Origin of the sequence: Thiomonas sp. FB-6 (genome assembly GCF_000377645.1) — a bacterium.
Lineage (GTDB): Bacteria > Pseudomonadota > Gammaproteobacteria > Burkholderiales > Burkholderiaceae_C > Thiomonas_A.
In genome coordinates, this window is record NZ_KB898471.1 from 276,033 (window position 1) to 330,737 (window position 54,705).

At 72.7% G+C, this 54,705-nt stretch carries 55 protein-coding genes and 2 pseudogenes (1 of these 57 cut by a window edge); 27 read left to right on the forward strand and 30 right to left on the reverse strand.

Features of this window, described 5'->3' with window-relative positions; translation table 11 throughout:
* From D466_RS0101325 to D466_RS0101350, 6 genes are all read right to left on the reverse strand, one after another.
* Positions 1–363: the beginning of an alpha/beta fold hydrolase gene (locus D466_RS0101325; protein WP_018911886.1), read on the reverse strand. Its footprint begins 774 nt before the window's first position; 363 of the gene's 1,137 nt are visible here — the first part of the coding sequence; its start codon is at positions 361–363; its stop codon lies beyond the left edge, outside the window.
* Positions 364–473: 110 nt separating this feature from the next.
* On the reverse strand, positions 474–2,141 hold the full coding sequence (locus tag D466_RS0101330) for an APC family permease (protein WP_018911887.1): 1,668 nt from the start codon (positions 2,139–2,141) through the stop codon (positions 474–476).
* A 127-nt stretch (positions 2,142–2,268) separates the two neighbouring features.
* Positions 2,269–3,525 carry an MFS transporter gene (locus D466_RS20170; protein ID WP_156003954.1) on the reverse strand — a complete coding sequence of 419 codons (1,257 nt, stop codon included), beginning with the start codon at positions 3,523–3,525 and terminating at the stop codon, positions 2,269–2,271.
* Positions 3,526–3,703: 178 nt separating this feature from the next.
* A complete protein-coding gene (locus D466_RS0101340) occupies positions 3,704–4,690 on the reverse strand; it encodes a hypothetical protein (RefSeq protein ID WP_018911889.1) in 987 nt (328 codons plus the stop codon).
* On the reverse strand, positions 4,687–6,261 hold the full coding sequence (locus tag D466_RS0101345; protein ID WP_018911890.1) for a bifunctional aminoglycoside phosphotransferase/ATP-binding protein: 1,575 nt from the start codon (positions 6,259–6,261) through the stop codon (positions 4,687–4,689). Before D466_RS0101345 ends, D466_RS0101340 begins: the two co-directional genes overlap by 4 nt.
* A gap of 23 nt (positions 6,262–6,284) precedes the next feature.
* A complete protein-coding gene (locus tag D466_RS0101350; RefSeq protein WP_018911891.1) occupies positions 6,285–7,940 on the reverse strand; it encodes an acetolactate synthase large subunit in 1,656 nt (551 codons plus the stop codon).
* A 129-nt stretch (positions 7,941–8,069) separates the two neighbouring features.
* Between D466_RS0101350 and D466_RS20175 the strand changes: the two genes are divergently transcribed.
* Positions 8,070–8,636: a MarR family winged helix-turn-helix transcriptional regulator gene (locus tag D466_RS20175; RefSeq protein WP_018911892.1), complete on the forward strand. Its 567-nt coding sequence runs from the start codon at positions 8,070–8,072 to the stop codon at positions 8,634–8,636.
* Between the two features lies 1 nt (position 8,637).
* Here D466_RS20175 and D466_RS0101360 read toward each other — a convergent pair whose 3' ends face one another.
* On the reverse strand, positions 8,638–9,105 hold the full coding sequence (locus tag D466_RS0101360) for a nuclear transport factor 2 family protein (protein ID WP_018911893.1): 468 nt from the start codon (positions 9,103–9,105) through the stop codon (positions 8,638–8,640).
* Between the two features lie 178 nt (positions 9,106–9,283).
* Here D466_RS0101360 and D466_RS0101365 point away from each other — a divergent pair, with 178 nt between their 5' ends.
* Positions 9,284–9,964, forward strand: a complete 681-nt coding sequence (locus tag D466_RS0101365; RefSeq protein WP_018911894.1) for a cupin domain-containing protein — start codon at positions 9,284–9,286, stop codon at positions 9,962–9,964.
* Here the strand turns inward: D466_RS0101365 and D466_RS0101370 are convergent.
* Positions 9,961–10,422, reverse strand: a complete 462-nt coding sequence (locus tag D466_RS0101370) for a heme-binding protein (RefSeq protein WP_018911895.1) — start codon at positions 10,420–10,422, stop codon at positions 9,961–9,963. The genes D466_RS0101365 and D466_RS0101370 overlap by 4 nt on opposite strands.
* Positions 10,423–10,504: 82 nt before the next feature.
* Positions 10,505–10,927: an Lrp/AsnC family transcriptional regulator gene (locus D466_RS0101375; protein WP_018911896.1), complete on the reverse strand. Its 423-nt coding sequence runs from the start codon at positions 10,925–10,927 to the stop codon at positions 10,505–10,507.
* A 161-nt stretch (positions 10,928–11,088) separates the two neighbouring features.
* Here D466_RS0101375 and D466_RS20180 point away from each other — a divergent pair, with 161 nt between their 5' ends.
* Both D466_RS20180 and ctlX read left to right on the forward strand, forming a co-directional pair.
* Positions 11,089–12,138 (forward strand): ornithine cyclodeaminase, encoded by a 1,050-nt coding sequence (locus D466_RS20180; protein ID WP_018911897.1) that lies wholly within the window; start codon positions 11,089–11,091, stop codon positions 12,136–12,138.
* A gap of 14 nt (positions 12,139–12,152) precedes the next feature.
* Positions 12,153–13,124: a citrulline utilization hydrolase CtlX gene (ctlX, locus tag D466_RS0101385; RefSeq protein ID WP_018911898.1), complete on the forward strand. Its 972-nt coding sequence runs from the start codon at positions 12,153–12,155 to the stop codon at positions 13,122–13,124.
* 33 nt (positions 13,125–13,157) lie between these two features.
* On the opposite strand, the gene D466_RS0101390 is transcribed toward ctlX, so the two are convergent.
* Both D466_RS0101390 and D466_RS0101395 read right to left on the reverse strand, forming a co-directional pair.
* On the reverse strand, positions 13,158–13,709 hold the full coding sequence (locus tag D466_RS0101390; RefSeq protein WP_018911899.1) for an alpha/beta hydrolase: 552 nt from the start codon (positions 13,707–13,709) through the stop codon (positions 13,158–13,160).
* Positions 13,706–15,160: a VOC family protein gene (locus tag D466_RS0101395; RefSeq protein WP_018911900.1), complete on the reverse strand. Its 1,455-nt coding sequence runs from the start codon at positions 15,158–15,160 to the stop codon at positions 13,706–13,708. The genes D466_RS0101390 and D466_RS0101395 overlap by 4 nt, the downstream gene beginning before the upstream one ends.
* Before the next feature lie 151 nt (positions 15,161–15,311).
* On the opposite strand from D466_RS0101395, the gene D466_RS0101400 reads away from it, so the two are divergent.
* From D466_RS0101400 to fabG, 15 genes are read left to right on the forward strand one after another with little or no spacing between them, the layout of a single operon-like run.
* Positions 15,312–15,599, forward strand: coding sequence for an acyl carrier protein (locus D466_RS0101400; RefSeq protein ID WP_018911901.1), 288 nt, complete (start codon positions 15,312–15,314; stop codon positions 15,597–15,599).
* 56 nt (positions 15,600–15,655) lie between these two features.
* Entirely contained in the window at positions 15,656–16,912 is a 1,257-nt protein-coding gene (locus D466_RS0101405) for a beta-ketoacyl synthase (protein WP_018911902.1), read from the forward strand.
* A gap of 17 nt (positions 16,913–16,929) precedes the next feature.
* Positions 16,930–17,586, forward strand: a complete 657-nt coding sequence (locus D466_RS20185) for a phosphatase PAP2 family protein (RefSeq protein ID WP_018911903.1) — start codon at positions 16,930–16,932, stop codon at positions 17,584–17,586.
* Positions 17,587–17,605: 19 nt separating this feature from the next.
* Positions 17,606–17,896 carry a phosphopantetheine-binding protein gene (locus D466_RS0101415; RefSeq protein WP_018911904.1) on the forward strand — a complete coding sequence of 97 codons (291 nt, stop codon included), beginning with the start codon at positions 17,606–17,608 and terminating at the stop codon, positions 17,894–17,896.
* A gap of 17 nt (positions 17,897–17,913) precedes the next feature.
* Complete coding sequence (locus D466_RS20190) at positions 17,914–18,402, forward strand: hypothetical protein (protein ID WP_018911905.1); 489 nt, start codon at positions 17,914–17,916, stop codon at positions 18,400–18,402.
* The gene (locus D466_RS0101425; RefSeq protein WP_018911906.1) at positions 18,399–19,766 is read left to right on the forward strand and encodes an AMP-binding protein; all 1,368 of its coding nucleotides are present in this window, start codon (positions 18,399–18,401) and stop codon (positions 19,764–19,766) included. Before D466_RS20190 ends, D466_RS0101425 begins: the two co-directional genes overlap by 4 nt.
* On the forward strand, positions 19,756–20,076 hold the full coding sequence (locus tag D466_RS24620; RefSeq protein ID WP_018911907.1) for a 3-hydroxyacyl-ACP dehydratase FabZ family protein: 321 nt from the start codon (positions 19,756–19,758) through the stop codon (positions 20,074–20,076). Before D466_RS0101425 ends, D466_RS24620 begins: the two co-directional genes overlap by 11 nt.
* Positions 20,073–21,047, forward strand: a complete 975-nt coding sequence (locus D466_RS0101435; protein WP_018911908.1) for a hypothetical protein — start codon at positions 20,073–20,075, stop codon at positions 21,045–21,047. Before D466_RS24620 ends, D466_RS0101435 begins: the two co-directional genes overlap by 4 nt.
* A complete protein-coding gene (locus tag D466_RS0101440; protein WP_018911909.1) occupies positions 21,044–21,691 on the forward strand; it encodes an outer membrane lipoprotein carrier protein LolA in 648 nt (215 codons plus the stop codon). Before D466_RS0101435 ends, D466_RS0101440 begins: the two co-directional genes overlap by 4 nt.
* Positions 21,688–24,105: an MMPL family transporter gene (locus tag D466_RS20195; RefSeq protein ID WP_018911910.1), complete on the forward strand. Its 2,418-nt coding sequence runs from the start codon at positions 21,688–21,690 to the stop codon at positions 24,103–24,105. The genes D466_RS0101440 and D466_RS20195 overlap by 4 nt, the downstream gene beginning before the upstream one ends.
* On the forward strand, positions 24,092–24,925 hold the full coding sequence (locus D466_RS0101450) for a polysaccharide deacetylase family protein (RefSeq protein WP_018911911.1): 834 nt from the start codon (positions 24,092–24,094) through the stop codon (positions 24,923–24,925). The genes D466_RS20195 and D466_RS0101450 overlap by 14 nt, the downstream gene beginning before the upstream one ends.
* A 35-nt stretch (positions 24,926–24,960) precedes the next feature.
* Positions 24,961–26,226, forward strand: coding sequence for a beta-ketoacyl-[acyl-carrier-protein] synthase family protein (locus tag D466_RS0101455; protein ID WP_018911912.1), 1,266 nt, complete (start codon positions 24,961–24,963; stop codon positions 26,224–26,226).
* Positions 26,223–27,050, forward strand: coding sequence for a beta-ketoacyl synthase chain length factor (locus D466_RS0101460; RefSeq protein WP_018911913.1), 828 nt, complete (start codon positions 26,223–26,225; stop codon positions 27,048–27,050). Before D466_RS0101455 ends, D466_RS0101460 begins: the two co-directional genes overlap by 4 nt.
* Entirely contained in the window at positions 27,044–27,532 is a 489-nt protein-coding gene (locus D466_RS0101465) for a hypothetical protein (protein WP_018911914.1), read from the forward strand. The genes D466_RS0101460 and D466_RS0101465 overlap by 7 nt, the downstream gene beginning before the upstream one ends.
* Complete coding sequence (gene fabG, locus D466_RS0101470) at positions 27,529–28,281, forward strand: 3-oxoacyl-ACP reductase FabG (RefSeq protein WP_018911915.1); 753 nt, start codon at positions 27,529–27,531, stop codon at positions 28,279–28,281. Before D466_RS0101465 ends, fabG begins: the two co-directional genes overlap by 4 nt.
* Here fabG and D466_RS0101475 read toward each other — a convergent pair.
* Positions 28,262–29,062 carry a glycosyltransferase family 2 protein gene (locus tag D466_RS0101475; protein WP_018911916.1) on the reverse strand — a complete coding sequence of 267 codons (801 nt, stop codon included), beginning with the start codon at positions 29,060–29,062 and terminating at the stop codon, positions 28,262–28,264. The two genes, fabG and D466_RS0101475, sit on opposite strands and share 20 nt — an antisense overlap.
* A gap of 5 nt (positions 29,063–29,067) precedes the next feature.
* Complete coding sequence (locus D466_RS0101480; protein WP_018911917.1) at positions 29,068–29,838, reverse strand: 1-acyl-sn-glycerol-3-phosphate acyltransferase; 771 nt, start codon at positions 29,836–29,838, stop codon at positions 29,068–29,070.
* 173 nt (positions 29,839–30,011) lie between these two features.
* Here D466_RS0101480 and D466_RS0101485 point away from each other — a divergent pair, with 173 nt between their 5' ends.
* Positions 30,012–31,490 carry an amidase gene (locus tag D466_RS0101485; RefSeq protein ID WP_018911918.1) on the forward strand — a complete coding sequence of 493 codons (1,479 nt, stop codon included), beginning with the start codon at positions 30,012–30,014 and terminating at the stop codon, positions 31,488–31,490.
* Between the two features lie 58 nt (positions 31,491–31,548).
* Here D466_RS0101485 and D466_RS0101490 read toward each other — a convergent pair whose 3' ends face one another.
* Positions 31,549–32,154, reverse strand: a complete 606-nt coding sequence (locus D466_RS0101490) for a helix-turn-helix domain-containing protein (RefSeq protein ID WP_026284766.1) — start codon at positions 32,152–32,154, stop codon at positions 31,549–31,551.
* Positions 32,155–32,250: 96 nt separating this feature from the next.
* Here D466_RS0101490 and kbl point away from each other — a divergent pair, with 96 nt between their 5' ends.
* The 5 genes and pseudogenes from kbl (at position 32,251) to D466_RS0101510 (ending at position 36,357) form a co-directional block, all read left to right on the forward strand.
* A complete protein-coding gene (gene kbl / locus D466_RS0101495) occupies positions 32,251–33,447 on the forward strand; it encodes a glycine C-acetyltransferase (RefSeq protein WP_026284767.1) in 1,197 nt (398 codons plus the stop codon).
* Positions 33,444–34,400 (forward strand): NAD-dependent epimerase/dehydratase family protein, encoded by a 957-nt coding sequence (locus tag D466_RS0101500; RefSeq protein ID WP_018911921.1) that lies wholly within the window; start codon positions 33,444–33,446, stop codon positions 34,398–34,400. The genes kbl and D466_RS0101500 overlap by 4 nt, the downstream gene beginning before the upstream one ends.
* 657 nt (positions 34,401–35,057) lie before the next feature.
* Positions 35,058–35,363: pseudogene (locus tag D466_RS25070) on the forward strand (methyl-accepting chemotaxis protein); the annotation flags it as partial.
* 81 nt (positions 35,364–35,444) lie between these two features.
* Positions 35,445–35,810: a CZB domain-containing protein gene (locus D466_RS25075; protein WP_231385651.1), complete on the forward strand. Its 366-nt coding sequence runs from the start codon at positions 35,445–35,447 to the stop codon at positions 35,808–35,810.
* A gap of 160 nt (positions 35,811–35,970) precedes the next feature.
* A complete protein-coding gene (locus D466_RS0101510; RefSeq protein WP_018911923.1) occupies positions 35,971–36,357 on the forward strand; it encodes a hypothetical protein in 387 nt (128 codons plus the stop codon).
* 36 nt (positions 36,358–36,393) lie between these two features.
* Here D466_RS0101510 and D466_RS0101515 read toward each other — a convergent pair whose 3' ends face one another.
* From D466_RS0101515 to D466_RS0101530, 4 genes and pseudogenes are all read right to left on the reverse strand, one after another.
* Positions 36,394–37,776, reverse strand: coding sequence for an RNA polymerase sigma factor (locus D466_RS0101515; RefSeq protein ID WP_018911924.1), 1,383 nt, complete (start codon positions 37,774–37,776; stop codon positions 36,394–36,396).
* Positions 37,777–37,800: 24 nt separating this feature from the next.
* On the reverse strand, positions 37,801–38,130 hold the full coding sequence (locus tag D466_RS0101520) for a YciI family protein (RefSeq protein WP_038164716.1): 330 nt from the start codon (positions 38,128–38,130) through the stop codon (positions 37,801–37,803).
* An 8-nt stretch (positions 38,131–38,138) separates the two neighbouring features.
* Positions 38,139–38,468 (reverse strand): annotated as a pseudogene (locus tag D466_RS20205) (VOC family protein); the annotation flags it as partial.
* A 93-nt stretch (positions 38,469–38,561) separates the two neighbouring features.
* Entirely contained in the window at positions 38,562–39,062 is a 501-nt protein-coding gene (locus tag D466_RS0101530) for an Lrp/AsnC family transcriptional regulator (protein ID WP_018911927.1), read from the reverse strand.
* Positions 39,063–39,155: 93 nt separating this feature from the next.
* Here D466_RS0101530 and D466_RS0101535 point away from each other — a divergent pair, with 93 nt between their 5' ends.
* Both D466_RS0101535 and D466_RS0101540 read left to right on the forward strand, forming a co-directional pair.
* Positions 39,156–39,788: a LysE/ArgO family amino acid transporter gene (locus D466_RS0101535; RefSeq protein ID WP_018911928.1), complete on the forward strand. Its 633-nt coding sequence runs from the start codon at positions 39,156–39,158 to the stop codon at positions 39,786–39,788.
* Positions 39,789–39,821: 33 nt separating this feature from the next.
* Positions 39,822–40,265 (forward strand): SRPBCC family protein, encoded by a 444-nt coding sequence (locus D466_RS0101540; protein WP_018911929.1) that lies wholly within the window; start codon positions 39,822–39,824, stop codon positions 40,263–40,265.
* Here D466_RS0101540 and D466_RS0101545 read toward each other — a convergent pair.
* From D466_RS0101545 to D466_RS0101600, 12 genes are all read right to left on the reverse strand, one after another.
* Positions 40,262–41,146 carry a DNA-binding response regulator gene (locus tag D466_RS0101545; protein ID WP_026284768.1) on the reverse strand — a complete coding sequence of 295 codons (885 nt, stop codon included), beginning with the start codon at positions 41,144–41,146 and terminating at the stop codon, positions 40,262–40,264. The two genes, D466_RS0101540 and D466_RS0101545, sit on opposite strands and share 4 nt — an antisense overlap.
* Positions 41,139–44,456 carry an ATP-binding protein gene (locus D466_RS0101550; protein ID WP_018911931.1) on the reverse strand — a complete coding sequence of 1,106 codons (3,318 nt, stop codon included), beginning with the start codon at positions 44,454–44,456 and terminating at the stop codon, positions 41,139–41,141. Before D466_RS0101550 ends, D466_RS0101545 begins: the two co-directional genes overlap by 8 nt.
* A 151-nt stretch (positions 44,457–44,607) precedes the next feature.
* On the reverse strand, positions 44,608–46,140 hold the full coding sequence (locus D466_RS0101555; protein WP_018911932.1) for a VWA domain-containing protein: 1,533 nt from the start codon (positions 46,138–46,140) through the stop codon (positions 44,608–44,610).
* A gap of 14 nt (positions 46,141–46,154) precedes the next feature.
* Entirely contained in the window at positions 46,155–46,991 is an 837-nt protein-coding gene (locus D466_RS0101560; RefSeq protein WP_018911933.1) for a CbbQ/NirQ/NorQ/GpvN family protein, read from the reverse strand.
* A complete protein-coding gene (locus tag D466_RS0101565) occupies positions 46,984–48,024 on the reverse strand; it encodes an aliphatic amidase (protein ID WP_018911934.1) in 1,041 nt (346 codons plus the stop codon). The genes D466_RS0101560 and D466_RS0101565 overlap by 8 nt, the downstream gene beginning before the upstream one ends.
* Positions 48,025–48,052: 28 nt before the next feature.
* Positions 48,053–48,394: an FmdB family zinc ribbon protein gene (locus D466_RS0101570; protein ID WP_018911935.1), complete on the reverse strand. Its 342-nt coding sequence runs from the start codon at positions 48,392–48,394 to the stop codon at positions 48,053–48,055.
* Between the two features lie 17 nt (positions 48,395–48,411).
* Positions 48,412–49,644, reverse strand: a complete 1,233-nt coding sequence (gene fmdA, locus D466_RS0101575; protein WP_018911936.1) for a formamidase — start codon at positions 49,642–49,644, stop codon at positions 48,412–48,414.
* Positions 49,645–49,708: 64 nt separating this feature from the next.
* Positions 49,709–50,398: an urea ABC transporter ATP-binding subunit UrtE gene (gene urtE / locus D466_RS0101580; protein WP_026284770.1), complete on the reverse strand. Its 690-nt coding sequence runs from the start codon at positions 50,396–50,398 to the stop codon at positions 49,709–49,711.
* A 22-nt stretch (positions 50,399–50,420) separates the two neighbouring features.
* Positions 50,421–51,167 (reverse strand): urea ABC transporter ATP-binding protein UrtD, encoded by a 747-nt coding sequence (gene urtD, locus D466_RS0101585; protein ID WP_018911938.1) that lies wholly within the window; start codon positions 51,165–51,167, stop codon positions 50,421–50,423.
* Between the two features lie 30 nt (positions 51,168–51,197).
* Entirely contained in the window at positions 51,198–52,319 is a 1,122-nt protein-coding gene (gene urtC / locus D466_RS20210; protein ID WP_018911939.1) for an urea ABC transporter permease subunit UrtC, read from the reverse strand.
* A gap of 19 nt (positions 52,320–52,338) precedes the next feature.
* Positions 52,339–53,262: an urea ABC transporter permease subunit UrtB gene (gene urtB, locus D466_RS0101595; RefSeq protein ID WP_018911940.1), complete on the reverse strand. Its 924-nt coding sequence runs from the start codon at positions 53,260–53,262 to the stop codon at positions 52,339–52,341.
* Positions 53,263–53,358: 96 nt separating this feature from the next.
* Entirely contained in the window at positions 53,359–54,642 is a 1,284-nt protein-coding gene (locus D466_RS0101600) for a transporter substrate-binding protein (protein WP_196803396.1), read from the reverse strand.
* Between the last annotated feature and the right edge of the window lie 63 nt (positions 54,643–54,705).

Sequence of the window (54,705 nt, forward strand, 5' to 3'; positions counted from 1 at the left end):
GTCGGTCAGCAGCAGGTGGTGCACGCCGCCGTCGCGCAGCGTCTGCATCAGGCTCTGGCCCTCGTGGTAGTCGGCGATCATCGAGGTGTGTCCGGCGTAGGGCGCCACCACCAGCGTGGGCAGGCCGCCGGCCCGCGGCGCGGAGTAGTCGCACAGGCGCAGGGTGCGCAACTCCAGGCGCGTGCCGTGGGCGGTGGCCAGGCGCGGCTTGATGCCCCCGTGCAGGCGCGTCTCCTCTTCCAGGAATCGCACGTTGCGCGCGACCAGCTCCAGGCCCTGGCGGGTCATGTCGGCGGCCATCAGCGCCGGCCAGAACAGCGGAACGTTGATATTGGGAGCGGATGGGCTCGTGGACGATTTCATGGCTGGGCGGCGGCATGCGGGACATTGCGGCGGATGATGCGCCGCACCATGCTACGCGCCCACCCGGACGCGGGCCCGCCCTGCCGGGCGCCCTCCTCGCGGCAGGCCCTTCAGGCGAATCCCGGCCCGCGCGCGCGCACGTAGCGCCGGCCGGCGCGCACGCCCCAGGCGTAGCAGCCCAGCGACAGCACGACGGCAAGCGCGCTGCCCGCGCCTTCGCCGAACCAGCCCAGGCCGCCGCGCGTGCTCAGCCAGGACAGCAGATAGGTCAGCGCCAGGTACACCAGCAGCCAGGCGCCGCCCTGCCAGTCGGCGGCGTCGAAGGTGGTCGCGGCGGCGGCGAAGCCGCGGCTGCCGGCGGCGCGCGCGCGCAGGTGCATCCAGGCGTACCAGAGCACTGCGGCGAGCATCACCGGCAGCGTGGCGCGCAGCACGCTCCAGCTTGCCCAGTACATGACCAGCGTGCTGACGATGAAGGCCAGCGGCGCGACCACGCGCATGCCGGGCAGGCGGTCGGCCGCCGCGCCGATGCCCTCGGCGCGGAACACCGGCAGCGCCACCGCGCCGATGGAGAAGGTGAACACGATCACCGCGCTCAACGGCCGCACGATGGCATGCCAGCTGGGCAGCGGCAGCAGCAGGGCCACCCCCACCAGGAAGTTGATCAGCAGCGCGCGGCGCGGAACGCCCGAGGCCGCGTGCACGTGCATGAGCGCGCGCGGCAGCAGCCCGTTCTTGGCGATGCCGTACAGGTTGCGCGCGTTCGCCGACGTGAACACGATGGCCGAGCCCGAGGGCGAGATCATCGCGTCGGCCATGAGCATCCAGTACAGCCAGCTCAGGCCCAGCATGCGCGCGAGGTCCGCGAAGGGCGATTTCATGTTCACGCCGTGCCAGCCGCCGGCCAGCAGCTGCGGCGGCAGCGCCACCAGGAAGGCGAGCTGCAGCGCCAGGTACAGCGCGATGGTCAGCAGCAGCGTGGCGATCAGCGAGCGCGGGATGTCGCGCCGCGGGTTCACCGCCTCGCCCGAGAGTTCGACGATGTTGCGAAAGCCGGTGTAGGCGAAGATCAGCCCGGCCGAGGCCACCGCGCCCAGCGCCTGCGCGTAGCCCAGCGGCGCGAAGCCGCCGTGCGCGCTCAGGTTGGCCAGACCCCCGGAGGCGCCGGCGTGGTCGAAGCCGCTGGCCAGCAGCAGGGCCAGGGTCAGCAGCGGCACCAGGATCTTGATCGCCGTGACCACGTTGTTGGCGCGGGCGAACAGGCGTACCCCGAAATAGTTCAGCAGCACGAAGCCGGCCATCAACAGCACCGCCAGCGCCAGGCCGGGCGGCGTGAGCACGCCGGCGGAGGCGTCGTACACGCCGGGCAGCCAGGCGGCGGCGTACTGCACCACGCCGGCCGCCTCCGTCGGGGGATTGCTCACGTAGGCCAGCCACATGGCCACGCCGATCACGGTGGCGGCCAGGCGCCCGTTGGAGTACAGCGGGTAGCGCACCAGGCCACCGGATTCCGGGCGCACCATGCCCAGCTCGGCATAAACCAGCGCCACCATCAGCATCAGCACCCCGCCGACGACCCAGGACAGCAGAGCGGCCGGCCCCGCCGCGCGCGCGGCGTACATGGAGGCGAACAGCCAGCCCGAGCCGATCACGCTGCCCAGGCCGGCAGCCAGCAGCGACCAGAAACCCAGCTTGCGCTGCAGCTTGCTGTCCTCGCGTTCGATCGCCGCGGCGTCTTGCGCCGGGCCCTGGGCGGCATGGCCTGCGTGGGTGGTCATCGGAACGTCCCGGCTGAGGAGGGCTGGATGGAGGCCGCGGCGGCCCGGTCCTGCGTACCATACGCGAAGCCGGCAGTGCGTGCCACGAGCCCGGCGAATCCACGCAGGGCCCGCATGCCCGGCGGATTCAACCCGGCTCGGCGACTCCGCCGGCCGGCCCGGCAGGCGGCCCCCCGGCGCGCCGGCGCTTGGCACGCTGCAGGTACCAGGTGGCCAGCAGCGCGGCGGCGACGCCCGAGGCGGCTCCCACGCCCAGGGCCCAGCGCGGCCCGAAGGTATCGGCCACCCAGCCCACCAGCGGCGCGCCCAGCGGGGTGCAGCCCAGGAAGATGCCCATGTAGATGGCCATGACCCGTCCGCGCATGAAGGGCTCGGTGGACAACTGCACCATGCTGTTGGTGGAGGTGGTGAAGGTCTGCGCCAGCGAGCCCACCAGCGCCAGCACGATGCCGAAGCTCCAGGGCCCGGGCATCAGCGCGGCCAGCGCGCAGGCCACGCCGAAGGACAGCGCGCTCACGCGCAACAGCACCAGGTGCGGGCGCTTGCGCCCGGCCACGAGCAAGGCGCCGGCCACCGAGCCCACGGCCATGCACGAGGACAGCACTCCGTACAGGTCGGGCCCGCCATGGAAGGCGCTCACCGACATGGTGGAAATGAAGATGGGGAAGTTCAGCCCGTAGGTCCCGACCAGGAACAGCATGGTCAGCGCGACGATCAGGTCCGGGCGCCCACGCAGGTAGCGAAAGCCCTCGGCGATGCCCGAGGGGCCGGCCGGCGCACGCGGCGGGCGCCGCAACTCGGCCGTGCGCATGGCCGCCAGCGCGGCGATGACCGCCACGAAGGACAGGGAGTTGATGACGAACACCCAGCCGCTGCCCACCGCGGCGATCATCAGCCCGGCCACCGCCGGGCCCACCAGGCGGGCGCCGTTGAACAGCGTGGAGTTCAACGCCACGGCGTTGGGCAGGCCCTCGTCGCCGACCAGCTCGGCCACGAAGGTCTGGCGCGCCGGGGCGTCGAAGGAGCTCACGCAGCCCAGCACGCCGGCGAAGGCGTAGACCTGCCACAGCGTGACCACGCCGGCCAGGGTCAGCAGGCCCAGGCCCAGCGCCAGCACCGCCATCGCCGACTGGGTCACCATGAGCAGGCGCCGGCGGTCGAAGTGGTCGGCGGCCATGCCGGCCAGGGGCATGAGCACGATGGGAGGGCCGAACTGCAGGGACATCACCAGCCCGACCGAGGCGCCGCTGTCGTGGGTGAGCACGGTCAGCACCAGCCAGTCCTGGGCGATGCGCTGCATCCAGGTCCCGATGTTCGACACCAGCGCGCCGCCGGCCCAGATGCGGTAGTTGTAGCCCTGCAGCGAATGGAAGGTGCGCAGCAGGGCGCCCGCGAAGCGCGCGCGCGGGCCCGCGCCGGGAGTCGACGAGGAAACGTTGGGGTTCATGGAGCATGCCGCCGCGCAAGCTCGGCGCGGTGCGGGCAGAGCGCTACTCTACGCCGCAATCGCCCGGGGCGTGCGGGCCCGCAACGCCACGGGAGCACCCTCCGGCGCGCCCGGTCTACGACCGGGATGGGCCCGGCATCCAGTCCCCGGATTCGAAGGCCTGGACGAAGGCCTCCAGTTCGCCCGGCGGCAGGACATCGATGCCGCCGGCCCCGGCGCGCCCGGCGCCGCCGAAGCGCCGGCACAGCTCGTGGGCGCCGTGGGGTGCGCGCAGGGGCGCGCGCACGCTGGCGGCCAGCGTGCCCGCGGCGGTGTCGCGCAGCACCGCGTGCGCCAGCGCCGGGCGCTGCCCGGCCAGCAGGTTGGCCAGGCTGCCGCCGACGCGCCGGCTCCACGCGGAGTCGGGAAGGCGCCAGATGCGTGCGCCGGGGTGTTCGCGCCACGGCCCCAGGCGCAGCGCCTGCTCCAGATCGGCCTGGCGCAGCTCGTCGATGCGCCCGATGATCGGCTCGTGCCCCAGCAGCTGGAACGGATCCTGGTAGCGCACCAGCCGTTCGTACAGCTCCGCGGGCGCCATCAGCACGTCGCGCTCGTCGTCGCCGTAGGCGTTGTAGTTCACCACCTCTCCGAGGCGGCGCAGCGCCGCGCACCGCTGCGCGTCGAGCCCCTCGCGCAGCGCCAGCGCGTCGGCCACGCCGGCCAGGTTGTCGCCGTAGGCGCCCACCAGGGCCCACAGGCGCCTGCGTCCGCGCAGGAAACGGTCGACCAGCAGGCTGCTGCACATGCTCGGGGAGAAGTCCAGATGCGCCCGCAGCCGGGGGTGGCGAGGCACCGCGTCCACCGCGTGGTGGTCGAAGTAGCGCACGATGGCCCCCTCGCGCAACAGCCGCAGCAGCTCGGCCAGGTTGCGCTGCATGGACAGGTCGCACACCAGGATGCGGTCGCCCGGCCGCGCCTGCACCCGGCGCAGCAGCTCGATGTCGCGCTTGAGTCCCGTGACCAGCAGGGCCGGCGCCGGCTCGGCCTGGCGCCACTGCACGACGGCGCACAGCCCGTCGGCGTCGCCGTTGCACACGTCGATGCGGCGCGCCGGCATGGTCATGGCGGGCCGGCGGCGCCGCGGTCCATGGCCGCCCAGCGCGCGGCCAGCGCGGCCACGTCGACCGGCACGCCGGTGTCCACGTCGAGCCGGCATGCCTGCTCGTCGGGGCGCAGCTGGTCGCCGCGCGCGAGTTGCGCCTCCAGCACCCGCAGGTCGGCCTCGGAGGCATCGTCGGCGCGCGCGCGCCGCGCCAGCACCCGCTGGCGCAGCAGCCCGGCGTCGGCATGGCAGTCCAGCAGCGTGAAGGGCACGCCCATGGAGGCCGCCAGCGCGCGGAAGGAATCGCGCTGGGAGGCTTGCAGGAAGGCCGCGTCCACGATCACGGCATGGCCGGCCGCCAGCACGTTTCGCGCCGCCCGGCGCAGCCGCGCGTAGGTGGCGCGCGTGGCCCGCGCCGAATAGGCGCGCGGCGCGTCGGTCGGCTCCAGGGCGCCCAGGCCGAACAGGCGCTTGCGCTCCACGTCCGAGCGCAGGCGCACCGCGCCCGCCGCCTCGAGCAGCGCCAGGGCCAGGTGGCTCTTGCCCGAGCCGGAGGGCCCGCGGGTGATCAGCAGGCGCGGCTGTGCGCGCAGCGCCAGGCGCGAGGCCGCCGCCAGGTAGTCGGGGCCGGCGGCGGCCACGCCCTGCGCGCGGCGGATGGCGAGCACCAGCGCCCGCACCAGCGCGCGGTAGACCAGGTAGTAGCGGTGCACGGCCATGCCGGCGTGATCCCCGGTGGCCTCGAGCCAGCCGTCGAGCAGGCGCCAGGCCAGGTCCCCGCGACCGTGCGCATGCAGGTCCATGCAGGCGAAGGCGATGTCGGCCTGCACGTCGATCCAGCGCAGCGCGGGATCGAACTCGATGCAGTCGAAGGCCGTGGCGCGGCCGTCGAGCTCGATCAGGTTGTCCAGGTGCAGGTCACCGTGCCCCTCGCGCACCCAGCCGTCGCGGCGGCGCGCCTCGAAGCGCCGGCGCAGGCGCCGCCCCTCGGCGGCGCACCAGGCGGCCAGCGGCGCGAGCCGCGGCTCGGGACCGTGGCGCGCGAGCGCGCCGAGCACCTGCGCCGTGTCGCCCACGACCGCGCGGGGCGCGCCATAGCCGGAGCCGGGCTGCGCGCGCGGGGCACGCAAGTGGAAGGCCGCGAGCGTGGCCGCCAGGCCGTCCAGCGTGGCGCCGTCCAGGCGGCCTTCGGCCAGGCGCCGGCCGAGCAGGGCGTCGTCCGGGAACTGGCGCATGCGCAGCGCGTGGTCCACCACGGGGCCGCCGCCGCTCAGGCGCGGCCGGGCCGGGCTGCCGCGCACGGGCACGACGTCCAGGTACAGCTGCGGCGCAAGGCGCCGGTTCAGGCGCAGTTCCTCGTGGCAGGCGCGGCGCCTGGCCTGGGCGCTGGAGAAATCCAGGAAGCCCAGGCGAAGCGGCTTCTTGATCTTCCACGCCTGTTCGCCGTCGAGCAGCACCCAGGACACATGGGTCTCCACCAGGCGCACCGGGCGGGCGCAGGCCTGCTGCAGCCAGGCCCTCAGCGCGAGGATGTCCAGCATGCGCGGCGGGCGTGCCGCGTCGGACCTCGGCTCGAAGTGCTGCGTCACCATGCGCCGGCCTCCCTGGCGCTGGCTCAGGGCGCCACGCCGCGCTTGACCGCCCGGGCCATGCCCGGCGGCAGGCGATGCAGCGCGTCGAGCAGGTGCGGCAGCAGGCGCAGCCTGAGCCCGCCGTAGGCCCGCGGCACCACGGCCTCGATCAGGTGGGGGCCCGGCCGCTCCAGGGCATGCCGCAGCGCGGCTGCGAACTCCTGCGCCGTGCTCGCGCGCCGCGCCGGCACACCCATGCCCTCGGCCAGGCGCACGAAGTCCAGGCCGGGCCTGCCCAGGTCGAATTGCTCCCTCGCGCGCGCTCCGCCGTGTCCGGCGCCCACGCGCTGCAGTTCGAGCTCGAGAATCGAATAGGCACGGTTGTTGAGCACCACCGCCACCACGTGCACGCCCTCGCGCGCCATGCTCCACAAGGCCTGCGGGGTGTACATGGCGGCTCCGTCGCCGACCAGCGCGATCACCGGCCGGTCGGGGCAGGCCACGGCCGCGCCCAGCGCCAGCGGCAGGCCCTGGCCGATCGCACCGCCCGTCAGGCTGAGCAGGTCGTGCGCCGGCGCGCCGGCGGTGAAGGCCGGCAGCATCAACCCCGAGGTCTGGGCCTCGTCGACCACGATGGCGCGCTCGGGCAGCAGGTGGCCCAGCGCCTGGCACACCTTGCGCGCATTGAGCCCGCCGCGTGGCAGGGGCGGGCGGGAAACGGCCTGCAGGGGCAGCGGCGCGGCCTGCGCGTCCAGCAGCCGGGCCAGGCGCTGCACGGCGTCGTGCAGGTCCTGGCGCGGTTGCGCCAGCGCCTGCACGCGGCAGCCGCAAGGCAGCAGGCGCGCCGGCTTGCCGGGATAGGCGAAGAAGGACACCGGCTCGCGCGCATCCAGCAGCAGCAGTTCGTCCACCCCGGCCAGTTGCACCGAGGCCAGCTCGGACAGGTAGGCCAGGCGCTCCACCGGCGGCAGGCCCGCGCCGCGCTGCATGCGCGCCGGGAACACCTCCCCCAGCAGCCGCGCGCCGGTGTGCGCCGCGATGCGCGCGGCCAGCTGCAGCACGGGCTCGCGCAGCGCCCGCCCGCCGAGCAGCAGGGCCGCGCGCCGGCCGGCGCCGAGGGCGCTCGCAGCCGCGCGCACCGCGTCATCGTCCACGCGGGGCGGCGCGGCTGCCGGCGCTGGCCGCAGCGCCTCGGCGCCTTCGCCCCAGGACACGTCGGCCGGCAGGATCAGCGTGGCCACCTGGCCGGGCGCCTCGCCCGCGGCGGCCAGCGCCTGCAGCGCGTCGCCGCAAAGCTCGGCGCTGGATGTGCTGCGACGCAGCCAGCCCGAGACGCTGCGTGCGACGGTCTCGATGTCGGACTGCAGCGGCGTGTCGTAGGCCGCGTGCGTGGACGCGTGGTCGCCCACGATGTTGAGCAGGGGCACCCGCGCCTTGCGCGCGTTGTGCAGGTTGGCCAGGCCGTTGCCCAGGCCGCAGCCCAGATGCAGCAGCGTGGCCGCCGCGCGCCCGCGCATGCGGGCGTAGCCGTCGGCCGCCCCGGTGGCCACGCCCTCGAACAGCGTGAGCACGGCGCGCATGCGCGGCTCGGAGTCCAGCGCGGCGACGAAGTGCATCTCCGAGGTGCCGGGGTTGGTGAAGCACACGTCGACCCCCGCGTCGGCGAGGGTGCGCAGCAAGGCCTGGGCGGCTGCGGGCATGGCGGTGGACTCCTGGGACCTGGGACAGGTGGGGCCGTCGCCTGCAAGCCTACGCCTTCGCGCGAACCCCTCTCGCCCAAGGCGGCGGAAGCGTCCACAATAGGGGTCGCACCGACTCTGCGCGCCGCCATGCCCCCTTCTCCCTCCCCGCCGCCCGCGGATGCGCCGGCCGCACCGGACCTCGCCGCCGGCGCGGCGCGCAAGACGGTGGACCTGCGCAACTACGCGCCCGCCTACCTGAGCTGGATTTCCAACAAGCTCTCGCGCGGCGCCTCGCAAGCCTATCTGGCGGCCTTCGACGTGGGCATCGAGGTCTGGCGCATCCTGGTGCTGCTGGCCATCGAGCCGGCGCTGTCGGCCCAGCACATCTGCCGGGTCATGGGCATGGACAAGGCGCAGGTCAGCCGCTGTTTCAAGAGCATGCAGGCCAAGGGCCTGATCCGCGTGGCCCTGGACCCGCGCGACGGCCGCCTGCGCATCGCCTCCATCACCCCGGCCGGCCGCGAGCTGCATGACAGCATCTACGACCTGGCGCTGGAGCGCGAACGCGCGCTGCTGTCGGGCTTGAGCGCGGAGGAACGCGCGCAGCTGCTGCGGCTGCTGCACAAGGTGCACGACAGCCTCGGGCTGGCCGAGGAGGCCACGCGGGATTTCCTCGCCGCTCACCATCCCGGTGCGCGGCGCCGCCGGGGCTGATTCAGAGCCCGAGCTCGGACAGTCCCGGATGGTCGTCGGGGCGGCGCCCCAGGGGCCAGAAATACTTGCGATCGGCCTCGCGGATGGGCAGGTCGTTGATGCTGGCGTGGCGCACGGCCATCAGTCCGTGGGCGTCGAACTGCCAGTTCTCGTTGCCGTAGCTGCGGTACCACTGGCCGGCATCGTCATGCCACTCGTAGGCGAAGCGCACGGCGATGCGATCCTCGCCGAAGGCCCACAGTTCCTTGATCAGGCGGTAGTCGAGTTCGCGCGCCCACTTGCGCTCCAGGAACCCGCGCACCTGCTCGCGGCCCACCGGGAATTCCGCCCGATTGCGCCAGCGCGTGTCGACCGTGTAGGCCAGCACCACGCGCGCGGGGTCGCGGGTGTTCCAGGCATCCTCGGCCATGCGCACCTTCTGCATGGCGGTTTCGCGGGTGAAGGGCGGCAGCGGCGGACGGCTTTCCATGGCGGACTCCAGACGGGCAACGGCAGGGGGACGGCGCGCGCGGCGGCATCCACGAGAGCAGTCTATTGCGCACGCGCCGGAATGGCCCGGCGGCCGCGGGCACGTGCGCCGCGAGCGCGCGCGCGTGCTCCCTGCTAGTCTTTCCACATCTTCATCTTGTTTCGCCAATTCCGGCACGATGGAACTTCACGCCGATTTCTCCGCCCGCGTGGCGATCGATACGCAGGCCGAACCCTGGGTGGCGTCGCCGCAGCCCGGCATCGAGCGGCGCATGCTCGACCGCGTGGGCGGCGAGGTGGCGCGCGCCACCAGTCTCGTGCGCTACGCGCCCCACAGCCAATTCCCGCAGCACGAGCACGGCCTGGGCGAGGAAATCCTGGTGCTGTCGGGCGTGTTCGCCGACGAACACGGCGAATATCCGGCGGGCACCTATCTGCGCAACCCGCCGGGCACGCGCCATGCGCCGCGTTCCATGCCGGGCTGCGAGCTCTTCGTCAAGCTACGCCAGTTCCAGCCCGGCGACGACCGGCAGCTGCGCATCGACACCCGCGGCGCGGCCTTCGTGCCCGGGCTCGTAGCGGGGCTGCAGGTGCTGCCCCTGCACGAATTCGCCGACGAACATGTCGCGCTGGTGCGGTGGGCCCCCGGCACGCGCTTCCAGGCCCACGCCCACTGGGGCGGCGAGGAGATCCTGGTGCTCGAGGGCGTGTTCAGCGACGAGCACGGACACTACCCGGCCGGCAGCTGGCTGCGCAGCCCCCATCTCAGCCGCCACCAGCCTTTCAGCGACCCCGGCTGCCTGATCTACGTGAAGGTGGGGCACCTGCACCCGGATCTGCTGGCGCCGCCGCCGGTCTAGACCTCGGAAACCTTGGCGCCGGTGTCGGCCACCAGGCCCAGCGCCCGCACGGCGGCCACCGCGCACAGCTCGTCGTTGTCGGCGGTGTCGCCGGTCACGCCGATGGAGCCCAGCAGCAGGCCCTGCGCGTCGCGCACCAGCACGCCGCCGGGAAGCGGCACCACGTTGCCCCCGCTGAGGTCCGACAAGGCCCCATAGAACACGGGCTGGGTCGCCGCGCGGCGCGCCAGTTCGCGGCCGCCGAATCCCATGGCCAGCACGCCCCAGGCCTTGGCCACCGCGATCTGCGGACGCAGCAGGCTGGAGCCGTCGGAGCGCAGCAGCACCATCAGGTGGCCTCCGCGGTCGAGCACCGCCGCGGTGAGCACGGCCAGACCGCGCCGGCGCCCCTCGGCCAGGGCCTGCCGGCACAAGTCCAGCGCGATGTCCATGGTCCACTGCCCCGCTTGTTCGCTCATGCCCCGCTCCCGCCCGCTGCCTGCCGTCGAAGGCCTCCAGTGTAGGAGGCCCGCGGCGGGCGCGCGGGGCGCGCACGGCGCGCTACAGCTTGTGGGTGGTGAGCAGGATGCTGGTCTCGGTGTTGGCGATGCCGTCGACCATGCGGATGGCGGCCAGCACGCGGTCGAAGCTCTCGAGGTTGTCCGCGCGCAGCTCGGCCATCAGGTCCCAGCGCCCGTTGGTGGTGTGCAGCGCGGTGACCGCCGGGTGGCCGCGCAGCTGGCGCAACACCTCCTGCGCGCGGTTGCCCTCCACCTCGATGCTCATGATGGCGCGGATGCGGTGGCCTTCCGCCTGGGGCTTCAGGCGCAGCGTGTAGCCCACGATCACGCCGTCGCGCTCGAGCCGCGCCAAGCGGTTCTGCACCGTGGCCCGCGCCACGCGCAATTTCTTCGCCAGCGCCACCACCGGCAGGCGCGCGTCGTCGCGCAGCAGGGCGATGAGTTCGGCATCGAGGTCGTCCATCGGATCTCCCACTTTGCACTGATGATGCTGGCAAAGTGTACGTTTCATACCAAAACCTGCCACAGTGCATTCTTCAAAGTGGCATGACCCGGGGGAACAATGAGCCATCGCCGCCAGCGCCCTGCGCACGCCGGCTCCGCATTCCCGCAGGAGATTTGCCCATGACACGCTTCATCGACCTTCCCTCCATGTCGCGCCTTGTCCGTTCGGTCGGCGCGGCACGTTTTGTCGGCGAACTGGCCGACGCATTGCGCGAGGATTTCCTGCGCTGGCCGGAGTTCGACAAGTCGGCCCGCGTGGCCAGCCATTCGGAGCGCGGCGTGATCGAACTCATGCCGGTGGCCGATGCGCGGCGCCATGCCTTCAAGTACGTCAACGGCCACCCGTCCAACACCTCGCGCGGGCTGTGCACGGTGATGGCCTTCGGCGCGCTGTCCGACATGGACACCGGCTATCCGCTGCTGCTGTCCGAGCTCACCCTGGCCACCGCGCTGCGCACGGCCGCGACCTCGCTGATGGCCGCGCGCGTGCTGGCCCGCCCCGGCGCGCGGCGCATGGCCCTGATCGGCAACGGCGCGCAGTCGGAATTCCAGGCCCTGGCTTTCCACGCGCACCTGGGCATCGAAGAGATCACGGTGTTCGACCTCGACCCGGCCGCCAGCGACAAGCTGGCGCGCAACCTGGCCGGATGGCCGGGGCTGCGCGTGCGGCGCGCGGCCAGCGCGGCCGAGGCCGCGCGGGGCTGCGACATCCTCAGCACGCTCACCGCCGACAAGACCCGTGCCACCATCGTCAGCCCCGCGATGATCGAGCCCGGCATGCACCTCAACGCGGTGGGCGGCGACTGCCCGGGCAAGACCGAACTGCATCCCGACGTGCTGCGGGCCGGCCGCGTGTTCGTGGAATACGAAGCCCAGACCCGCGTGGAAGGAGACATCCAGCAGCTGCCGGCGGACTTCCCGGTGACCGAGCTGTGGCGGGTGCTGCGCGGCGAGCAGCCCGGGCGCGAGCACCCCGGGCAGGTCACGGTGTTCGACTCGGTGGGATTCGCGCTGGAGGACTTCACCACCCTGCACTACGTGCTGGAGCAGGCGCGCCGGCACGGAATCGGCGAGGACATCGAGCTGGTGCCGCCGGGCGAAGCTCCGAAGGACCTGTTCCGCTACGCGGCGCCCGCGCGCGAGCCCGGCGCGGGCCGGCGCGCGGCCTGAGCGAGGGCCGCGCCATGGCCGCCCTGCCGGCACCCCGGCCGCGCCCGCTGTCCGTGCAGGCGCCGGCCGCGGTGGTGATGATCCGCCCCCGCCGCTTCGCCACCAACCCGCAGACCGCCGCCGACAACGCCTTCCAGATCGCGACGCCGGGGCGCGCGCGCTCGCTCGCCGCGGCCGCCTGGCGCGAGGCGTCGGCGGTGGCCGAGCGCCTGCAGTCCGAGGGCGTGCGGGTGCACCTGTTCGACGACGACGGCGAGCGCGACACGCCCGACTCGGTGTTCCCCAACAACTGGTTCTCCACCCACCCCGGCGGGCACGTGGCGCTGTTTCCGATGTACGCGCCCAACCGCAGGCGCGAGCGCCGCGCGGACGTGATCGAGCTGCTCAAGGCGCGCTACCGGGTGCAGGACGTGATCGACTACTCCGGCCTGGAACACGACGGGCTGTTCCTGGAAGGCACCGGGGCCATGGTGCTCGACCATGTGGCCCGCGTGGCCTATGTCGCGCGCTCGCGGCGCGCCGACCCGGTGGCGCTGGAGCGCTTTTGCACCCATTTCAACTACGAGCCCATGGTGTTCGACGCGGTGGACCCGACGGGCCGGGCCGTCTACCACACCAATGTGCTGATGAGCATCGCCACCGAGTTCGCACTGGTGGGCCTGCACGGCTTCGTCGACCCCGCACGCGCCGACGAACTGCGAACCCGGCTGCGCGAATGCGGCCGGGAGCTGGTCGAGCTCGACGCGCGCCAGATCAGCGCCTTCGCCGCCAATGCCATGGAGCTGAGCGGCCGCGGCGGCGAGCGCCTGCTGGCGCTGTCGCGCCGGGGCCTCGACAGCCTCGGGCCGGCGCAGCGCCGGCTGATCGAGCGCTCGGCGCGCCTGCTGCCGCTGGACATCCCCACCATCGAGCTGGCCGGGGGCTCGGTGCGCTGCATGCTCGCCGGCGTGCACCTGCAACCCAGGCGCGGCGAGCCCCCGGCCTGAGCCGGCCGGCGGCCGCCGCCGCCGCCGCGGCATTCAGCCCGCGGCGAGCAAGGCCTGCAGGCGCGCCCAGCCTTCGGGCCAGTCGCCCAGCCCGCTGTCGGCGTTGATGTGGCCGCGCTCGCCCAGATCGACCAGCTCGCTGCCCCAGACGGCCGCCTGGCGGCGGGCGAATTCAAGGCTGCCGTAGGGATCGTCACGGCTGGCCACCAGCACGCTGGCAAAGGGCAGGGCCCGCGCCGGCACCGGCGCGAAACTGGCGGCGGCTTGCGGAAAGCCCGGGCCCGCCGGGTCGGGCGCAGCCACCAGCAAGGCCCCGTGCACCGCCAGGCGCGTGCGCGCGGCCCAATGCGCGGCGAGCAGGCAGCCCAGGCTGTGCGCGGCCAGCACCACCGGCGAGCGCGCCGCAGCCACGGCCGCCTCGAGGGCCCGCGACCATTCCTCCAGCTGCGGAGCATCCCAGTCGCGCTGCTGCACGCGGCGCACTCGCGGGTGCCGGCGCTCCCACAGGCTTTGCCAGTGCCCGGGCCCGGAGCCCTGGATGCCGGGAAGGATCAGTACGGTGGCGTCCTGGGGAAGACCGGTCATGGAGCCACTCCGTCGTCGCCGCGGGGCCGCGGCGGCGCACCGACGGGCCGCGGGCCCCGCAGGCAGCGCTCGATGGACGCCGCCTGCTGCGCCTCGTACAGCGCGAACTCGTCGAGGGCGGCGCATCCCAGTGCCCCTTCGAACTCGGCGCGGGCGTCGGCGGCGCGCAGCGCCCCGCGTGCCGCGTCGCCCAGGTTGGACTGGAAGATCCCGGCCGCGCTGACGGGCAGGAAGTCCTCGTACACGATGGGCCGGGCCTGCACGGCCCCGGCGGCCACCAGGGCCTCCAGGTCGTGCGCCGCGACCCCGGCGGGAATCGCCTCGGACACCCGGGAATACTCGAAATAGCCCAGGCCCTGCCTGCGCAGCGCTTCCAGATCGTCGGGAAAGGCCTGGAAGGCCTGCTCGAGGCGCGCGGCATGGTCCGGCGCTCCGGACTGCGCGGCGGCATCGGCCTCGCGCAGCAGGCGGTCGTACAGCGCCCGCCCCCCGGGGGTCAGCGCGATGCCGCGCTGCTCGACTTCGCCGAAGCGGGCGGTGTGCTCGCCCAACGGCCCCTCGCCGTCGCCGAAGCGCACCGCCTCGGCCAGCGCCTTGAAGCTGGTCTGGCGCAGCAGGATCGGCACCTTGCGGCGCGGCGGGCCCTCGATGGTCTCCTTGGCGGCGATGCCGTGCCGGGGCATGAGCTCCTGCACGGCGTCGATGTCCAGGGTGCGCGGGGTCAGGTGGTTGATGTGGGGGCCGCGGAAACACACCACGTCGGCCACCAGGCGGTGCGCGGCGTGCATGCGCCGGTAGGTCTCGAGCGGGACGGTGGCCTGGCCGTGCCAGCGGAAGGTCTGCAGCAACTCGCGCACGAAGGCATCCGCCTGGGACTCGGCGAGGCCGCCGCGGAGCTCGAATTCCCGAGTCAGGCGCAGGGCCTCGGGGCTGAAGATCTCGCGCTGCTCGAGGCGCTGCGCGGCCAGCGCGCGAAGTTGCGGGTCCTCGATGAGTTCCAGGCGCAGCAGCGACGTGAACAGGCGAAAGGGATTGCGCGCCAGCGCCTCGGGTTCGACCGGACGGAAGGCCGTCGAGTGCACCGGCACGCCGGCCGCGCTGAGGTCGTAGTAGCCCACGGGCTGCATGCCCAGCACGGCGAACATGCGCCGCAGCATGCCGAGTTCGCGTGCGCTGCCCACGCGGATGGCGCCGTGGCGTTCCGCACCCAGGCGCTCGAGTTCGGCCTGCGTCATGGGCAGGGAAGCGGGCAGGGAAGCCGGCGGGGAAGCCGGCGCGCGGCCCAGCACCTGCGCGTTCACCTGCGCCACGATGTCCAGCAAGGTGCCGTACTGCGGCACCTCCTCGCGGTACATGGCCGACATGGCGCGCGCGAAGCGTTCGCGGATGGAGTCGGAGGACAGGAATTCCCCGGCGGGGGCCGTGGTGAGGGACGAGGGTACGGATTGCATGGCCGCGGGGGATGGATACGGGGAAGCCTGCCGCGCATTGTGCCGCCGCGCCGCGGGTTGCGCCGGGGTTTGCTGGCGCGGAAAACCCGCTGCTAGCATTTCAGGCAGGCCGGCACCAGCCGGCATCCCACGCAACGAGTCCGCCAACAGCATGCTGGAGCCCCTGATCCGGAACCATCTCATCCGGCACGCCCGCGTCGATGCCGCCCGCTTCGACGACCCCGAACTGCGGGTCGCCGATCTCGCGCTCGACTCCCTGGGTCTGGTGGAAATGCTGTTCGCGATCGAGGAACGCTTCGGCATGCAGTTGTCGGACCCGATGAAATACCAGTCCATGCGGTTCACCGACATGGTCGCCGCCATCGAGGCCGAGCTGCGCGCGCACAACGGCGGCGAACTGCCGCGGGCCGACGCGCTGAGCGCCTCCGCGCGCCCTTGACCGGCGGAACGCCGCCGCGAGGCCGGCCGCAGAGCCGCCGGCCGCCCGCGCGCGTCGTGGTCACCGGCATGGGCCTGGTGTCGCCGCTGGGCGCCGATGTCGCGCAAAGCTTCGCCGCGGCGCTCGCCGGGCGCAGCGCGGTTCGCGCCATGCCGCCGCGGCTGGCGGCCGGCCTCGCCGGCATGCTGGCGGCACCGGCGGCGGTCGAGCCGGCCACGCTGCTCGACGAGGCCGACGCCGGGCTGGACCGTGCCACCCAGCTGGCGCTGGCCGCCGCCGCGCAGGCGCTGGCCGAGGCCGGCATCGGCCCCGCCCCGGACGACGCCGAGCGCTTCGGCGTGTTCTCGGGCATCGGCTTCGGCGGCGCCTGCACGCTGGACGCGATGTACGCGCGCTACTTCGGGCTGCTGCTGGGCGACGAGGCCGAACGCCGGCGCGCCACCGTCATGCACCCGCTGACGGTGCCGCGCCTGATGGCCAACGCGGCGCAGGCGCTGGTGTCCATGCGCTACGGACTGCGCGGCATGGGCAACACCTACTGCGTGGCCTGCGCCTCCTCGGCCGTGGCCGCCGGCGAGGCGCTGCGCGCGATCCGCGAGGGCTACCTGGACGCCGCGGTGGTCCTGGGCAGCGAGGCCATGCTCACGCCCGGCGCGATGGTGGCGTGGAACGCGCTGCGCGTGCTGGCCCGCGCCGATGCCGCCGACCCGGCGGCCAGCTGCCGGCCCTTTGAGCGCCGGCGCAGCGGCTTCGTGCTGGGCGAGGCGGGCGCGGCCCTGGTGCTGGAATCCGAGACCCGCGCGGCCGCGCGCGGCGCTCGCGAACTGGCCGAGCTGGCGGGCTACGGCGCCAGCAGCGACGCCCAGCACCTGACCGCGCCAGGCGTGCCGGGCCAGGTCGCGGCCATGCGCCAGGCGTTGGGGCACGCCGGCCTGGCCGCCGCGGACATCGGCTACGTCAACGCCCACGGTACGGCCACCGAACTGGGCGACCTGACGGAGACCCAGGCCCTCGCCGAGGTGTTCGGCGCGCAGGGCCCGGCGATCAGTTCCACCAAGGCGGTGCACGGGCACCTGATCGGGGCCGGCGGCGCCGCCGAGCTGATCCTGGCCATCCAGGCGCTGCGCACGGGAAGGCTGCCCCCCACCGCTCACCTGGAGCAGCCCGACCCGCGTTGCGGGGGGGTGGACCTGATCGCGCTCGCCGCGCGCGAGGCCCCCGGCCTGCGCGCGGTGATGTCGAATTCCTTCGCCTTCGGGGGCAGCAATGCCAGCCTGATCGCCTGCCGTGCCGCGGCGGCGGACCCGTCGTGAGGCCAGGCGCCCGCGGCATGGCGCGGCGCATCGGGCGCCGCCTGCTGGCGCATTTCTGGCTCAAGAGCCTGGGCATCACGGCGATCATGACCCTGTTCTTCAGCGCTTATTTCCGGCTGCTGCGCCATCCCTGGTCCCACGTGAGCACGATCCCGCTGACCGCGGTGGACCGCTGGATCGGCTTCCAGCCCTGGGCGCTGCCGCTGTACCTGTCCCTGTGGGTCTACGTCTGCGCGCCGGCCGTGCTGCTGGATGCGCGGCGCGAACTCCTGCGCTACGCGGCGGGCATCGGTGGCGTGTGCGCGGCCGGGCTGGCCATCTTCGCCCTGTGGCCGACGCGGATACCCTCGATGCAGGCAGACTACGCAGGGCACCCGGCTTTCGCGCTGCTGCGCGGAATCGACGCCTCCGGCAACGCCTGTCCGTCGCTGCACGTGGCCTCCGCGGTGTTCGCGGCGCTGGCCCTCGAGCGCGTGCTGCCGGGGCTGGGCCTGGGCCGGCGCGCACGCTGGCTGAGCTGGATCTGGTGCGCGCTGATCGTGTACTCGACCATGGCCGTCAAGCAGCACGTGCTGATCGACGTGGTCTGCGGGGCCTTGCTGGGCGCGGCCGGCGCCCTGCCTGGGCGCTGGAAACGGGGCCCGGCGGGCTATGATTCCGCCCTGGTCGATTGATGTTTTGTTCCACTGCCCCATGTCCACGCCTTCCGCCACGCCGTCCCGGGTCGATCCCCAATTCCTGCTGGAGGTGGGCGACCTCATCGCCCAGTCCCTGGAGCTGGGCGTCGCGGGGGCCGACATCGACCCCGATGCGCCGCTGTACGGCGACGGCCTCGGGCTGGACTCCATCGACATCCTCGAAGTGGCCCTGGTGCTCTCCAGGAAGTACGGCGTGCAGCTGCGCGCCGACGACGCCGACAACCACCGCATCTTCAGCTCGCTGCGCCAGCTCGCCGGCCACGTCGCGGGGCTGCGCGCAACGTGAGGGCAGGGGGGCCGGGCATGCGGCGGATCCTGCGCGCCCTCTTCGCTGCCGCATGCGTCGCGGTTCCGCTGGCGAGCCTGTGGGCCGGCGGCCACCTGCAGCCGCGCCTGGCCGCACTCGCGCTGGCCGAATACCTGGGCAGCATGCTGGTGCTGGGCATGGTGTTCGGCAACACCCTGCGCCCGGGAAGGACGGCGCTGGTCACCCGCTTCGCGGCCGCGCGCCAGCCGTCGATGTCGCCGCGGCTGCTGCGCTACACGCGCGGCGTGACGGCGGCCTGGACCGTGTTCTTCGCCGCCATGGCGGCGGCTTCGCTGCTGCTGTTCACGCTGGGCCCGCTGCGCGACTGGGCCTGGTTCGCCAGCGTCGGCACGCCGCTGCTGGTGGCGTGCATGTTCGTGCTCGAATACCTGGCGCGCCGCGCGCTGCTGAGCGCGCAGGAGCAGGCCGGGCCCTTCGAGGCCATCCGCGCCTACCTGCTGTACAGGACGGGGGCGGGACGATGAGCGAGGCGCTCGCGCTGCTGTCGCACGAGGACCCCGATGCCGTGCTCGCCTGGTGCGGCGGCCGGCCGGTGCGCGCGGCCGTCTTCCTGGACGACGCGCAGCGCCTGGCGCAGGCCCTGCCGGACGGCGCCCACGTGCTCAACGCCTGCCAGGACCGTTACCACGTTGCCGTGGGCTTCGCCGCGGCGGTGCTGCGCGGCAAGGTCACGCTGCTGCCGTCCACGCGCACCGCCGACGCGGTGCGCCAGCTGCGCGAGCAGCTGCCCGATCTGTTCGCGCTGGTCGACGGCCCAAGCGAGCTGGATCTGCCGCAGCTGCGCTACCCCGAGGGGCGCGGCACCGCCGCGCCGCGCGCGCAGCGTCCCCTGTGCATGCCGCGCATCCCGGCCGACCGGGTGGTGGCCAAGGTCTGCACCTCCGGCTCCACCGGCGCGCCGCTGCCCCACGACAAGACCTGGGGCTCGCTGGTGGCGTGCATCCACGCGGGCCGCCGGCGCCTGGGCCTGCCCCCGGGCACGACGCTGGTGGGCACGGTGCCGGCGCAGCACATGTACGGCTTCGAATCCACGCTGCTGATGGCCCTGCACGGCGGGCTGGCGCTGAGCGCGGCGCACCCCTTCTACCCGGCCGACATCGTGGACGAGCTGGCCCGCGTGCCGGCGCCGCGCATGCTGGTGTCCACGCCGGTGCACCTGCGCGCCCTGCTGGCCAGCGGGCTGGACATCCCGCCGCTGGCGCTGGTGCTGTGCGCCACGGCTCCGCTGGCGGCCGAGCTGGCTTGCGAGGTCGAGGCGCGCACGGGTGCCCCGCTGGTGGAAATCTACGGCTCCACCGAGACCGGGCAGATCGCCACGCGCCGCACCTCGCAGGGCGAGGCCTTCACGCTGCTGGACGGCGTCGCGCTGGTGCCGCAGGCGCAGGGCCTGGCGCTGGCCTCGGGCGGGCACCTCGCGGCGCCGACCCCGGTGCACGACCTGATCGAGTCGCTCGGCGACGGCCGCTTCCGCCTGCTCGGGCGCGGCGCCGACATGGTCAACGTGGCCGGCAAGCGCAGCTCGCTGGCGCACCTGAACCACCAGTTGTGCGCCATCCCCGGCGTGGTGGACGGGGCCTTTTTCGCACCCGAACGCGGCGCCGGCGAAGTCGTGGGCCGGCTCATGGCCTTCGTGGTCGCGCCGGGGCTGGGCGCGCCCGAGCTGCGCCGCCTGCTGCGCGAGCGCATCGACCCGGCCTTCCTGCCCCGCCCGCTGGTGCTGCTGCGGGAGCTGCCGCGCAACGCCACCGGAAAGCTGCCCCGGGCCGAGCTGGCCGCACTGGCCGCCCGACACGGCGAATCCGCCGAGGCCTGCGACGATGAGCGCTGACATCCCGCTGCCCGCCTACGCGCCGGATCACCCGGCCTTCGCCGGGCACTTCCCCGGGGATCCCATGGTGCCCGGCGTGCTGCTGCTCGATGCCGCGGTGCACGCGCTGTGCGAGGACCCGGCTGCCGGCCCGGCCACGGACGGCTGGCGCATCGACAGCGTCAAGTTCACCGGCGTGGTGCGCCCCGGCGAGGAACTGGCCGTGCAAGGCGAAGCCGGCGCCGGCGGGGCCTTCAGCGTGCTCCAGGGCGGACGCAAGGTGGCCAGCGGTTCGCTGGCGCCGGTGCGCGGCGGCGGCGAGGGGACATGAACGAAGCGCGCGAAGCCACCGCCGAGGCCACCCCGAGGCCGGCCTCGTGGACCCGGGACCGCGAGCGCAGCAGCGTGTTCATGCTGCGCCTGATGAGCTGGATCTCGCTGCGCCTGGGGCGCCGGCCCGCGCGCGTGGTGCTGCTGGGCATCTGCGCGTATTTCCTGGCCTGCGCGCCCAGGGCGCGCCGGGCCTCGGGTGCCTACCTGGAGCGGGTGCTCGGACGCCGCCCCCGATGGCACGAGCGCTTCGCGCACATCCACAGCTTCGCCTCGACCATCCACGACCGCGTGTTCCTGCTGCACGAGCGTGCCGACCTGTTCGACATCCGCGCCCGCGGCACCGAGCATGTCGAGGCGGCGATCGCACGGGGGAGCGGGGTGCTGCTGCTGGGGGCGCACTTCGGCAGCTTCGAGGTGTTGCGCGCGGTGGGCCAGTTGCGTCCGGGGCTGCGGGTCTCGCTGCTCATGTACCCGGACAACGCGCGCAAGATCAACGCCGCGCTGCGCGCCATCAACCCTCGGGCCCAGCAGGACGTGATCGCGCTGGGGCGCCCCGATTCCATGCTGCGGGTCAGCGACGCGCTGGATGCCGGCGGCATCGTGGGCATCCTCGCCGACCGCTCGCTGCACGACGACGCCACCGCGCGGCGCAGCTTCCTGGGCGCCGAGGCCGCCTGGCCGCTGGGGCCCCTGCGCATGGCCGCGCTGCTGCGGCGCCCGGTCCTGTTCATGGCCGGCGTGTACCGCGGCGACAACCGCTACGAGGTCGTGTTCGAGCCGCTGGCGGATTTCTCCGGCCTGAGCCGCGGGGCGCGCGGCTCCGCGCTCGACGCGGCGCTGGACGACTACGTGCGCCTGCTCGAGGACCATTGCCACGCCGCGCCGTTCAACTGGTTCAATTTCTTCGACTTCTGGGCACCGCCCCAGGGCGCGCCGGAGCCGGCGCCCGGGCAGGGGAGCCGGCCGTGACCCGGCCCGTGCGCTTCGGGTGCGCGGCCGCGCAGGGCGGTCCGCCGGCGCGCGGCCGGCGCCGGCGGGTACTGGCCGCGCTGGTCCTCGCGCTGGGCGCGGGGCCGGCCTTCGCCGCTGCGAGCGGCGCCGCGCCCTGGGACCTGGCGGCCTTGATGGCCATGCTGGGAGCGCGCAAGTCGGGCGAGGCGCGTTTTCAGGAAACCAGGAACCTGGCCATGCTGGACGCGCCCATCGAGTCCTCGGGCATCCTGCGCTTCGCCGCACCCGACATGCTGGAAATGCACACCCTGCGGCCCGCCGAGCAGCGCCTGGTGGTGCGCGGCAGGCAGCTCAGCGTGGAGATCGGCGGGCGCACGCAGCACTTCGACCTCGACGAAACGCCCGCGGTGGGCGCCCTGGTCGAGGGCCTCCGCGCCACCCTCGGCGGCGACCTCGCCGGCTTGCAGCGTGCCTACCGCACACGCCTGGAGGGCGGGCGCCGGCGCTGGACCCTGGTGCTGGTGCCGCGCCTGCCCGCGGCGCGCGCGCGCGTCAGCGAGATCGACCTCAGCGGCTCGGAGGCCTCGGTGCAAGGCATCGCCGTGTTCCAGGCCGACGGCGACCGCTCGTGGATGCGCATCCAGGAGCTGCGGCAGCCGTGAACCGGCGGCGCGCGGCCATCGTGCTGGCCTGGCTGGCGCTGCTCGCCGCCGCGCTCGGCGTGGCCCTGCGCGCGCCGTTCACGGCCGATATGTCGGCCTTCCTGCCGCATTCGCCGGACGCGCGCCAGCGCGTGCTGGTGGAACAGCTGCGCGACGGCCTGCTGTCGCGCCTGCTGCTGGTGGGCATCGACGGGGCCACCCCGCGCGTGCGCGCCGAGTTGTCCACGCGCCTGGCGCAGCGCCTGCGCGAGCTGCCTGGCGTCGCCTCGGCGGACAACGGCGCCGGCACGCGCGGCGAGCGCGATTTCGCGCTGGCCTTCGCACACCGCTACCTGCTCAGCCCGGCGCCTCAAGAAAAGGTAGGGCCGTCCTACGCGCAGGCCTTCGGCGCCGCCGCGCTGCACCGCTCGATCGCCGCGTCCATCGCGCAACTGGCCGGGCCGCTGGGCGACGGCCTCAAGCGCCTGCTGCCCGCGGACCCGACCGGCGCCACGCTGGGCTACCTCGGCGCCCTCGGCCCACGCACCCAGCCCCGGCACGTCGACGGAGTGTGGGCCTCACCCGACGGCACGCGCGCGCTGCTGCTGGTGGTGGCGCGCGCGCCGGGCACGGACACCGACGCCCAGCAGGCCGCCCTGAGCCAGCTGCGCGAGGCCTTCGCCCAGGTGCGCCTGGCCGCGGGCCCGGCCGCGGCCGGGGCCTCGCTGGTGCTCAGCGGGCCGGCCGTGTTCGCCACCTACTCGCGCGGCGTGATCGAGCATGCGGTGACCCGCGTCAGCCTGCTCGGAGCCGCGCTCATCGTCACCCTGCTGCTGCTGGTGTACCGCTCGGCCGCGCTGCTGCTGCTCGGCCTGCTGCCGGTGCTCACCGGCATCGTCGCCGCCACCGCCGCCGTGGGCCTGGGCTTCGGCGTGGTGCAGGGCATCACCCTCGGCTTCGGCACGGCGCTGATGGGCGAGGCGGTGGACTATTCCATCTACCTGTTCGTGCAATCCGGCCCGGCGCAAGGCGCCCAGGGCCCGGACGGCGCGCAGCACGCGCGGCGTGCCTGGGTGCGCGGCTTCTGGCCCACGGTGCGCCTGGGCATGCTGACCTCGATGGTGGGCTTCGCCAGCCTGCTGCTGTCGGATTTCCCCGGGCTGGCACAGATCGGCGCCTACTCCATGGCCGGGGTGTTCAGCGCCGCGCTGGTCACGCGTTTCGTGCTGCCCGAGCTGATGCCGCGCGGGCTGAGGGTGCGCGACCTGTCGCGCGCGGGGCGGCACCTGGAGCGTGCCGTGCGCGGCCTGCGGCGCCTGCGCCGGCCGCTGGCCCTGCTGGTGCTGGCCTGCGCCGGGCTGCTGCTGGCGCAGCGCCACCATGTGTGGGATGACCGGCTGAGCGCGCTCAGCCCCATCCCCCAGCGCATGCTCGACGCCGACGCTACCTTGCGCCGCCAGCTCGGCGCTGCCGACTCGGGTGATCTGGTGGCGCTGCGCGGCCCCAGCCAGGAGGCGGTGCTGCAGGCCGCGGAAGCGCTGGCTCCGCGCCTGCGCGCGCTGCGCGAGCAGGGCCTGATCGGCGGCTTCGACAGTCCCGCGCGCTACCTGCCCAGCGAGCGCACCCAGCGTGCGCGCCAGGCCGCGCTGCCCGACACCGCGCAGCTCGAAGCCAGCCTGCGCGCCGCGGTGGCCGGCCTGCCGGTGAAGGCCAGCCTGTTCCAGCCCTTCGTGGCCGACGTGGCCGCCGCGCGCCGGGCGCCCCTGCTGCGCCGCGAGGATCTGGCGCACAGTTCCTTCGCGCTGGCGCTGGACGGCATGCTGCTGCGCCAGCGCCGGGCCGGCGCCGAGTCCTGGACCGCGCTGCTGCCGCTGCGCGCGCCCGCCGGCGGAGCCATCGAGCTGCCGCGGGTGGAGCAGGCGCTGCGCGGCAGCGGCGCGCTGGTGGTGGACCTGGGCGCGACCAGCAACCAGCTGTACCGACGCTATCTGCACACCGCCATCGGACTGTCGCTGGCCGGCGTGCTCGGCATGTCGGCGCTGCTGCTGCTGGCGCTGCGCTCACCGCGCCGCGTGGCCCGGGTGCTGGCGCCGCTGCTGGCAGCGGTGCTGGTGGTGGCCGCCGGGCTGGTGCTGCTCGGCCAGCGGCTCAACCTGCTGCACCTGGTGGGCATGATGCTGGTCATCGCCGCGGGTTCGAACTATGCGCTGTTCTTCGATCGCGGCCGGCAGCATGGCGGTGTGGGACCGCGCACTCTCAGCTCGCTGCTGTTCGCCAACCTCAGCACCGTGGCCGGCTTCGGGCCGCTGCTGCTGTCGGGCGTGCCCGTGCTCGTCTCGCTGGGAGCCACGGTGGCTCCCGGCGCGCTGCTGGCGCTGCTGTTCTCGGCGGTGCTGTCGGAGAACCCCGTGGGAAGCGCCGATGCGCAGGCCTGAAGCAGGCGGGCCCGAGCCTCGCGCCGGGCTGCCGCCCGTGCTGCTCGGCGTGGGCGGCGTGCATGCGGCCGCGCTGGCCGGCGTGCTCGCCCTGCCGGCGGCCTGGCCCTGGGCCCTGGGCGCTGCGCTGGGCAGCCATGCGCTGGTCACCGCGTTGAGCCTGACGCCGCGCACGCGCCTGCTGGGCCCGAACCTGCTGCGCCTGCCGCCCGCGCACGCGGCGCGCGGCGAGGTGGGCCTGAGCTTCGACGACGGCCCCGAGCCGCGCGTGACCCCGGCAGTGCTGGACCTGCTCGACGCCCACGGCGCCAAGGCCAGCTTTTTCTGCATCGGCGAGCGGGTGGCCCGGCATGCGGAGCTTGCGCGCGAGATCGTGCGCCGCGGGCACCGGGTGGAAAACCATTCCGCGCGTCACCGCCACGACTTCGCGCTGCTCGGCCCGCGCGGCTACCGTGCCGAACTGGCGGCCGGGCAGGCCCTGATCCAGGCCGCCACGGGCGTGGCGCCGAGCTATTTCCGCGCCCCCGCCGGGTTCCGCAACCCCTGGTGCTGGCCGGCACTTCGCCACAGCGGCCTGCAACTGGCCTCGTGGACCCGGCGCGGCTTCGACACCCGCGAGCGCGACCCCGGGCGGGTGCTGCGCCGGCTCACGCGGGGGCTGGCCGCCGGCGACATCCTGCTGCTGCACGACGGCCACGGCGCGAAGGGCGGGAACGACGGCGCGGTGGTGCTGCAGGTGCTGCCCGCCCTGCTGACCGAGCTGCGCGCGCGCTCGCTGCGCGCGGTGGCGCTGCCGGTGCCGCCGGCCGGGCTTGGCTGAACGCCGGCCGGGCTTGGGTACAGTACCAGGACATCATGGATCGCTCCGCCCCCACGCTCCCGCCCCTGCGCCTGTCCCACGCCACCGCGGCCAGTTGCCTGGGCCACGGGCTGGCCGCGCAGGCGGCGGCGCTGCGCGCCGGACGCAGCGGGCTCAAGCCCTGCGATTTCGAGCTCGCCGATCTGCCCACCTGGATCGGCGAGGTGCAGGGCGTGGACGCCGTCGACCTGGAGCACGGGCCGGTGCCCGGCCTCGGCCGCTTCGACTGCCGCAACAACCGGCTGGCCGAGCTCGCGCTGCGCCAGGACGGCTTCGCGCAGGCGGTGGAACAGGCCGCGGCGCGCCACGGCGCGGCGCGCGTCGGGGTGTTCGTGGGCACCAGCACCTCGGGCATCCTGCAGACCGAACAGGCCTACCGGCGGCGCGACGCGCAGGGCGCGCTGCCGGCCGATTTCCACTACGAGGGCACGCAGAGCAACGCCTCGCTGGCCGATTTCGTGGCGCGTCGCCTGCGGCTGCAGGGCCCGGCCCAGGTCATTTCCGCGGCCTGCTCGTCCAGCGCCAAGGTGTTCGCGACGGCGCAGCGCATGATCGCCGCCGGGCTGGTGGACTGCGCGGTGGTGGGCGGCGTCGACTCCCTGTGCCTGACCACGCTCTACGGCTTCCATGCGCTGGAACTGTTGTCGCCGCAGCCCTGCCGCCCCTACGACGCCGAGCGCAAGGGTCTGTCGCTGGGCGAGGCGGGCGCCTTCGTGCTGCTGGAGCGGGCGCCGGCCCGGCCCGCCGCCGACGACGTGCTGCTGCTGGGTTGCGGCGAGTCCAGCGACGCCTATCACATGTCCTCGCCCCATCCGGAAGGCCTGGGCGCACGCCTGGCCATGCAGGAGGCGCTACGCCAGGCGCGCATGCAGGCCGGGGACATCGGCTACATCAACCTGCACGGCACCGCCACGCCCAGCAACGACGCCGCCGAGAGCCGCGCCGTGAGCGCGCTGTTCGGCGACGCCACGGTGTGCAATTCCACCAAGGGCGCCACCGGCCACACGCTGGGCGCCGCCGGGGGCCTGGAAGCCGTGATCTGCCTGCTGGCGTTGCGCGAGGGCTTCGTGCCCGCCAGCCCGGGCACGCGCGAGGCGGACGCGGCCATCGCCGGGCCGCAGCGCCTGCGCTACCAGCTGCACTCCAGCACCTGCGCAGCCGGCTTCGCGATGAGCAACTCCTTCGGCTTCGGCGGCACCAATTGCTCGCTGGTGCTGGGGCGTGCCGACGCCTGGATGGCGCTCGGGGGAGATCGACGATGAGCGCGGTCCCGCCCCAAGCCCTGCGCGCCTGGGTGGCCGGCATCGGGCTGCTCGGGCCGGGGCTGCCCGACTGGCCCACGGCCGCCGCGGTGCTGCGCGGCGACAGCGCCTACCAGCCGGCGCGCACCGGATTCCCCCCGCCGCAGGGCCTGCCGCCGGCGGAACGGCGCCGCGCGACCGCGGCGGTCAGGCTGGCGCTGGCCAGTGGGGGCGAGGCGCTGGCCATGGCCGCTCGCGCGTCGGCCGATCTGCGCACGGTGTTCGCCGCCTCCAGCGGCGACGCCTCGAACTGCCATGCGCTGTGCGAAGCCCTGGCCTCGCAGGACCGGCTGATCTCCCCCACCCGCTTCCACAACTCGGTGCACAACGCCGCTTCCGGCTACTGGGGCATCGCCACCGGTTCGATGGCGCCTTCGGCCGTGCTGTGCGCGCCGCAGGACGGCAGTTTCGCGGCCGGCCTGCTGGAAGCCCTGGTGCAACTGGGCACCAGCGGCGAGGACGTGCTGCTGCTGGCCTGCGACACCGAATACCCGGAACCCCTGCGCAGCGCCAGGCCCATCGCCGACGGCTACGGCGTGGCGCTGCTGTTGTCGCCGCGGCGCGCAGCCTCCGCCCAGGCCTGCCTGCGCGTGGACCCGGCCGCGGCCTTCACCGAGGATGCCGCGCACACGCTGGCGCAGCCGGCGCTCGAGGCGCTGCGCCGGAGCATCCCGACCGCGCGCTCGCTGAGCCTGCTGCAGCGCCTGGCGCGCGCCGAGGCGGGCCGCCTGGTGCTGGAGCAGCAGCCCGGCCGCAACCTGGCGCTGGAGTTGGAGCCATGCTGAGACCGCCCGCCCCCTGCGGCGCCCCGGCGGCCTTGTTCGACCGCGCCTGGATCGCCGCGCGCCTGCCCCACGCCGGAGCCATGTGCCTGCTCGAGGGCGTGCTCGCCTGGGATGATTCGCAGGTGCTGTGCAGCGCCGACAACCAGCGCAGGCCCGACCATCCGCTGCGCCAGTTCGGCCGCCTGGGCGCGGCCTGCGGCATCGAGTACGCGGCGCAGGCCATGGCCGTGCACGGCGCGCTGCTGGCGCCGGGCGGCGTGCGCGCCGGCATGCTGGTCAGCGCGCGCCGGGTCGAACTGCACGTGCAGCGCCTGGACGACATCGAGGCCCCGCTGGAGGTGCGCGCCGAGCGCCTGCAGGCGGGCGAAGACCTGATCCTGTACGGCTTCAGCCTGCGCGCCGCCGGGCGCCTGTTGTTGCAGGGCCGCGCCTCGGTCCTGCTCGGCGCCGCGCCCGATTCCCAGCCCCCGAACTTTCCATGAACCCTGCCGGCACCGAACGTTACCGCGGCCCGCGCCGCGCCCTGGTCACCGGCGGCAGCGGCGCCATCGGGGCCGCCATCTGCACCGCGCTGGCGCGCGCGGGCCTGCAGCTGATCGTGCACGCCAACACCCGGCTGGAGCAGGCGCAGGCGCTGGCCGCGCGCCTGCGCGAGCAGGGCCACGAGGCGCAGGCCGTGGCCTTCGACCTGCGCGACGCCGAGGCCACCGCGGCAGCCGTGGCCGCGCTGCTCGAGCAGGCGCCGGTGCAGGTGCTGGTGAACAACGCCGGGGTGCACGACGACGCCGTGTTCCCCGGCATGAGCGCGCGCCAGTGGGAAGGCGTGATGGACGTCAGCGTCAACGGCTTCTACCGCGTCACCCAGCCGCTGATGCTGCCGATGATCCGCAGCCGCTGGGGGCGCGTGATCAGCATCACCTCGGTGGCGGCCATCGCCGGCAACCGCGGCCAGGTGAACTACGCGGCGGCCAAGGGCGCGCTGCACGCGGCCACCCGCTCGCTGGCCCTGGAAGTGGCCAGCCGCGGCATCACGGTCAACGCGGTGGCGCCGGGCATCATCGCCACGCCGATGAGCGAAGGCGCCTTCGACGACGAGGCCATCGCGCGCCTGGTGCCCGCCCGGCGCGCGGGCCGGCCCGAGGAGGTGGCCGATCTGGTGGCCTACCTGGCCTCGGAGCAGGCGGGCTACATCACCGGCCAGGTGATCTCGATCAACGGCGGGATGATCTGAGCAGCCAGCGCCACAGCAGCAGCGGCAGGCGCGGCACGAAGCCCAGCACCAGGCGCAGGTGCATCCAGCTGAGCAGGGTGTTGTCCCGCAGATAGCGGAAGTGCGAGACGCCGCCTTCGTCGGCGCGCAGGTAGCGCACCGGCGCCGGCAGGTTCACGGCGGGCACGCCGGCCCAGCTCAGGCGCACCACCGCCTCGGGATCGAAGTCGAAGCGGCGCATCCAGCGCTGGCGCCGCATCGCCGCGCGCAGCGGCTCGATGGGGTAGACGCGAAAGCCGTACAGCGAGTCGCCGATGCCGGCGCCCAGGGTCTCCAGGCGCGCCCAGGCGTTGGACACCTTGCGCCCCTGCACGCGCAGGCGCGGCGCATCCTGCGCGAACACCGGGTTGCCCAGGATCATCGCCTCCGGTCGGCTCAGCGAAGTCTGCATGAAGGCGGCGATGCACGCGGCCGGGTGCTGGCCGTCCGAGTCCATGGTCAGGGCATGGGTGAAGCCGGCCGCCCGCGCCGCATCCAGCCCGGCCAGCACCGCGGCGCCCTTGCCCTGGTTGCGCGCCAGCACGATCAGGCGCAACTGGGGGTCGGCGCGGGCCCATTCGGCCAGGCCCTCGGCGCTGCCGTCGGTGCTGCCGTCGACCACCACCCACACCGGGGCCCAGGCCGCGCGGGCCGCGCGCACGGTTTCGAACACCGCCGGGCCGGGGTTGTAGCTGGGGATGAGCACCAGGTGGGTGCGGCTCGGGCGAGGCCCGGCGGCGGGATCGTAGGAAAGCTCGGGCATGCGGTTCAGGGGCGGGACGAGGGCTCGGGCGGCGCGGCTTCAGCGGCGGCTGCGCCCAGGGCCTCGCGGAAATAGGCATCCAGTTCCTGCACGAAGTCCTGGGCGTTGCGCGGCGGCTCGAAACGCCGGCCCAGGCGCACACGATAGCGGATGGGCAGGCGCGGCACCTGGCGCAGGCCCCAGCGCTTGCCCAGGAAGGAGGAGTCGGCCTCGATCAGCACCGTCTGCACCGGAACCCCGGCCTGCCGGGCGATCAGCCCGACCATGCCGCGGATGGGCCCGATGGGCCGCTCGCTGCTGCGCGTGCCCTCGGGGAACAGCAGCAGGCTGCGGCCCTCGCGCAACTCAGCCACGGCCAGCCCGATCATGCGCCGCAGGTCGTCATTGGGGATGTAGCCGGCCAGGCGCGCGCCGGCGCCCAGCACGGGACTGCCCAGCAACCCGGCCTTCATCACGCAGGCCGGCCCGTCCAGGCGCGACAGCAGCAGCACGGCGTCGATCAGCGAGGGGTGGTTGGGGGCCACGATCATCGGCCCCTGCCCGCGCAGGGCGTCCAGCGCGGAAAGTTCGAAGCGGCAGGCGCCGATGCGGCGCAGCAGCCCCAGGTAGGCGCGGAAGCCCCGGCGGATCACCGCGCGCCCCGCGGCGCGCGCGGCCGGCGCCGGCAGCACGGCGCCGAGCAGCAGGGCCGGCGGAGTCCACGCCAGGCCCATGACCCCGAAGGCGGCGAGCCCGAAATAGCTGCGCAGGGCGTCGAGCACGGAAAAGGGGCGCACGGGCAGCGAACGGGATGGGGGGACCAAGGGGAATCGCATCTTAGGCCCGGCGCCGGGCGCGGCCGACGGCCGCGCACCAGGGCCGCGCGGCGAGGCGCTCGCGCGCGAGAATGCGCAGGGGTCCGCCCGCGCATCCGGCGTGCGGAGGACCGCCGAAACCTCGGGGAGCTGGGATGGACAGGACGGACGATGCCTACCGGAGCGTGGGACAGCTGTGCGCGGCGCTGAGCGCGGCGCAGGTGTCGGCGGCCGAACTCACCGAGGCGGCGATCGCGCGCATCGAGCGCTACGAGCCGCTGCTGAACGCGGTGTGCGTGCGCGACTTCGCCCGGGCACGCGACGCCGCCCGCGAAGCCGACCGTGCGCTGGCCAGGGGCGAGCGGCGACCGCTGCTGGGCGTGCCCCTGCTGGTCAAGGAATCCTTCAACGTGGCGGGCCTGCCGACCACCTGGGGGTTCCCGCAGCACCGGGACTTCACGGCCGCGCAGGACGCACTGGCCGTGGCACTGGCCGTGGCGCGGGCCAAGGCCGCCGGGGCGGTGGTCCTGGGCAAGACCAACGTGCCGCTGGGGCTGGGCGACTGGCAGAGCTACAACGAGATCCACGGCACCACCAACAACCCCCACGACCCGGCGCGCACGCCCGGCGGCTCCTCCGGGGGTTCGGCGGCCGCGCTCGCCGCCGGCTACGTGCCGCTGGCCCTGGGCTCGGACATCGGCGGCTCGCTGCGCGTGCCGGCGCACTTCTGCGGCGTGCACGCGCACAAGCCGAGTCTGGGAATCGTGCCCGGGCGCGGGCACCTTCCGCCGCGCCTGCCCCCCCTGCCGGACACGCCCGATCTGGCGGTGGTCGGACCGATGGCGCGCTGCGCCGCCGACCTCGAACTGCTGCTCGACGTCATCGCCGGCCCCGACGAATGGGACCAAGGCGTGGCCTACCGGCTCGAGCTGCCGCCGCCGCGCCACCGGCGCCTGGAGCAGCATCGCGTGCTGGTGCTGGACAGCCACCCGCTGGTGCCGACCTCGGACGCGGTGACGCAGGCGGTCGGCGCCCTCGCCGAACACCTCGCCAGGGCCGGCGTGTCACTGGCGCGACGCAGTGAGCTGCTGCCCGACCTGGTCGAGACCGGACGCCTGTACGGGCGCCTGCTGCTGTCCTTCCTGGCCGCGAACTGGCCCGAGGCCCTGTACGCCGACATGCAGCGCAAGGCAGCCGGGCTGCCCGCCGGGGACACGACGCCCGAGGCCGACAGCCTGCGCGCCAGCGTGCTCAGCCACCGCGACTGGATCGCCGCCAGCCAGCAACGCAACCGCGTGCGCGCCCAGTGGCGCGAGCTGTTCCGCGCCTTCGACGCCGTGATCTGCCCGGTGTCGCCGGGGACGGCCTTCGCCCACGACCACTCGGACATGCAGGCCCGGCGCATCGACATCGACGGACGCAGCGTGCCCTACGGCGACCAGATCGCCTGGTCGGGCCTGGCCACGCTGCCCGGCCTGCCGGCCACCGCCATGCCCATCGGCCGCTCGGACCAGGGGCTGCCCATCGGCATCCAGATCATCGGGCCCTGGCTGGAGGACCGCACGCCGCTGCGCCTGGCCCAGTTGCTGGAAGCGGAGTTCGGGGGCTTTCGCGCGCCGTCGCTGCAGGCGTGAAGGACTCGGCCGCGCCCAGGGGCGGCCGGGCGTGCACGCCGGATCCGCTCCGGGCCGCTCAGCCCGGATGCACCACGACCAGCAGCGCGCTGGCCGGGGACTTGGCGGCGTTGCTGATGGCGTGCGCGACGTCGGCGGCGTAGCGCGCGGTCTCGCCGTGGCGCACGCGGCGCTCCTCGCCGGCGCTGCGCACGGTGAGCGCGCCGGCCAGCACCGACAGGTGCTCCTGCGTGCCGGCTTCGTGCGGCTCGGAGGCGAGCACGCCCCCGGGTTCCACGCTCAGTTCGTACCACTCGAAGCGCCCGGCCAGGTCGATGGGGCCGAGGATGCGCAGGTCGCAGTGCCCGTCGGGGCTCTTGAGCGCCGGAATCGCATGCGGCGGCACCAGGGTGATACCGGCCTCGGGCCGCCCCGCGGCGCCACCGGCCAGCAGTTCGCCCAGCGGCACCCCCAGGGCATTGGACAGGCGCCACAGCACCGCCACCGTGGGGTTGGCCAGGTTGCGCTCGATCTGCGACAGCATGGACTTCGACACCCCGGCCCGGCGCGAAAGCTCGTCGAGCGACAGGCGCTGGCGCTGGCGCAGCGCCTGCAGCGCGGCCCCCACCGCCGGCGGGCCTTCACCTTGCGCGCCAGGGGAGTTCTCGAGCGTAGGTTGCGCCATGTCGGTCCGTTCTGTATAGTGCACAACATGTTCGCTATGGTGAACATGTTCGATTTATCGATCGAATCCTACCATCCGGCCTCCGCCGAGCCAGCCATGTCCGACGCCTTCTACGCCTCCATCCGCCACGAGCTCGACGCCGTCCGCGCCGCCGGCCTGTTCAAGGAAGAACGCATCATCGCCTCGCCGCAGGGCGCGCGCGTGCGCACGGCCGACGGGCGCGAGGTCATCAACCTGTGCGCGAACAACTACCTGGGCCTGTCCTCGCACCCGCGGGTGATCGAGGCCGCGCACGAGGCACTGCGCAGCCGCGGTTTCGGCCTCAGCTCGGTGCGCTTCATCTGCGGTACGCAGGACCTGCACAAGACCCTGGAGCGCCGGCTCTCGGCCTTTCTCGGCACCGAGGACACCATCCTCTACGGCTCCGCCTTCGACGCCAACGGCGGCCTGTTCGAGACCCTGCTGGGCCCCGAGGACGCGGTGATCAGCGACACCCTGAACCACGCCTCGATCATCGACGGCATCCGCCTGAGCAAGGCGCGGCGCATGCGCTACGCGCACGACGACATGGCCAGCCTGCGCGCCCAGCTGGCGCTGGCGCGGGCCGAGGGCGCGCGCCACGTCCTGGTGTTCACCGACGGCGTGTTCTCGATGGACGGCACCGTCGCCCGGCTGGACGAGATGCGCGGCCTGTGCGACGAGTTCGGCGCCCTGCTGGGCATCGACGAATGCCACGCCAGCGGCTTCCTGGGCACGCGCGGGCGCGGCACCCACGAACTGCGCGGGGTGTTCGGACGCGTGGACATCATCACCGGCACGCTGGGCAAGGCGCTGGGCGGAGCTTCCGGCGGCTTCACCAGCGCGCGCGCCGAGGTGGTGGCGCTGCTGCGCCAGCGCTCGCGCCCCTACCTGTTCTCCAACACCGTGGCGCCGGCCATCGTCGGCGCCTCCATCGCGGTGCTGGACATCCTGGAGGCCAGCACCGAGCTGCGCGACCGCCTGGAGCACAACACCCGCCTGTTTCGCGCGGGCATCGAGGAACTGGGCTTCGACATCAAGCCCGGCACCCATCCGATCGTGCCGATCATGGTCTACGACGCCGGCAAGGCGCAGCGCCTGGCCGCCCGCCTGCTCGAGCTCGGGGTGTACGTGGTGGGATTCTTCTACCCGGTGGTGCCGCAGGGACAGGCGCGCATTCGCGTGCAGATCAGCGCGGTGCACGACGAGCCCACGCTGCGCCGGGCGCTGGACGCCTTCGCGCAGGCCGGCCGGGAACTGGAGCTGATTCCGTGAAAGGCGCGACCCCCAAGATCCTGATCATCGGCGCCAACGGCCAGATCGGCTCCGAGCTCAGCCTGGCGCTGGCCCGGCGCCACGGCGAGGGCCAGGTCGTCACCGCCGATCTGGCGCCGGTGGGCCGGCGCCCGCAACTGCAGCACGAAATGCTCGACGCCACCTCGCGCGGCGACCTCGCCGCGGTGGTCGAGCGCCACGGCATCAGCCACATCTACCTGCTGGCCGCGGCGCTGTCGGCCAGCGGCGAGAAGGCCCCCATGTGGGCCTGGAACCTGAACACCAGCAGCCTGCTCAACGTGCTGGAACTGGCGCGTCAGGGCGGCATCGAGCGGGTGTTCTGGCCCAGCTCCATCGCCGCCTTCGGCCCCAGCACCCCGCGCGAGCACACGCCGCAGCGCACGGTGATGGAACCCACCACGGTGTACGGCATCTCCAAGCTGGCCGGCGAGGGCCTGTGCCGCTGGTACCACGCGCAGCACGGCGTCGACGTGCGCAGCCTGCGCTACCCGGGCCTGATCTCCTACACCACGCCTCCGGGCGGCGGCACCACGGACTACGCCGTGGACATCTTCCACGCCGCGCTCAAGGGCGAGGCCTACACCTGCTTCCTCGAGCCCGACGAAGCCTTGCCGATGATGTACATGCCCGACGCCATCCGCGCCACCCTGGAGTTGATGCAGGCGCCTGCCGGGTCCATCGGCGAGCGCGGCAGCTACAACGTCGCCGCGATGAGCTTCACGCCGCGCCAGATCGCCGAGGCGATCCGCCGCCACCTGCCCGGATTCGAAGTGCGCTACGCCCCCGACTACCGGCAGGCCATCGCCCACGCCTGGCCCGACTCCATCGACGACTCGGTCGCCCGCGCCGACTGGGGCTGGCGCCCCGAGTACGGCCTGGAGGACATGGTGGCCGACATGATCCGCCACCTGCGCGTACCCGCGGCGGCGTAAAAGTACCCCCAGGACCGGGCCTTGCCCGGCCCGCCCCCCGAGGGGGTCAGACCTCAAGCGGCGCCCACTTGCGTCGTTGTTGTGCCTGCAGGGCGTGCAAGCCCCGTTGCATCGCGCTTGGTCGCGCGGAGCCGCATGATGAGCGGCTCTCCGAAGGCATCGGCGCACAATGCATGGCCACGAGGTGCAACGATGGAAAGCGCGATCCGCTCCGGCCTGGAACAGGCCTTTCTCAGCATGGAAACCCTGGAGCTGCTGGCCGAGCCGGCCGGCGGCTTCGCCGTGTTCCACGCCAACCCCGCCGCGCGCAATACCGTGGCCCGCTTCGGCCCCATGTTCCGGCAGGCCGTGGGCGAGGGCTTCGACCCCCAGGCGCTGGAGGGCCTGCAGCTGGCACGCCTGCTGGGCCCGGGCACGCAGGAGCGGCTGGCTGCCGTGGCCGCCGGCCAGGCCGAGCAGTTTCACGCGCAGCTCGAGGTGGGCAGCTTCCTGTTCTCGGCCACGATCGCGCCGATCCGCGACCCGCAGGGCATGCCCATGTGCCTGCATGCCAGCCTGCGCAACATCTCGGCACGCCGCGAGGCGGTGGAGGTCAACGACCGGCTCAAGGACATCCTCGGCTCGCTGGTCAAGGCCGAGACCGAGGTGAGCCAGTCCATGGAGGCGGTGGACGGCGCCGTCGGGGTGGTCAAGGACGCCATCGCCGACAACTCCCAGGCGGTGAAGACCCTGCTGGGCCAGGTGGGCACGATCTCCACCCTGGTGCAGAGCATCCGCGAGATCTCCTACCAGACCAACCTGCTGGCGCTCAACGCCGCCATCGAGGCCGCGCGCGCCGGCGAGGCCGGGCGCGGTTTCGCGGTGGTCGCCGACGAGGTGCGCAACCTGGCCCGGCGCGTGCACGACGCCACCCTGAGCATCGAAGGCCACACCGAGCAGATCGACGAACAGACCCTGCGCATCGCCACCACCAGCGAGAGCACCGGGCGTCAATTGGGCGCCGTCGACACCGTGGTGGCCCGCCTGCAAGGCCAGGTGCGGGACATGCAGCGCCTGGCCACCCGCGCCTTGCTGCGCTCCGCCGAGGAGGACCACCGCAATTTCGTGATCCAGATCCTCGCCGAGGCCGACGGCCAGCCGCCGCAGCTGCAGGCCGCCCAGGTGCCGGACCATCACCAATGCAGCTTCGGCCAGTGGTACGACGGCCGTGGCCGCGAAGCCCACGCCGCGCTGCCGGCCTTCCAGGCCATCGAGGCGCCGCACGCCCGGGTGCACGCGCTGGCCCGGGATCTGCTGGCCGCCGCCCACGAGGGACGGCGCGCACAGGCCTCCGAACTCACCGCGCGCCTGCTCGAAGCCCAGGGCGAGATCGGCGCCGCGTTGCGCGCGCTCAACCAGGGCCTGCGCTGAGAAACTGAGGCCGAGCGGCCGCGGCGCGTGAGCTGGCACTCGAATGCGCCAGCAATAGCGCGTCAACTGCGGGTTATTGCCCGCAAAACCACGCAAATCGCGGGCATTTGGTGGAACCATTGGGGGCATCCGTCCCCCATGCCCACCAGGAGCTCCCGCCATGGCAGCCATCGGCACCCTCGGCCCCATCGGGGCCTTTGCCGGCCCGGCCGGCCTGGCCGCTGCCCCGCTCGCGGCCCCGAGCACCGCGCCGGCGGCCTCCAGCTCCGGCGCCGGCCAGGCTCCGGCAGCGGCCCCGGCAGCGGGGCCGAGCCCCTCCTTCCACGGCCCGCGGATGTCCGGCGCCATGCGCGACGGGCTGGACGCGCTGGAAGCCCTGGCCATCCTGGCGCTGCTGTCCGGCAACCACCGGAACCACGGCGCCGACGCGCTCGGCGCGATGGTGGTCACGCTGGCGCTCAACGCCTACACCGGCGTACAGGCACTGGGCGCGAACCCGGCCGTGGGCGCCCCGGCGCCGGGCGCGGGGCTGAACCTGCGCGCCTGAGGCGCCAGGGGGCCGGCTCGCCGCCGCCGGCGGCGCTCAGCCCGCTTCGGGCGCCGGCGGATCGCCGCACTCGGCGGCGCGGGCCAGCAGCAGGGCACGTTCGCGGTCGTTGCCGGCCAGCGCGGCGGCGCGCAGGAATTCCGCGCGGGCGGCGGCGGGCTCGCCGAGGCGCCGCAGCAGGTCGCCGCGCACGCTGGGCAGCAGGTGGTAGCGCGCCAGTTCGGGCAGCTCGCGCAGGCCGTCGACCAGCGCCAGTCCTTCGGCCGGCCCGTAGGCCATGGCCACGACCACCGCGCGGTTGAGCGCCACCACCGGCGAGGGCGCGGCCTGCAGCAGGGCGTCGTACAGGGCCGCCATGCGCTGCCAGTCGGTGTCGCCGAAGCTCGGCGCGCGGGCATGGCAGGCGGCGATGGCTGCCTGCAGCGTGTAGGGGCCCAGCGGCCCGCCCAGAGCCTGCGCGTGTTCCAGCGCGGCCAGGCCGCGGCGGATCAGCAGCCGGTCCCAGCGGCCGCGGTCCTGCTCGGCCAGCAGGATCGGTGCGCCCTGCGCATTCACCCGCGCCGCCAGCCGCGAGGCCTGCAGCTCCATCAGCGCCAGCAGGCCGTGCACCTCGGGCTGCGCGGGCATGAGCCCGGCGAGCACGCGCCCCAGGCGAAGCGCCTCCTCGCACAGCGCGGGACGCGTCCAGTGCGGGCCCTCGGTGGCGGCGTAGCCTTCGTTGAACATCAGGTACAGCACTTCCAGCACCGCCGGCAAGCGCGCCGCCAGTTCGGCGCCGCGGGGGATCTCGTAAGGCACGCGTGCCTCGGCCAGCGTGCGCTTGGCGCGCACGATGCGCTGGGCGATGGTGGGTTGCGGGCGCAGGTAGGCGCGGGCGATCTCGGCCACCGACAGGCCGCCGACCACCTTCAGGGTCAGCGCCGCGCGCGCGTCGGGCGCGAGCAGCGGGTGCGCGGCGGTGAACACCAGGGCGAGCATGTCGTCGCCGATCTCGTCGTCCAGCGCCGCATCGACCGCCTCGGCGAACTCGGCCTGCCCGATGGCATGGTGCAGGTCGCGCTCCTCGCCGATGCGCTGGTGCAGCGGCGCCACCGTGGCCTGGTGGCGCAGGCGGTCCAGCGCCTGGCGGCGCGCCGCGGTGAGCAGCCAGGCCCCGGGGCGCTCGGGCAGGCCGTCGCGGGCCCAGCTCTGCATGGCGGAGACCAGCGCGTCCTGCGCGCAGTCCTCGGCCAGGCCGACGTCGCGGGTGACGCGCGCCACCTGGGCGATGATCTTCGCCGCCTCGATGCGCCACAGCGCGTCCAGCGCCTGCCGGACCTCGGCGGGCTGGGCGCGGCGCGCGGGCTCCGCGGCCGTCGTCCCGCCCTTCGCGGCCGGCTCCTCGGCCGCGCCCTGTCGGATTCGCGGCGCCTGCGGCATGCTGCTCGGGCTCCCGGGGCGCGCTCAGGTGCGGTAGCAGGGCGCGCACTCGCGCAGCTCGACGCTGGCGAAACGCACTGCCGGGCATTCCTGCGCCAGCGCCAGAGCCTCGGCGCGGTCAGCGCACTCGAGCAGGAAAAAGCCGCCCACCATCTCCCGCGTCTCGGCGAAGGGGCCGTCGCGAAGCTGCGGGCGGCCCTGCTCCAGCTGCACGCGAACGGCGTGCCGGTCGGGCAGCAACGATTCCACCGCGAGCAGCCTGCCGCTGGCGCGCAGGCGTTCGCCGAAGGCGGTCATTTCCGCGTACAAGGCCCGCCCCTGCTCCCAGTGTCCTGTCCCGCTAATAACTGTCATTTCGCTGGGCCGTAGCGGTCGCCCCAGAACATGTCGGCCGGCGGCACCTTCGGGGTGGCGCCGGCCGCGACGGCCCGCTGGAAGCTGGCGTCGACGTCGTCGACGTACAGATGCAGGGTCACCGGCGTGCCCCCGAGGGCGAGCGGGCCCAGCGCGCCCCATTCGGGCATCTCGTCGACCAGCATCAGGTTCGCGTCGCCGACGCGCAGGGTGGCATGCATGAGCCTGCCGTCGGGCCCGGGCAGGCGTACGAGCTCGACGGCGCCGAAGGCCCGGACATAGAAGTCGAGGGCCTCGGCCGCGCCGCGGCAGATCAGATGGGGGGTGAGGCTGTGCATGCCTTCGGGGATGGCTCGGACTCGGCTCACGATGGATTCCTGGTGGTGGTGGTGGTGGACAGGGCTTTCGGCGGGTGCTTGCCGCCGGCCCCATCACGACGACGCGCCAGACCCCGCGAAATCGACACGCTCCGCCAAGCCTGGCGCCACCAGGCCGCGGCGCTCGATGGGCGTGGAGAACACGATGGAGGTGCGGGTCTCTCCGTAGCCGTTGACGGAGCCGAGAAAGCGTTCCAGGTGTTCCAGATCGCGGGCCACCACGGTCATCAGGTAGGAGTCGGCCCCCGCCACGTGGTGGCACTCCAGCACCTCGGGGGCGGCGCGCAGCTTGTCCAGGAAGGCCTTCTTGCCCGGCTGCTGCACCGTGATGCCGACGATCGCGCGCACCGGGTACCCGGCCCGCGCGGCATCGAGCTCCGCGCCCATCGAGCGCAGCACCCCGGAGTCCTTCAGGCGCTTCAGGCGGTCCACCGTGGCGGGCACGGATAGCCCTGCGGCGCCGGCCAGGGCTTTCAGCGGGGCGCGGCTGTCCTGCTGCAAGGCGCTGAGCAGCGCCCAGGCCTTCGCGTCCAGCTGCAGGGAGTTTTCGGCCATGGCTTCATTTCTCCTGAAAAATCGACTGTGATGCTTGGATTTTCCTCGGAATTCCTATTCATGCCCAGGCCACCCCCTTCGAAAATAGAGCCCATGAATTCCGATTCCTGGTCCGCGTGGTGGGTGCTGTTCGCGCAGTCGCTGCTGATCGGCCTGTCGATCGCCGCGCCGGTGGGGCAGATCGGCCTGCTCGCCATCCAGCGCACCCTGGACCACGGCCGCGCGGCCGGGCTGGCCACCGGCCTGGGCGCCGCCTGCGCGGACGCGCTGTATGGCGCCATCGGCGCCTTCGGCGTGACGGGGCTGATCCATTGGCTGCTGCGCCTGAAGCCCTGGCTGAGCCTGTTCGGCGCCGGCTTCCTGCTGTGGCTGGCGTGGCGCATCGCCACGCGTCCCGCCACCCGGGCCGTGGCCGCCGCGCCCCCCGGCGGATCGCTGCTGCGCTACCTGTCGGGCACCTTCGTACTGACCCTGTCGAATCCGTCCACGATCCTGTCCTTCATGGCGGTGTTCGGCGCGCTGGCGGGTCATGCGCGCCTGGTATCGCCCTGGCCGATGGTTGCCGGGGTGCTGACGGGTTCGGCGCTGTGGTGGCTGATCCTGTCCACCGCCGTGGGCTGGTTGCGTCGGCGCTTCGACCCGGGCTGGCGGCGGCTCATCAACCTGGGCTCCGCGGCCATGCTGGCCGGACTGGCCGCGTGGCAGCTGGGCCAGCTCATCCCCTGAACCTGTCCCGAGAGCCCCTTGCAGGGAGCTTGCATGCCACGCCACGTCTCGAACGCCCATCACATCGTCGTCGATGCTCCGGTCGACCAGGCCTTCCACTTCTTCACCCCCGCTGGCGAGGAGCTGTGGGTCGCGGGCTGGCGGCCCCGCTACCTCCATCCCGCCGACGGACGTACCGAGACGGGCATGGTGTTCACCACCGGCGAGGGCGACGAGCTGACCATCTGGACGCTCGCCGACTTCGATCCCGTGCGCCACCGCTCGCGCTATCTGCGCTGCACGCCGGCGTCCCGCACCGGCATGGTCGAGGTGCAATGCGCGGCCCTCGACGCCGGGCGCACGGGGGTCAGCGTGCGCTACACGCTGACCGCGCTGAACCCCGCCGGCGAACGCGAGCTCGAAGCCTTCGAGGGCCAGCGCTTCGCGGCCATGATCGACGGCTGGGCGGATCAGATCCGCGCGCGGCGCGCGCTCTAGCAGGCCCAGTCGCGGCTGGCCAGGGCCGCCGCCGCGGCGCGCGTCTCGACACCCAGCTTGGTGAATATGTGCTCCAGGTGCTTGTTCACGGTGCGCGGGCTCAGGCCGAGGATCTGCCCGATGTCGCGGTTGGTCTTGCCCTTGGCCACCCAGGACAGGACCTCGGTCTCGCGGGCGGTCAGCGCGGCCCGTGCCAGGCGCGACGGCGCCACCGGCCCGGCCGCGGGCTCGATCAGCAACATGGTCTCGCCCAAGCCGGAGCTGCCCATGTTGCGCACCGTGTAGGAGTCGGCGGGGCGCACGCTGGCGCCTACCGCCAGGCGCAACAGTTGTTCGGGCACGCGCGCACCGCCCTGCAGGAGCCCCTCCAGCCAGGCCGCGGCCTTGGGCGAGCACCAGGCCACACGCCCCTGGCGGTCGACCAGCAGCACGCCCAGGTTGGCCAGGTCCACGGCCTGGCGAGCCAGGCGCGCCGCGCGGGCGTTGCGTGCATGGGTGCGCAGGCGTGCCAGCACCTCGGGCTCGCGCACCGGCTTGACCACGTAGTCCACTCCGCCGGCCGCGAAGCCCTCGACCAGTGAATCGGTATCGGCCAGCCCGGTCATGAACACCACCGGTACGTGCGCCAGCTCGGCGCGCGCCTTGATGCGCCGGCACAGCTCGAAGCCGGACATGCCGGGCATCACCGCGTCGAGCAGGATGGCGTCGGGCACGGCCAGGTCCAGGCGCTCCAGGGCTGCGTCGGCGTCGCCGGCGACCAGCACGGTGTAGCCCGCCGGCTCCAGCATGCGGCACAGCAAGGCCACGCTGTCGGGGTCGTCGTCCACCACCAGGACGACGGGATGATCGTCGGCTTCGGGCCGGGCGAAGGTGTCAAGCATCGCATTCATCGTGGAGGCTCCGGCGCAGGCCGTGGAGGTCATATCGTTGCAGCAGTCCGCGCAATTCCTGCATGCGCGGGGCGAGATCCGGGTGTTCGGCCCCCACGCGATCGAGCAGCTCGCGCAGACCGGCCACGTGGCCCAGGCGCAGCAGCTGCAGCGCCCGCGCATGGGCCTCTCCGGGCAGGCGCAGCGCGGGAGCCTCGGCGGCAGCCTCGGCCCCGTGCAGCAGCGACGGCGAAGCGTCCACCCACTCGAGTTCGAGCAGGCGCTGCAGCACCGAGAGCAGCTCGGACTCGATCACCGGCTTGCCGACGAAGGCCTGGCAGCCGGCCTCGCTCAGCCTGTCCGGCTGGTTCTCGAACATATTGGCCGACACCATCACCACGGGCAATCCATGCCCGGCCCGGCGCAGCCGCCGCACGGTCTCCCAGCCGTCGAGGTCGTCCATGCTGATGTCCAGCAGCACCGCGTCCGTGGGCGTGGCCTGCAGCAGTTGCAGGCATTCGGTGCCGCTGGCCGCCTCGACGATCCCGAAACCCAGCGGCGCGAGCATGCCGACCAGCAACTGGCGCTGCACCGGCTGGTCGTCGACCACCAGCAGGGTGCGCCGGCGCCCGAGGTAGCCGCCGACCGGGTGCGCCAGCGGCGGCGCCGCGCCCGGACGCGCCCCGCCCGGAACCTCGGGCAGGTACAGGCGAACGCTGAACACGCTGCCCTGCGCCGAGGTGCGCGCCAGGCTGAGCTCGCCGCCCATCAAGGAGGCCAGCAGGCCGGTGATGGTCAGCCCCAGCCCGGTGCCGTGGCTGCTGTGCTGGCGGCCCCCGGCACCGCGCTCGAAGGGCAGGAAAATCCGCTGCAGGTCCTGGGGCGCAACGCCGATTCCGGTGTCCTCGACGTCGAAGCGCAGCACCTCGTGGCGGCAGTCCACCTGCAGGCTCACGCGGCCGCGGCGGGTGAAGCGCACGGCGTTGCTCAGCAGGTTGATCAGGATCTGCCGCAGGCACTTGGCATCGGCCTGCACCCATTGCGGCATGCGCCCGACGTGGCCGACGACGAACTCCAGGCCCTTGGCCTGCGCCTGCGGGCGCACCATGCGTTCGAGCTCGTCCAGGAAGGCCGGCAGCTCCAGGGGCGCCTGTTCCAGGCGCAGGCGTCCGGCCTCGATGCGGGCCAGGTCGAGCAGGCCGTCGACCAGCGCCAGCATGTGCTCGGCGCTGCGGTGGATGGTGCGCACGGCTTCGTGCGCGTCGGAGTCCTGCGCGCGCGACTTAAGCAGGATCTGCGAGTAGCCGAGGATGCTGTTGAGCGGCGTGCGCAACTCGTGGGTCATGCCGGCGACGTAGCGCGTCTTCGCCTGGTTGGCCGAGTCGGCGGCTTCCTTCGCGGCCTGCAGCGCCGCATCGGTGCGCTTGTGAGCTTCCACCTCGCGCATCAGCAACTGGTTGTGGCGGTTGGACTCGTCGCGCGCCATGCGCCGGCTCTCCCCGGCCAGTACGATCCACCAGCTGAACACCGCGGCCACCAGCAGCAGCACGGCGAAAGCCAACCCGAAGGCCTGCGCCATCGCGGCACGATCCTCGGCCACGCGCAGCTCGCCCGCATGCTGCAGGTAGGCCACGCCCAGGATCGCGCTCAGCATCACCGCCAGGCAGGCGAACAGAGCCAGGAACGCCAAGGCCCGCAAGCCGAGCCAGCGCGTCGCCGCCGGCGGCAGCAGCGCGTGCAGCAGGGCCTGCGCCTGCTCGTCGACGCGCGAGCCGCTTTTGCAGGCGTCGTGGCAGCGCGATTCCAGCGTGCAGCACAGCGAGCAGATCGGCGTGCCGCCGTAGGCCGGGCACGACGCCATGTCATCGGCCTCGAACTCGTTCTCGCACACCGTGCAGCGCACCAGCGTGCCCGCCGGGGCCACCGGCACGGGCTCGCGCGCCAGATAGAAGCGCCCGCGCGTGGCCCAGGCGATCAGGGGCGCCGCCGCCAGCGACACGGCCAGCGCGATGAAGGGCGCGAAGGCGCGCGCGTCCGGTCCGAAGCTGCCGGCGTGCGCGCCGACCGCGAGCGCCGCGGCCAGCAGCATCGCCCCCAGCCCCACGGGATTCACGTCGTACAGGTAGGCGCGCTTGAATTCGATTCCCGGCGGGCTCAGGCCCAGCGGCTTGTTGATCACCAGGTCGGCCACCAGCGCGCCCACCCAGGCGATGGCCAGGTTGCCGTACAGGCTGAGCACGCCTTCGATCGCATGGAACACCCCCATGGTCATGAGCAGCGTGGCGATCAGCACGTTGAACACCAGCCACACCACCCGCCCCGGATGGCTGTGGGTCAGGCGCGCGAAAAAGTTCGACCACGCCAGCGAGCCGGCATAGGCGTTGGTCACGTTGATCTTGATCTGCGACACCAGCACCAGCAGCGCCACGGCGGCCAGGCCCCAGGCCGGCGAGGAGAACACGTGGGCATAGCCGGCCAGGTACATCTGCGTCGGCTCGACGGCGTGGTTCCAGGCCACGCCGTTGCGCATGGCCAGGTAGGTGAGAAAGGCTCCTCCGAGCATCTTCAGCATGCCGGGCAGGATCCAGCCCGGGCCGGCCAGGACCACGGCGGCCCACCAGCGCTTGCGGTTGGAGGGGCCCGGCTCGGGCAGGAAACGCAGGTAGTCGACCTGCTCGCCGATCTGCACGATGAGCGAGAAGGCCACCGCCGAGGCGGCGCCGAACATCTTCAGGTCGAAGCCGCTGCCGCCGGAAATGCGCCCGGCCATGGAGGTGAAGGCCGAGAAGGCGTGCGGATCGCGCCAGGCCACGGCCAGGTAGGGGCACAGCAGCAGCAGCGCCCACACCGGCTGCGTGAACAGTTGCAGGCGCGAGATCAGCGTGATGCCGCGCACCACCAGCGGAATCACCACCAGCGAGCTCAGCAGGTAGGCCCACAGCATGGGCAGCCCGAAATACAGCTGCAGCGCCAGCGCGAGAATCGCCGCCTCCAGCGCGAAGAAGATGAAGGTGAAGCTGGCGTAGATCAGCGAGGTCAGCGTGGAGCCGAGGTAGCCGAAGCCGGCGCCGCGGGTCAGCAGGTCCATGTCGACCCCGAAGCGTGCCGCGTAATAGCTGATCGGCAGGCCGGTGAGGAAGATGATCAGCCCCACCACCAGGATCGCCGTGACCGCGTTGGCGAAACCATAGTTCAGCGCGATGGTGCCGCCGATGGCCTCCATCGCCAGGAAGGACACGGCCCCGAAGGCGGTGTTGGCCACGCTCAGCTCGCTCCACTTGCGAAAGCGGCGCGCGGTGAATCGCAGGGCGTAGTCCTCCATGGACTCGTCCGCGACCCAGGCGTTGTAGTCCCGGCGTATACGAAGAATTCTCTGCGTGGCTCCAGACACCTCGAGGCCCCGGACTATGCATCCAGCCCCGCGCCGGATCACATTCCGATACTACCCGATACTCCGGGAAACTACCTATGCGTCATTTGACGTAGCTTGGCCAGTACCAGTCCAGCGCGATACCGGCGGCCGCCAGCTCGCGCCCGGCGCGCCGCAGGTCGGCGCGCAGGTAGCGGGGGTCGTGCACGTCGACGTCGCGCGCCTGGGCATCGCTGATCAGCAGCAGGCGCCGCGCCGATGCCGACGGCGCCTCGCGCAGGCGCAAGGCACCGTAGCGAAGGGCGGCACCGAGGCGCGTGGACCCCTGTGCCCGCAGCCCCTCGAGGCGCGCGGCCAGCTCCGGCGGGTCCGAACGTTCGCCGAAGTCCTGCACCCGCCACACGCCGACATGGTGCCGCGTGTCGGAGCTGAACCCCGCCAGCGCGCAGCTCCAGCCGTGCGCGCGGGCCTGGAGCAGCAGGGCGAGCGCGGTGGCCCGCGCCCGCGCGAAACGCTCCGTGCCGCCGGGGCCGGAACCCGACGAGGCCGAGCAGTCCAGCAGCACCAGCAGGTAGCCGCGTGCGCGCCCCCGCTCGCTCGCGCGGAACAGCCTCGGCTCGGCCGGCGCGGCGCCGGCACGCGCGAGCAGCCAGTCCAGCATGGCGCGCGGCTCGGGGCGGTCTCCCTCGGTCCGCGCGCGCCAGCGCCATGGCCGCGCCTGAGCCTCCCAGCGCCGCAGCAGCATGGCGGCTGGCGCGCGAGCGTGCGCGGTGGATGGCGCGGCGCCGGCGCGCGCAAGGCCGGGCGCCGCCGCGGCGCGCTGCTCGCGCACCGCGCACCACTGCGGCCGGTGGCAGCGGATGCGCCAATCCCACTCGGGCAGGGTACAGGCCACCGGGGCCCGCGCATCGGCAGGGCCCGCGCCCCGCTCGCCGGGCTCCCGCGGCGCCGCATCGGCGCCGGGCACGGCCGGCTCCGGCGGCGGCGAGGCCTGCGCCGCCGCCGCCGGCAGGCACAGCTCGCGCGCCTGCTCCGCGGGGCTGTCCCACAGGCAGGCGTGGTCGTCGCGGTAGGACGGCCGCACCCGAAACTCGCGGGCATCGAAGCCCAGGCGCATCTGGCCCAGCTCGTGCCCCATGCGCGAGGCCAGGGCTCGCATGGCCCGTGCGTCGCCCCAGGCCTCCTTCACGCGCCCGCGGGCCGCGTGCACCCAGGGGTGGCGCTCGTCGAACTCCGGGTCGGCCAGTGCGCGCGCGAGGCGTTGCAGCAGGACTTCGACGCCGGGAGCCGCATCGGAGCTCACGCGGTGCTGGGCAGCCCATACAGCCCGCAGCCCGGGAAAGTCGCGCGCCAGGAGTTGCTCGACCCGCGCGTCCTCGATCAGGCCGAACAAGGCACGCTGCAACGCATGCAAGCCGCTCCTGGCCTGGGGCGCCAGGCCAAAGCGCCGGTGCGCCACCGCGTGGGCCAGGCGCGCCAGCTGCGCGGACGCCTCGGCATCGCGCGGAAACAGCCAGGCCTGCGGGTCCAGATGACTGAGCGTGCGCGCGCCGTCGGCGTCCAGCCAGGCCAGGTGCGGCGCCTGCGCTCCCAGCAGCCGCGCCAGCAGACCGAGGCGCCGCAGTCCCGCATCCATGCCGGGCCCGGGGATCAGAAGGCCAGTTCCGCCGCTGTGCGCAGCGCGCCCAGCACTTCGCTGTCGTCCCCCAGGGGCTCGACCAGGGCGTGCAGGCAGGCACGGCGCGGCGGCAGGCCCTCGCGCACGAGTTGCGCGGCGCGCACCAGCATGCGGGTCGACGCCCCCTCCTCCAGCGCCGTGTCCGCGGCAAGGCCCAGCGCGCGGGTACGCCGCGCCAGTTCGACCATGCGCGCCGCGAGGGCGCGGTCGACTCCGCCCTCGCGGCTGACGATGTCGGTCTCCAGCTCGGGCGGCGGATACTCGCAGGCGATGGCGCAAAAGCGCTGCCGGGTCGAGGCCTTCAAGGCCTGCGTGCCGCCGGCGTGCTGCGGGTTGTAGGAGGCCACGAGCAGGAAGTCCGCATGGGCCGCCAGGAGTTCATTGCGTGCACCCAGCACCAGCGCGCGGCGCGTGTCGGCCAGCGGGTGCATCACCACCAGGGCGTCGGCGCGGGCTTCGGCGATCTCGTCCAGGTAGCAGATGGCGCCGAAGCGCGCGGCCAGCGCGAGCGGCCCGTCACGCCAGCGCATGCCTTGCCCATCGATCATCCAGCGGCCGACCAGGTCGGAGGCGGTGAGGTCCTCGTTGCAGGCCACGGTGACCAGCGGGCGCCCCAGGCGCCACGCCATGGACTCGACCAGGCGGGTCTTGCCGCAACCCGTGGGCCCCTTGAGCAGCACCGGCGAGCCGGCCGCGCAGGCGGCCTCGAAGGCCTCGACCTGACCGCCCGGGTCCACGTAGTAGGGCTCGCGAAGCACCCGCCACGAACGCAGCGGGTCCTCCTGCTCGCCCGCGCGCGGATCAGCCATGCTTCACGCTTTCGGGGTTGGGGATGCCCGGCACCGGGCATTCCTCGGTGCCGACCATCGGCCGGGTCAGCGCCTCGACCATCTCGCGCGTGCCCTCGGGATCCTGCACCCAGCGCGCGTAGAAGCCGTAGGGGCAGGCCGCCAGCCCCTTGTCGCCTTCGCCGGAGTTGATCATGCCGGTGTAGCCGCGGTGCAGAAGTTTGAACAGGTGGTTCTCGGACTGCCCGTTGCGCCGTGCGTCGCGGATCAGGCTCTTGCTCAGCTGCGCGTACTGGATGCCGAATTCCTCCTCGCCGCATTCCCCCAGCGTGCGCCCGTCGAAGCCGACGATCGCCGAATGCCCGAAGTAGGAGTACACGCCGTCGAAGCCGGCGGCGTTGGCCACCGCCACGTAGACGTTGTTGGCCCAGGCCATCGCCTTGGCCATCAGCACCTGCTGCTCCTTGGCGGGGTACATGTAGCCCTGGCAGCGCACGATCAGCTCGGCCCCCTTCATCGCGCAGTCGCGCCAGATCTCGGGGTAGTTGCCGTCGTCGCAGATGATCAGGCTGATCTTCAGGCCCTTCGGCCCCTCGGACACGTAGGTGCAGTCGCCCGGGTACCAGCCCTCGATGGGCACCCAGGGCATGATCTTGCGGTACTTCTGCACGATCTCGCCCTGGTCGTTGATCAGCACCAGGGTGTTGTAGGGCGCCTTGTGCGGGTGTTCCTCGTGGCGCTCTCCGGTGAGCGAGAACACGCCCCAGACGCGCGCCTTGCGGCAGGCGGCGGAGAAGATCTCGGTCTCGGCGCCGGGCACCGTCGATGCGGTCTCGTACATCTCCGCGGCGTCGTACATGATGCCGTGGGTGCTGTACTCGGGGAACACCACCAGGTCCAGGCCCGGCAGGCCCAGTTTCATGCCCTCGACCATCGCCGCGATGCGCCGCGCGTTCTCGAGCACCTCGGCACGCGAGTGCAGGCGCGGCATCTTGTAGTTCACCACCGCGACGCCGACGGTATCGGCGCTGCTGGAAATATCTCCGTGAAGCATGGTTTCCTCCTGGGTCCGGAATTGGCTGTCAGTGACTGATCATCCACGGGCGCTTGCTCGGGAAGGCCTTCGCCCCCGAAGGGGCTCGCTGCGTCGCCGAGGGCCTGGACGAGCCGCAGCAGGAGCAGCCCGCCGGATGGCGCAAGGCGCGGTATTCGCCGGCGCTCATCGGCGCATGCGCCGAGCGCTCGTTGCGCTCGTGGGCCTGGCGCTGCCCCGCGGCGACCGCGGCCAGGCGCGGCGCGCTGGCGATGACCCTCGGTGCCGCGGCGCCGCAGGCGGGGCAGGCGCAGGTCTCGTTGCGCAGCGCCATCGGCCGCTGCGCATCGAACAGGCCGCATTGCGGGCATTCGTATTCGTAGGCCGGCATCGCGCTGTCTCCGCGTCTCAGGGCTTGTCGTAGGCGATCGGCAGGTCGACCCCGCCGGCGATCTCCAGCTTCGGCCCGGCGGCGCCGGGGTTGATGTCGAAGTCGAAGATCTCGGTCGGCAGCCACAGCGTGGCGCAGGCGTTGGGAATGTCCACCACCCCGCTGATGTGCCCCTGCACCGGCGCGGTTCCCAGCAGCGAATAGGCCTGGGCCCCGCTGTAGCCGAATTTCTTCAGGTACTCGATCGCGTTCAGGCAGGCCTGCCGATAGGCCACGTGCACGTCCAGGTAATGCTGCCGGCCCTGCTCGTCCACCGAAATGCCCTCGAAGATCAGGTAATCCTTGTAGTTCGGGGTGATGGGGCTGGGCTTGAAAATGGGGTTGCGGATGCCGTACTTCGCGACGCCGTCCTTGATCAGCTTGACCCGCATGTGCACCCAGCCGGCCATCTCGATGGCCCCGCAGAAGGTGATTTCGCCGTCACCCTGGCTGAAGTGCAGGTCGCCGACGCTCAGCCCCGCGCCCTCGACGTACACCGGGAAATACACCTTGGCGCCGCGCGACAGGTCCTTGATGTCGCAGTTGCCGCCATGTTCGCGCGGCGGCACGGTGCGCGCGCCCTCGGCCGCCGCCTTGTCGCGCGCCGCGCCGGCCAGGCGCCCCATGTGCGCGGTGGGCGCGCAGGGCGGGTTGGCCAGCGGCGGCACGCGATCCGGCTGGGTGGCGATGAAGTCCACCTCGCGCCGGTTCCACTCCTGCAGCAGCTTGGGGTCGGGCAGGCAGCCGATCAGCCCGGGGTGGATGAGGCCGGCGAAGTTCACGCCGGGGATATGGCGCGAACTCGTGAACATGCCCTGGAAGTCCCAGATGGACTTCTGCGCGTGCGGAAAATGCTCGGTGAGAAAGCCCCCGCCGTTGTTCCTGGAGAAAAAGCCGTTGAAGCCCCACTGGCTGTCCGGCTTGGCGCCGATGTCGAGCAGTTCGACCTCCAGCAGGTCTCCGGGTTGCGCGCCCCGCACGCCCACCGGACCGCTGAGGAAGTGCACCGTGCTGAGGTCGACGTCGCGCACGTCGGCGGCGTTGTCGTCGTTCTGGATGGCGCCGCCGGTCCAGTCGTAGGTCTCGAGGACGAACTCGTCACCGGGCTGCACCCACACCGCCATCGGGATGTCGGGGTGCCAGCGGTTGTGGATGTTCTCGTTCTCGTAGGGCGATTGCGCGAGGTCGACGCTGATCAGGGTATCGGCCATGATGGGCTCCTTGCGTGAGGGTGTGGGCGTGGAAGATGGAAAGGTGCGAAGCGCTCGGCGCTTCTCAGATCGACAGGTAGCGGCTGATCGTCGCCTCGTCGACGTTGGCGCGCAGGTCCTCGTAAACGAAGCGCCCCTTGTCGATGACGAAAAAGCGGTCGGCGATGTCCAGCGTGAAACTCAGCACCTGCTCGGACACCACGATGGCCAGGTTGCGCAACTGGCGGATCTCGCGCAGGGACTTGGCGATGTCCTTGATGATCGAGGGCTGGATGCCCTCGGTGGGCTCGTCGAGCAGCAGCACCTTCGGGTTGGTGGCCAGCGCGCGCGCGATGGCCAGCTGCTGCTGCTGCCCGCCCGACAGATTGCCGCCCTTGCGCTGGCGCATGTCGAACAGGACCGGGAACAGCGCGTACAACTCCTCGGGCACGACGCCGCCGGCGGAGGGGTGCAAGCCGGTCTGGATGTTCTCCTGCACCGTCATGTGGGAGAAGATCATGCGGCCCTGGGGTACGTAGGCCAGGCCCTGCGCCACGCGCTGATGGGTCTGCATGCGCGCCATGCCGGTGCCGGCCAGCGAGACCTCGCCGCCGAAGGCGGGCAGGATTCCCATCAGGGTGCGGAACAGCGTGCTCTTGCCCATGCCGTTGCGCCCCATGATGGCGACGATCTCGCCCGCGCCGACCTGGAAGTCGAGGTCGTGGATGATCTGGCTCTGCCCGTAGCCCGAGCAAAGCCCCTGGATGCTGAACATGGCATTCGACATCTGCTGCTCCTCAATGTCCCAGATAGACCTCGACCACCTTCGGGTCGTTCTGTACGGTATCCATGTTGCCCTCGGCCAGCAGCTTGCCCTGGTGCAACACGGTCACGCGGTGCGCGATGCGCTTGACGAACTCCATGTCGTGCTCGATGACGATCACCGAGCGCCCCTGGCAGATGCGCCGCAGCAACTCGGCCGTCTTCTCGCGCTCGGACACGCTCATCCCCGCCACCGGTTCGTCGAGCATCAGAAGCTGCGGGTCCTGGATCAGCAGCATGCCGATCTCCAGCCACTGCTTCTGCCCGTGGCTGAGCAGGCCGGCCTGGGTGTCGGCGTGGCCGGCGAGGAAGATCGCCTCCAGCACCTGGTGGATACGCTCGACCACGTCCGCGCTGCGCTCGAAGGCCAGCGCGCCCAACACCCCGCGTCCGCGCGGGAACGAAAGCTCCAGGTTCTCCAGCACGCTCAGGTTCTCGTAGATCGAGGGGTTCTGGAACTTGCGCCCCACCCCGGCCTGCACGATCTTGTGCTCGGGCATGCGCGTGAGTTCGATGCCCTGGAAGCGGATCGATCCGGCGGTGGCGCGGGTCTTGCCGCAGATCAGATCGAGCACCGTGGTCTTGCCGGCGCCGTTGGGTCCGATGACCGCCCGCAGTTCGTCCTTCTCGACGTACAGGTTCAGGCCGTCGACCGCCTTGAAGCCGTCGAAGGACACCGTCAGGTCCTCGACCGCCAGCGCGAATTCCTTGTCCATGCTCATGGGGGGCTCCAGGTTGCGGGGTTGGGGGACTCAGGCCTGCTGGCGCAGCATGCGGCGCAGGCGCGGCGGGGTCAGGCGGCGCAGCCAGGGCTGCAGGTGGCTGGTGTACAGCCCCGCGAGCCCCTGCGGGAACAGCATCACCACGCCGATGAACATCGCCCCCATGAACAGCAGCCACAGCGACGGGAAGCTTTCGGAGAAGGCGCTCTTGCCGTAGTTCACCAGCAGGGTTCCGTACACCGCGCCGATCAGCGAGGAGCGGCCGCCGATGGCGGTGAAGATCACCATCTCGATGGACGGCACGATGCCGATCAGCGACGGCGACATGAAGCCGACCTGCAGCGTGAACATGGCACCGCCCACCGCCGAGATCGCGGCACCCAGGCAGAAGATGAAGATCTTGAAGCTGGCCACGTCGTAGCCGGAGAAGCGCACGCGGTCCTCGCGGTCGCGCATGGCCAGCAGCAGGCGCCCGAGCTTGGAGCCCAGCACGTAGCGGCACAGCACGATGGCCGCCAGCAGCAGACCGGCATTGACGTAGTACAGGACGTACTTGGCCGAGGTGGTGTTGATGTTCCAGCCGTGCAGGGTCTTCAGGTCGGTGATGCCGTTGATGCCGCCGGTCAAGCCCTGCTGGCCGACCACCAGAATGGTCAGGATCGCCGCCACCGCCTGCGTGATGATGGAGAAGTACACCCCGCCCACGCGGCGCTTGAACATGGTGGCACCGATCACGTAGGCGAACAGCGTGGGCACGACCAGCACCGCCAGCAGCGTGAAGGCCAGGCTGTGGAAGGGAACCCAGAGGGCCGGCAGATGCGTGATCTGGTTCCAGTCCATGAAGTCGGGGATTCCCGGCGTGGTCTGGTGCGCGGTGCTCACCGGGTCGGAGGCCTCGAGCTTGAGGAACATGGCCATGCAGTAGCCACCCAGGCCGAAGAACACGCCCTGGCCGAGGCTGAGCACGCCGCCGTAGCCCCACACCAGCACCAGGCTGACCGCGGCGAAGGCGTAGGTCAGGTACTTGCCGGCCAGGCTCAGGCGGAAGGCGTCCAGGCCCAGGGGCATGAGGACCAGGATCAGGGCGGCGAGCAGCCCCAGCTCGATGGCGCCCGAGCGACCGCCCAGGCCTTGCAGGTACAAGCGTTTCATCGCGGTCTCTCCCGGGGGCTCAGCGGCGGACCTTGGCCGTGAACAGGCCTTCGGGGCGCAGCATGAGAATCACAATGATGGTCAGCAGGGTCGTGACCTTGCCCATCGCGTTGGTCATGAAGAAGGTGAGGATGGACTGCGCCTGGGCGATGGAGAAGGCCGAGGCCAGCGTGCCCAGCAGGCTCGCGCTGCCGCCGAACACCACCACCAGGAAGGTGTCGACGATGTACAGCGAGCCGCTGGTCGGTCCGGTCGAGGCGATGGTCGTGAACGCGGCGCCGGCGACGCCGGCGATGCCGCAGCCCACCGCGAAGGTGATGCGGTCGGTGCGCGAGGTGTTGATGCCCACGGCGCGCGCCATGACCCGGTTCTGCGTGGTGGCGCGCACCCGCAGGCCCCAGTTGGAGCGGTACAGGAACAGCACCACCGCCAGCGTCACCAGCACCGAGATCAGCATCACGAACAGGCCGTTGAGGGGGATGTCGATGGTGGGCGTGGGCTTCCAGGCGCCCATCAGCCAGTTGGGCAGTGTCGCGCTGACCTCGCGCGCGCCGAACATGCTGCGGAACACCTGCTGCATGATCAGGCTCAGGCCCCAGGTGGCCAGCAGGGTGTCGAGCGGGCGGCGGTACAGGTGGCGTATCAACAGGTACTCGACCGCGTAGCCGACGCCGAAGGCCACCGCGAAGGCGATCACGATGGCGAACACGAAGTAGTAGGGGAGCAGCGCCGGCAGGTAGCTGGTGGCCACCTTGGAGCACACGTAGATGGCGTAGGCGCCGATGGTCATGAACTCGCCATGGGCCATGTTGATCACGCCCATCTGCCCGAAGATGATGGCCAGCCCGAGGGCCATCAACAACAACACGCTGAACAGGCTCAGCCCGGAGAAACCCTGCATCACCAGGATCGCCCAGAGGTCCGCCATCGAATAGCCGCCCATGACTGTTCTCCAACGCCCGCCAGCGCGGGCGCAAGGCCTCGAAAAGACGCACCCCGCCCCCGCGGGGTGCGAAACCGCCTGTGACTGCTCTGCTTCTCAGTACCCCTTCGGGAAGGGGTTGGGCATGATGTACGGCGAGGTGTAGACGATGTCGGCCTGGCCGTCGTTGCGCCACTTGCCGATGCGCAAGCGGGTCTTCAGGTGGTGGTTGGGCTCGAGGTAGACCATGCCTTCCGGCGCGTCGAAGCTGATCTTGCCGCTCTGCTCGGCCGCCACCACCTTGTCGGTGTCGAAACTGCCGGCCATCTCCACCGCGGCCTTCCACAGCCACGGGCCCTCGTAGGCGGCCTGGGTGACGTCGCCGATGGGCGCGCCCTGGCCCCACATGGCCTTGAACTGCTTGACGAATTGCTGGTTGCGCGGCGTGTTCAGCGACTCGAAGTACTTCATCGCCGAATAGAAGCCCGCCAGGTTCTCGCCGCCGATGCCCTTGGCCTCGTCCTCGGTCACCGACAGGGTCAGCAGGGTCTGGTTGGAGCCGTTGATGCCCGCGGCCTTGAGCTGCTTGAACCACGACACGTTGGAGCCGCCGACCACCGCGGCGTAGATCACGTCGGGGCGCTTGAGGCGGATCTTGTTGATGGTGGAGCCGAAGTCGGTACTGCCCAGCGCCGCGTACTCCTCGCCGACCACGGTGCCGTGCAGCACGGTCTGGATGTACTTGCGCGCCAGCTTCATGGTGGTGCGCGGCCAGATGTAGTCCGAGCCGATCAGGTAGTAGGTCTTGGCCTTCTTCTCCTTGGCCACCCAGTCGAGCCCGGCGAACACCTGCTGCGTGGCCTCCTGGCCGGTGTAGATGACGTTCTTCGACTCCTCCAGTCCTTCGTAGAAGGTCGGGTAGTACAGCAGCCCGTTGTCGCGCTCGAGCACCGGCAACACGGCCTTGCGCGAGGCCGAGGTCCAGCAGCCGAAGATCGCCGCGACGTGGTTGTCCTCCAGCAGCTTCTTCGCCTTCTCGGCGAAGGTCGGCCAGTCGGAGGCCCCGTCCTCCTGGATGAACTTGACCTTGCGTCCGAGCACGCCGCCCATCGCGTTGATCTGGCTGATGGCCAGCTTCTCGGCCTCGATCGCGCCGGTCTCGGAAATCGCCATCGTGCCGGTGGACGAATGCAGGATGCCGACCGTGACCTCGGTGTCGGTCACGGCGAGATGGGTGGTGTTGACCTTCGCGGTCGGCGGGGCGGCGGCGAAGGCCGACGCGCCCATGCCGATCAGCGGCAGGCTGGCGAGGCCAGCCAGCACGCGGCGGCGGGTGGATGACCCCGGGCCCTTCGGCTCGGCGGCGGGTTGGACGGCAGGCGACGACTTCTGATCCGACATGGCTGGGCCCCTTGACATGGAATGGAACGGCGGGTGCTTTGGACGCGAGCGGTTTTGCACCAC

Coding starts and splice junctions, on each gene's coding strand:
- D466_RS0101545 (WP_026284768.1), bottom strand. CDS start 41,146: ATGCTTGACACCTTCGCCCGGCCCGAAGCCGACGATCATCCCGTCGTC.
- D466_RS0101345 (WP_018911890.1), bottom strand. CDS start 6,261: ATGGTGACGCAGCACTTCGAGCCGAGGTCCGACGCGGCACGCCCGCCG.
- D466_RS0101465 (WP_018911914.1), top strand. CDS start 27,044: ATGCTGAGACCGCCCGCCCCCTGCGGCGCCCCGGCGGCCTTGTTCGAC.
- urtC (WP_018911939.1), bottom strand. CDS start 52,319: ATGAAACGCTTGTACCTGCAAGGCCTGGGCGGTCGCTCGGGCGCCATC.
- fmdA (WP_018911936.1), bottom strand. CDS start 49,644: ATGGCCGATACCCTGATCAGCGTCGACCTCGCGCAATCGCCCTACGAG.
- D466_RS0101415 (WP_018911904.1), top strand. CDS start 17,606: ATGTCCACGCCTTCCGCCACGCCGTCCCGGGTCGATCCCCAATTCCTG.
- D466_RS20180 (WP_018911897.1), top strand. CDS start 11,089: ATGACACGCTTCATCGACCTTCCCTCCATGTCGCGCCTTGTCCGTTCG.
- D466_RS0101375 (WP_018911896.1), bottom strand. CDS start 10,927: ATGGACGACCTCGATGCCGAACTCATCGCCCTGCTGCGCGACGACGCG.
- D466_RS0101460 (WP_018911913.1), top strand. CDS start 26,223: ATGAGCGCGGTCCCGCCCCAAGCCCTGCGCGCCTGGGTGGCCGGCATC.
- fabG (WP_018911915.1), top strand. CDS start 27,529: ATGAACCCTGCCGGCACCGAACGTTACCGCGGCCCGCGCCGCGCCCTG.
- urtD (WP_018911938.1), bottom strand. CDS start 51,167: ATGAGCATGGACAAGGAATTCGCGCTGGCGGTCGAGGACCTGACGGTG.
- D466_RS0101350 (WP_018911891.1), bottom strand. CDS start 7,940: ATGCCCGCAGCCGCCCAGGCCTTGCTGCGCACCCTCGCCGACGCGGGG.
- D466_RS0101390 (WP_018911899.1), bottom strand. CDS start 13,709: ATGACCGGTCTTCCCCAGGACGCCACCGTACTGATCCTTCCCGGCATC.
- D466_RS0101515 (WP_018911924.1), bottom strand. CDS start 37,776: ATGCCGCAGGCGCCGCGAATCCGACAGGGCGCGGCCGAGGAGCCGGCC.
- D466_RS20185 (WP_018911903.1), top strand. CDS start 16,930: ATGGCGCGGCGCATCGGGCGCCGCCTGCTGGCGCATTTCTGGCTCAAG.
- D466_RS0101535 (WP_018911928.1), top strand. CDS start 39,156: ATGAATTCCGATTCCTGGTCCGCGTGGTGGGTGCTGTTCGCGCAGTCG.
- D466_RS0101360 (WP_018911893.1), bottom strand. CDS start 9,105: ATGGAAAGCCGTCCGCCGCTGCCGCCCTTCACCCGCGAAACCGCCATG.
- D466_RS0101550 (WP_018911931.1), bottom strand. CDS start 44,456: ATGGAGGACTACGCCCTGCGATTCACCGCGCGCCGCTTTCGCAAGTGG.
- D466_RS0101455 (WP_018911912.1), top strand. CDS start 24,961: ATGGATCGCTCCGCCCCCACGCTCCCGCCCCTGCGCCTGTCCCACGCC.
- D466_RS0101570 (WP_018911935.1), bottom strand. CDS start 48,394: ATGCCGGCCTACGAATACGAATGCCCGCAATGCGGCCTGTTCGATGCG.
- D466_RS0101520 (WP_038164716.1), bottom strand. CDS start 38,130: ATGACAGTTATTAGCGGGACAGGACACTGGGAGCAGGGGCGGGCCTTG.
- D466_RS0101370 (WP_018911895.1), bottom strand. CDS start 10,422: ATGAGCGAACAAGCGGGGCAGTGGACCATGGACATCGCGCTGGACTTG.
- D466_RS0101485 (WP_018911918.1), top strand. CDS start 30,012: ATGGACAGGACGGACGATGCCTACCGGAGCGTGGGACAGCTGTGCGCG.
- D466_RS0101510 (WP_018911923.1), top strand. CDS start 35,971: ATGGCAGCCATCGGCACCCTCGGCCCCATCGGGGCCTTTGCCGGCCCG.
- D466_RS0101450 (WP_018911911.1), top strand. CDS start 24,092: ATGCGCAGGCCTGAAGCAGGCGGGCCCGAGCCTCGCGCCGGGCTGCCG.
- D466_RS0101400 (WP_018911901.1), top strand. CDS start 15,312: ATGCTGGAGCCCCTGATCCGGAACCATCTCATCCGGCACGCCCGCGTC.
- D466_RS0101560 (WP_018911933.1), bottom strand. CDS start 46,991: ATGGCTGATCCGCGCGCGGGCGAGCAGGAGGACCCGCTGCGTTCGTGG.
- D466_RS0101540 (WP_018911929.1), top strand. CDS start 39,822: ATGCCACGCCACGTCTCGAACGCCCATCACATCGTCGTCGATGCTCCG.
- D466_RS20190 (WP_018911905.1), top strand. CDS start 17,914: ATGCGGCGGATCCTGCGCGCCCTCTTCGCTGCCGCATGCGTCGCGGTT.
- D466_RS0101475 (WP_018911916.1), bottom strand. CDS start 29,062: ATGCCCGAGCTTTCCTACGATCCCGCCGCCGGGCCTCGCCCGAGCCGC.
- D466_RS0101600 (WP_196803396.1), bottom strand. CDS start 54,642: ATGTCGGATCAGAAGTCGTCGCCTGCCGTCCAACCCGCCGCCGAGCCG.
- D466_RS20175 (WP_018911892.1), top strand. CDS start 8,070: ATGCCCCCTTCTCCCTCCCCGCCGCCCGCGGATGCGCCGGCCGCACCG.
- D466_RS0101555 (WP_018911932.1), bottom strand. CDS start 46,140: ATGGATGCGGGACTGCGGCGCCTCGGTCTGCTGGCGCGGCTGCTGGGA.
- D466_RS0101490 (WP_026284766.1), bottom strand. CDS start 32,154: ATGGCGCAACCTACGCTCGAGAACTCCCCTGGCGCGCAAGGTGAAGGC.
- D466_RS0101340 (WP_018911889.1), bottom strand. CDS start 4,690: ATGACCATGCCGGCGCGCCGCATCGACGTGTGCAACGGCGACGCCGAC.
- D466_RS0101365 (WP_018911894.1), top strand. CDS start 9,284: ATGGAACTTCACGCCGATTTCTCCGCCCGCGTGGCGATCGATACGCAG.
- ctlX (WP_018911898.1), top strand. CDS start 12,153: ATGGCCGCCCTGCCGGCACCCCGGCCGCGCCCGCTGTCCGTGCAGGCG.
- urtB (WP_018911940.1), bottom strand. CDS start 53,262: ATGGGCGGCTATTCGATGGCGGACCTCTGGGCGATCCTGGTGATGCAG.
- D466_RS25075 (WP_231385651.1), top strand. CDS start 35,445: ATGCAGCGCCTGGCCACCCGCGCCTTGCTGCGCTCCGCCGAGGAGGAC.
- D466_RS0101435 (WP_018911908.1), top strand. CDS start 20,073: ATGAACGAAGCGCGCGAAGCCACCGCCGAGGCCACCCCGAGGCCGGCC.
- D466_RS0101425 (WP_018911906.1), top strand. CDS start 18,399: ATGAGCGAGGCGCTCGCGCTGCTGTCGCACGAGGACCCCGATGCCGTG.
- kbl (WP_026284767.1), top strand. CDS start 32,251: ATGTCCGACGCCTTCTACGCCTCCATCCGCCACGAGCTCGACGCCGTC.
- D466_RS0101565 (WP_018911934.1), bottom strand. CDS start 48,024: ATGCTTCACGGAGATATTTCCAGCAGCGCCGATACCGTCGGCGTCGCG.
- D466_RS0101530 (WP_018911927.1), bottom strand. CDS start 39,062: ATGGCCGAAAACTCCCTGCAGCTGGACGCGAAGGCCTGGGCGCTGCTC.
- urtE (WP_026284770.1), bottom strand. CDS start 50,398: ATGTTCAGCATCCAGGGGCTTTGCTCGGGCTACGGGCAGAGCCAGATC.
- D466_RS24620 (WP_018911907.1), top strand. CDS start 19,756: ATGAGCGCTGACATCCCGCTGCCCGCCTACGCGCCGGATCACCCGGCC.
- D466_RS0101395 (WP_018911900.1), bottom strand. CDS start 15,160: ATGCAATCCGTACCCTCGTCCCTCACCACGGCCCCCGCCGGGGAATTC.
- D466_RS0101330 (WP_018911887.1), bottom strand. CDS start 2,141: ATGACCACCCACGCAGGCCATGCCGCCCAGGGCCCGGCGCAAGACGCC.